The 40,788-nt window shown below is 50.9% G+C and carries 24 protein-coding genes (1 of these 24 running past the window's edge); 6 read left to right on the top strand and 18 right to left on the bottom strand.

Annotation, left to right across the window (positions count from 1 at the left end):
- Positions 1-564, top strand: the 3' portion of a protein-coding gene (locus ACO0LG_RS22030; RefSeq protein ID WP_423029701.1) for a YjgN family protein. It extends 519 nt beyond the left edge of the window; the window shows 564 of its 1,083 coding nt (coding positions 520-1,083); its start codon lies off the left edge, out of view; it ends in the stop codon at positions 562-564.
- Positions 561-1,568, top strand: coding sequence for a M48 family metallopeptidase (locus tag ACO0LG_RS22035; RefSeq protein WP_423029702.1), 1,008 nt, complete (start codon positions 561-563; stop codon positions 1,566-1,568). Before ACO0LG_RS22030 ends, ACO0LG_RS22035 begins: the two co-directional genes overlap by 4 nt.
- A gap of 154 nt (positions 1,569-1,722) precedes the next feature.
- Here ACO0LG_RS22035 and ACO0LG_RS22040 read toward each other — a convergent pair whose 3' ends face one another.
- Both ACO0LG_RS22040 and murB read right to left on the bottom strand, forming a co-directional pair.
- Complete coding sequence (locus ACO0LG_RS22040) at positions 1,723-3,252, bottom strand: C13 family peptidase (RefSeq protein WP_423029703.1); 1,530 nt, start codon at positions 3,250-3,252, stop codon at positions 1,723-1,725.
- 76 nt (positions 3,253-3,328) lie between these two features.
- Complete coding sequence (gene murB / locus ACO0LG_RS22045) at positions 3,329-4,357, bottom strand: UDP-N-acetylmuramate dehydrogenase (RefSeq protein ID WP_423029704.1); 1,029 nt, start codon at positions 4,355-4,357, stop codon at positions 3,329-3,331.
- An 88-nt stretch (positions 4,358-4,445) separates the two neighbouring features.
- On the opposite strand from murB, the gene ACO0LG_RS22050 reads away from it, so the two are divergent.
- Positions 4,446-4,931 carry a YajQ family cyclic di-GMP-binding protein gene (locus ACO0LG_RS22050; protein ID WP_186957195.1) on the top strand — a complete coding sequence of 162 codons (486 nt, stop codon included), beginning with the start codon at positions 4,446-4,448 and terminating at the stop codon, positions 4,929-4,931.
- Between the two features lie 18 nt (positions 4,932-4,949).
- Positions 4,950-5,588 (top strand): retropepsin-like aspartic protease family protein, encoded by a 639-nt coding sequence (locus ACO0LG_RS22055; protein ID WP_423029705.1) that lies wholly within the window; start codon positions 4,950-4,952, stop codon positions 5,586-5,588.
- Between the two features lie 36 nt (positions 5,589-5,624).
- On the opposite strand, the gene ACO0LG_RS22060 is transcribed toward ACO0LG_RS22055, so the two are convergent.
- The 14 genes from ACO0LG_RS22060 to ACO0LG_RS22125 all read right to left on the bottom strand — a co-directional run bounded on the left by ACO0LG_RS22060 (position 5,625) and on the right by ACO0LG_RS22125 (position 32,989).
- Complete coding sequence (locus tag ACO0LG_RS22060) at positions 5,625-6,014, bottom strand: hypothetical protein (RefSeq protein ID WP_423029706.1); 390 nt, start codon at positions 6,012-6,014, stop codon at positions 5,625-5,627.
- 59 nt (positions 6,015-6,073) lie between these two features.
- Positions 6,074-6,520: a hypothetical protein gene (locus ACO0LG_RS22065; RefSeq protein ID WP_423029707.1), complete on the bottom strand. Its 447-nt coding sequence runs from the start codon at positions 6,518-6,520 to the stop codon at positions 6,074-6,076.
- Between the two features lie 247 nt (positions 6,521-6,767).
- Positions 6,768-7,829: a 3-deoxy-7-phosphoheptulonate synthase AroG gene (gene aroG / locus ACO0LG_RS22070; RefSeq protein ID WP_423029708.1), complete on the bottom strand. Its 1,062-nt coding sequence runs from the start codon at positions 7,827-7,829 to the stop codon at positions 6,768-6,770.
- Between the two features lie 400 nt (positions 7,830-8,229).
- Positions 8,230-8,661 (bottom strand): tetratricopeptide repeat protein, encoded by a 432-nt coding sequence (locus ACO0LG_RS22075; RefSeq protein ID WP_423029709.1) that lies wholly within the window; start codon positions 8,659-8,661, stop codon positions 8,230-8,232.
- 23 nt (positions 8,662-8,684) lie between these two features.
- Positions 8,685-13,451, bottom strand: a complete 4,767-nt coding sequence (locus ACO0LG_RS22080; protein ID WP_423029710.1) for a cellulose synthase subunit BcsC-related outer membrane protein — start codon at positions 13,449-13,451, stop codon at positions 8,685-8,687.
- Between the two features lie 243 nt (positions 13,452-13,694).
- Positions 13,695-18,335, bottom strand: a complete 4,641-nt coding sequence (locus ACO0LG_RS22085) for a cellulose synthase subunit BcsC-related outer membrane protein (RefSeq protein ID WP_423029711.1) — start codon at positions 18,333-18,335, stop codon at positions 13,695-13,697.
- A 157-nt stretch (positions 18,336-18,492) separates the two neighbouring features.
- The gene (gene bcsA, locus ACO0LG_RS22090; RefSeq protein WP_423029712.1) at positions 18,493-23,049 is read right to left on the bottom strand and encodes a UDP-forming cellulose synthase catalytic subunit; all 4,557 of its coding nucleotides are present in this window, start codon (positions 23,047-23,049) and stop codon (positions 18,493-18,495) included.
- On the bottom strand, positions 23,050-23,817 hold the full coding sequence (gene bcsQ / locus ACO0LG_RS22095; RefSeq protein ID WP_423029713.1) for a cellulose biosynthesis protein BcsQ: 768 nt from the start codon (positions 23,815-23,817) through the stop codon (positions 23,050-23,052).
- On the bottom strand, positions 23,814-24,626 hold the full coding sequence (gene bcsP, locus ACO0LG_RS22100; RefSeq protein WP_423029714.1) for a cellulose biosynthesis protein BcsP: 813 nt from the start codon (positions 24,624-24,626) through the stop codon (positions 23,814-23,816). The genes bcsQ (ACO0LG_RS22095) and bcsP overlap by 4 nt, the downstream gene beginning before the upstream one ends.
- Before the next feature lie 41 nt (positions 24,627-24,667).
- On the bottom strand, positions 24,668-25,159 hold the full coding sequence (bcsD, locus tag ACO0LG_RS22105) for a cellulose biosynthesis protein BcsD (RefSeq protein ID WP_423029715.1): 492 nt from the start codon (positions 25,157-25,159) through the stop codon (positions 24,668-24,670).
- 364 nt (positions 25,160-25,523) lie between these two features.
- Positions 25,524-26,291 carry a cellulose biosynthesis protein BcsQ gene (bcsQ, locus tag ACO0LG_RS22110; protein WP_423029716.1) on the bottom strand — a complete coding sequence of 256 codons (768 nt, stop codon included), beginning with the start codon at positions 26,289-26,291 and terminating at the stop codon, positions 25,524-25,526.
- Positions 26,292-26,334: 43 nt separating this feature from the next.
- Positions 26,335-27,795: a metalloprotease TldD gene (gene tldD, locus ACO0LG_RS22115; protein ID WP_423029717.1), complete on the bottom strand. Its 1,461-nt coding sequence runs from the start codon at positions 27,793-27,795 to the stop codon at positions 26,335-26,337.
- Positions 27,796-27,955: 160 nt separating this feature from the next.
- Positions 27,956-28,750: a carbon-nitrogen hydrolase family protein gene (locus ACO0LG_RS22120; RefSeq protein WP_423029718.1), complete on the bottom strand. Its 795-nt coding sequence runs from the start codon at positions 28,748-28,750 to the stop codon at positions 27,956-27,958.
- Positions 28,751-28,810: 60 nt separating this feature from the next.
- Positions 28,811-32,989, bottom strand: coding sequence for a YhdP family protein (locus tag ACO0LG_RS22125; protein WP_423029719.1), 4,179 nt, complete (start codon positions 32,987-32,989; stop codon positions 28,811-28,813).
- Between the two features lie 31 nt (positions 32,990-33,020).
- On the opposite strand from ACO0LG_RS22125, the gene ACO0LG_RS22130 reads away from it, so the two are divergent.
- Both ACO0LG_RS22130 and glnE read left to right on the top strand, forming a co-directional pair.
- A complete protein-coding gene (locus ACO0LG_RS22130) occupies positions 33,021-33,161 on the top strand; it encodes a hypothetical protein (RefSeq protein WP_423029720.1) in 141 nt (46 codons plus the stop codon).
- A 188-nt stretch (positions 33,162-33,349) separates the two neighbouring features.
- A complete protein-coding gene (glnE, locus tag ACO0LG_RS22135) occupies positions 33,350-36,079 on the top strand; it encodes a bifunctional [glutamate--ammonia ligase]-adenylyl-L-tyrosine phosphorylase/[glutamate--ammonia-ligase] adenylyltransferase (protein ID WP_423029721.1) in 2,730 nt (909 codons plus the stop codon).
- Positions 36,080-36,175: 96 nt separating this feature from the next.
- Here glnE and ACO0LG_RS22140 read toward each other — a convergent pair whose 3' ends face one another.
- Together ACO0LG_RS22140 and ACO0LG_RS22145 are read right to left on the bottom strand one after the other, a co-directional pair.
- Positions 36,176-37,318, bottom strand: a complete 1,143-nt coding sequence (locus ACO0LG_RS22140) for an OmpA family protein (RefSeq protein ID WP_423029722.1) — start codon at positions 37,316-37,318, stop codon at positions 36,176-36,178.
- A gap of 97 nt (positions 37,319-37,415) precedes the next feature.
- Positions 37,416-40,235, bottom strand: coding sequence for a beta strand repeat-containing protein (locus tag ACO0LG_RS22145; RefSeq protein ID WP_423029723.1), 2,820 nt, complete (start codon positions 40,233-40,235; stop codon positions 37,416-37,418).
- Between the last annotated feature and the right edge of the window lie 553 nt (positions 40,236-40,788).

Below are 40,788 nucleotides of genomic sequence, written 5' to 3' on the forward strand. Positions count from 1 at the left end.
CTGAAAAGATTCCAGCACAACGAAAGTCGTTTCGGCAGCACACATTTTTCTTTCAATGCAGGCGTTGGCCAGTTTTACTGGGCTTACCTGGTCGGCATAGGCATCATGCTGGCTGGCATGATTGTTATTGGCGTAGGCTTTGGCAGCACAGTGCTGGCCCTGTTTGCTGGTGGCCACGGTGAAAAATTAAATATCGCGGCGATCACCTCATTTGGCCTGTTTATCTTCGTCCTGTATATGTGGATGTTTGCAATCTACCCTATCTTCCTGACCTTGCTGCAAAACCTGATCTGGAACCATACCAAGCTGGGTGATCATCAGTTCAAGAACAATTTGCAATGGGGTCGCATGACTTTTATTGCCATCACCAATATACTTGGTATTGTTTGCACTCTGGGTCTGTTTATCCCGTTTGCACAAATTCGTTCCCTGCGCTATCGCGTTGAAAGCCTGCAACTGGAAGTCACTGGCAGCCTGGATGACTTCATCGCAGAAACACAAGAACAAGTCAATGCAACAGGCGAAGGCATGGCTGATCTACTGGATTTTGATTTATCTCTATGAACAAAGTTGCCGCCATCTATTTTGATGGCAAAACCTCGCGCCTGCACCATGTTGAGTTTTCGGTGCAGGGCGATATCGCCCAGATATGCGAAGTCAGTAATACATTGCATGCAGGGGTCATACGCAGTTGCCCGCTGTCAGAATTGCGGGTATCTGAGCGTACCCGGCATGCCCCGCGCAAGGTCACCTTCAGCGATGGGGCCTATCTGGAAATCACGGATCATGCCCGCTTCAATGCCATACTTGACAGTACCGGCTACCAGGATTCTGCGGTAGTTCAATTGCAGCAGAGCTGGACAGGCACTCTGGCAGCGCTGGCAGCTGTCATCATCACACTGACCCTGGGTTATATCTATGGTTTGCCAGCAGCAGCCAAGGTGGCCGCGTTTTCCACGCCGGTATCTGTTGAGCGCAAACTGGGTGACGGGGTGCTGGAATTTTTGGACAAGCATATATTTCAGCCTTCAAAATTGCCTGCAGCCAGACAGACAGAATTGCGTGAACGCTTCCAGCGCTTACGCCCACCGCGTGAAGGCAGCCCTAAATATCAACTGGTATTTCGTAAAAGTGCCATAGGCCCGAATGCCTTTGCCCTGCCATCTGGCGACATCATCATCACCGATGAAATCATTACCTTGATGAAGGACGATGATGCAGTCATGGGTGTGCTTGCCCATGAGCTTGGTCATTTGCACGAGCGACACATGACACGCCGCATCATACAAAGTTCTGCAGTGGGTGCCGTCACTACCTTGCTGTTTGGCGATGTGTCAGCAGTGATTGCCAATATACCGACACTGATGCTGGATATGAAATATTCGCGGGACGCCGAAACTGAAGCGGATGACTACGCCATGCAAATGATGGATGCCAATGGCATTGCCCGCGAACACCTGGCAGCCGCCTTTGAAAAGCTTGAGGCCCTGGCTCCTGGTGTATCACCTTACATCTCCAGCCACCCATCCGGCAGCGAACGCGTCATGCGCATACGCGGCAATAATTGAGGCAAGATCAAAGACCGCGACTGATTGCGGTCTTGATCTGGTTTCCTCCATTAGCGCAAACTCAAACTGAGCATCAAGCGGGGTAGAAATCAGCCCCATTTGACCTGATGCTGATCACGTCAACTGCATCTGCCTGATATCAAATTCACTTCCGCTATTTTCGCGCCTGCAAACGCTGCTCCAGTAACTTCAGACGCCCGCGTATTTCTTCACCAACTGCAATTTGCGGATTGGAATAACCGTCACTCTTGCCAGCCTCTTCTTCACGCTGCTTGATGATGGGTCTTGCTGCTGCATGTGCGGCTTCAAAAGACAGTGTATTGTTACGCAACTGCTCGTCATACATGGCTCGGCCAAAGAAGGTCAGGTCGGATTTGCTGCCGCAACCGTAAGAAGTATGATCAGCATCTGAAGCCGTCATGACCAGGGATTTCGCATCCGACAAAGGTGCTACCCAGTTACCGGCAAAGCAGGCCGAAATCGAAATAACACGGTATTTGATACCTGCCTCATCCAGCCATTTTTTCAAGTCTTCTGGCGTAACCGACTTCACGCTGAGCGGCCACATCCCGGCGGATAACTCGCCATCATTAGCACCATGTGAAGACATGTGCAGGAACAGGATGTCTTCATTGACATCCATGCGTTTTGCCATCTGCTGTATGGCTCTCTGCAAATTCAGGGGTGTAGCCCAGGGCAGACTATTCATGGTTCCCGGATTATTGACCAGTTGCAGGCTGCGCCCTTCTGCATCAAAGCGTTTGGCCATCACTTGGGTGACCATGCTGGTTTCATTCAAAAAGACATTCTCTTCACCATAAGGTGCAAAACTGAGGCTGTACAAGTCGATGATGCCTGGTCTGTGTGGTTGCAGTGCCTCGAGTTTTTGGTTCAGCAAAAGCGCTTGCTCCTCGAATATTTCCTGGGTAATTTCGGGCGACTTGCTCTCAGTATCTTCCTCATTTTTTTCTGCCTTTTCCCGAACTGGAAACCAGAATTGTGTTGCATTTGTGCTGATACTCAAGCCATCAGCCACTGCCATGGCGATGATGACAGACAATATGGCAAGTACGCGCCTGTCGCTGGCGCGCCAGAAGAACAAGCACTGAATAAACAAAACTACGGCAGGTGGTGCAAGATAGACCAGCCATTGCATGCGCATGGATAATTTTGGCAGATCATACCAACCTACATGTATGAGTAAAGCGCCGGTAGCGCAGATGGCCACATTCAATACCAGCATTTGAGCAAGTGCCAGCACAAAAAGATGCGCCGCGTCCGGTGCTCTGCTGTCAAAAGTTGCATGGTTTCCTGGCGTTAGGATACTCACTGGCCGCAAGCAGTAACATCCCCAGGCAAGAGCAGCGAATTCCAACCAGCCTGAAGCCAGAACTTGCCAATAAAACCGGGCCGCGCCAACGAACATGAGGCGCTGCAGACCTATATGGCTGCCCAGGTATAACGACATCAATAGCGCAATCAGCCACGGTGACGCTGGCAGCCCCTGCCACCTCGGTTTTAAGCAAATACTGACGCGCAGGGCCTCTACCAGCAAACGGCGCAGGGCCGCAGCATGATTGTCGCCTGAGTCCTGCGTGGATGTTGTGGCTGGTACCAGGGGCAGCACTTCCACCTTTGTTTCAGAGCTGTGTGCCGCACTATTTGCTGTTAAAAATTCCGTCATTCAATGACCTGTTAAAAAATACTCGAAGATGATATTCACAGCCTTGCAATAAAACTTGTAGCGACGAATAAATGCGTCAGAAAAACACCGGTTCAACTTCCAACAGCAAGCCAAACTTGCTCATCACATCTGCCTGCACTGCCTGTGCCAGTGCCCTTACCTCTGCCCCGCTGGCACCGCCATGATTGACCAGTACCAGTGCCTGTTTTTCATAGACGCCAGCCTTGCCCAACTGCCTGCCCTTCCAGCCACACTGATCAATCAGCCAGCCAGCAGCCAGCTTGTAGTCACCACTATCTTGCTGGTAGCTGACCAGTCCAGGGTAAGCAGCCAGCAATCTGTCGCGCAAACTCGCGGGGACAATCGGGTTTTTGAAAAAACTGCCTGCATTACCTATCTGGGCTGGATCGGGCAATTTTGCCTGGCGTATGGCGATGACAGCCTCACTGATATCCTTGGCGCTGGGCTCGGCAATCTGGTGCTGGCTTAAATATTGCGCGACATCGGCATAGCCAAGCTTTGCTTGCCAGCGCTTGGGCAAGGCAAAGCGCACACTGAGTATGACCATGCGGTCTTTATATTCCTGTTTGAAAATACTATCGCGATAGGCCAAACGGCATGCAGCCTTGTCGATTTCCACCAACTGGCCTGTGACAAAATCGAAGGCACTCAGGCTGGTAAAAACTTCCTGGATTTCGATTCCATACGCACCTATATTCTGTATGGGTGCCGCACCTACCGTGCCTGGTATCAGAGACAGGTTTTCCAACCCACCCAAGCCTTGTTCCAGTGTCCAGAGCACAAATTCGTGCCAGTTCTCGCCTGCGGCGGCCTGCACATAGACGTAGCTGTCGTCTTCAGACAGAATCTCCCTGCCCTTCATGCACATCTGCAAGACCAGCGCATTGACGTAATCAGACAACACGAGGTTGCTGCCGCCCCCCAGTATCAGGCGCGGTAAGGTTCTTAGCTGGCCATCAGCAAAGATGGCTTGCAATTGCGCCAGTTGCTCTATACGTAAAAACTTGTTGGCGCGGGCGGCGATACCAAAGGTATTGAGGTTTTGCAGAGAATAATCTGCTGAAAATGTGAGTAAATTCGTCATATGACCCAAATTATAGCCTTTGCTCTCTCATGCCTGCCTGCATTTGCTAAAATGACGTTTAATTCATTATTTTAAGCAAGGAAGCAAGATGCCCTCTTTCGATACAGTCTCTGAAGCCAATATGGTTGATGTCAAGAATGCCATAGACCAGACCAATAAGGTAGTCACCAATCGCTTCGACCTCAAAGGCAGCAGCGCCAAAGTGGAACAAAAAGACCGTGAACTGACTATTTATGGCGATTCAGAATTCCATCTCGACCAGGTTCGCCTGGAATTGACGATGACCCTGGCCAAGCGCAATGTGGATGTGCGCTTTCTCGACATGGGCAAGATAGAAAAAATCGGTGGTGACAAAGTCAAGCAAGGCATCAAGGTTAAAAACGGCATAGAAACCGAAGATGCCAAGAAAATTGTCAAAGCGATCAAAGACAGCAAACTGAAAGTACAGGGCAGCATACAGGGCGACGCCGTGCGCGTGACGGGTACCAAGCGTGATGACCTGCAAGCTGCCATGGCAATGCTGCGCAAGGAAATCAAAGACCTGCCTCTGGAATTCAACAACTTCCGCGACTGAACCAGCATGCGCCTGCCTGTGAAAAAACTGAAACTTTTAAGTACCGTGTGCCTGCTAGGCTGTGTTGCTGTGGCGCATGCCACTGACATTGGCGTGGTCGGTTTATTTCCGGGCAAAGCGATATTGGTAGTAGATGGTGCGCCACCAAAAACTTACAACGTCGGTAGCAATATTGCCAGCGACGCCAAGCTCATTGACGCCGACCGTGAGTCAGCCACTGTCATGATCAATGGCAAGCGCAAGTTACTGACCATGGGGCAAACTGTGCATCGTTCTGCACCAAGCAGTGGTAGCAGCGTTGTATTGAAGGCAGGTGATCGCGGCCATTTCATGGCACCAGCAATGATCAATGGTGTCAGCATCACTATGCTGGTGGACACAGGTGCCAGCCTGATCGCCTTGCCAGCAACAGATGCAGTCAGGCTAGGCATTAATTACAGGCAAGGCAGGCCAGGTAGTGCAAGTACTGCAGGCGGCGTAGTGCCCACTTATCTGGTCAAACTGGATACAGTCAAAATTGGTGATGTGGAATTGTACCAAGTCGAAGCGTCCATCATAGAACAAGGCCTGTCCACACCCTTGCTGGGTATGTCTTTCCTGAACCGCATGGAAATGCGACGTGAAGGCGATCAGATGACGTTGACTAAACGGTATTGAGCTTGACCTTATTTCAGTGTTTGAAATTGATTAAACTCATTGCGCCTTAGGAATAAGGAGTGCACGCGCCCAGATATGTATATGGCGCATTTCAGCAGCGGACGACTCGATCAAATCATCGACGACAACTGCATTTCCACCAAGTGCGCACACTTTTGTGCGCAACTCTTTATAGCCTTCATCATTTGTGCGTACTACGCCACCAAAGAAGATATTGCCTTTGATGTGTGTCTCAAGTTTGCCGATGGTTATGGCACTTGGTGGTAATGCTGATTTTTCCAGGATTTCTACTTTGCAGGTATTCTCGAGCGCAAGCCTTTGGGCACCGACAGTTTCAACTTTCGTTGTGGTTGCACACCCAGTAAAAGCTAGCATCGAAAAAACAATAACTACGGTACGTAACTGTGACGAAGAAAAGTAAATCATAAATTTCCCAGGATACCCATCATGACGATCAAGTCACGATGGGGAAGTTTTAACGGCAATTAGTTTGCCATTTTCACCAATTCAGTCGCGATCTGGCAAGACCAGGCTTTTTGACCTGCACCACCGACAAAACCTGTTTTTGTCGTGATCGTAATAAAGGTATTTTCGGCAGAAACGTTCTTCAAATTCAGAAACAATTCTTCGCCGCCGCCACCAACAACCAGACCGATACTACGGTTTCTCTGCGCCTTGATCGTATTGTTGGCATCAGATTCAACTGTTGCATTCACGCCAGTCAATACTTTCTTGGCGATTGCTTTTGACGTGCTCAAATCTTTGCCAAGCAAAACTGAAGCATCGTAGCAATCACTACTCTTCGAAATTTGATTTACTTGCAGTCCAGGAGTGTACGCGTACTTACTTGTCTCAACACCTGCACAACCAACCAGACTAACGGCCAATGCCAACATAGAAGACGCCAGGGCGATTTTTTTTACTTGCAACATTTGATAATCCTATTTAAATACAACTTGATGAAATTGAAAGGTATAAAACGGGCGTCATTGTGCAGCATATCCGTAAAGGACACAACGATGACAAGAGAAAGAAACCAGGTTCCTTGCGCAAAATCACGTCAATAAGCGACTGGCAAAAAAATATTTTTAATTATTCATCCGACTCTTGGTATCTATTTTATCCGCCAAGAATGACAGCGTAATAACATGCTTCCATTTCGCAATGAATTTAATCCTGTCAATAAGCCTGCTTCAAGCGCCTTTGTTTAACAGACTCTCCCAAACCTTCCAGCACCTTGATGCTTGACTCCCAATCGATGCAGCCATCTGTTACTGACTGACCATAGACCAGTTCTTTGCCTGGCACCAGGTCCTGACGACCTGCAACCAGATGAGATTCGATCATGACGCCGACAATGCGGGTGTCACCGTCTGCAATTTGTTTACCTATGTCAGCACAAACCGGGATTTGATTGGCGGGGTTTTTTGAGCTGTTAGCGTGCGATGCATCTATCATCAGGCGTGAAGCAAGGCCGCTGCTGGCGATGTCCTTGCAGGCGGCATCAACACTGGCGGCATCATAGTTAGGGGTTTTGCCGCCACGCAAAATGATGTGGCAATCTTCATTACCATTGGTCGATACGATGGCAGAATGGCCGCCCTTGGTGACAGATAAAAAATGATGCGGCTGGGAAGAAGCCTTGATCGCATCAACGGCGATTTTGACATTACCGTCTGTACCATTCTTGAAACCTACCGGGCAAGACAGGCCAGATGCCAGTTCCCTGTGGACTTGCGATTCTGTCGTGCGGGCACCAATCGCGCCCCAACTAATCAGATCAGCGATGTATTGCGGGCTGATCACGTCCAGGTATTCAGTACCGGCAGGCAGGCCAAGTTCGTTGATATTCAGCAGCAGTTCACGGGCAATGCGCAAACCATCATTGATGCGGAAGCTGTTATCGAGGTAAGGATCATTGATGAGACCTTTCCACCCTACCGTGGTGCGCGGCTTTTCAAAATAGACGCGCATGATGATTTCCAGTTCGCCGGCAAAGCGCGGGCGTTCTTCTGCCAGGCGCTGTGCATATTCCATTGCGGCTTTGGTGTCGTGGATGGAGCACGGGCCGATCACGACCATCAATCTGTCATCCTGTCCATGCAGGATGCGATGCAGCGCGGTGCGGGCATTGGCTGCGGTTTCCGACGCTTTTTCGGAACAGGCAAACTCACGTATCAGATGTGAGGGTGGAACCAGTTCCTTCATTTCGCGTATGCGTAAATCATCGGTGCGTTGCATGTTTTCTCCTGAGAATTCTTAAAAAATAATAGGTATAAATGTAGTCAAATTCTGATTGGTAAAGATAATTACGGATAAATATGGTTCAATTTTTTCCTGGCCTGTATGCAATTTACTGGTAATAAGTGCAAGGGCAAAAAAAAACCGCCTGATCGGGCGGTTTTTTAGAATTTTGGTTTGGCTCTTTTTCTTCGAGTGCTTACCGTCTTTCCACCGCCCTTGGCTTGGAATAGCTAAAATAAAAGAAGAAAAAGAAAGCAATGTGTTTCATATCAATATTTGCGTAGGTATTCAGCTCAATTATTGTTTTTACATGATTTTACCCGCCTGGACGGGTGATTTAAAATCATAGTGCCTCAGAATTCAGCAATTTGCAAGAATGTTCAGGAAATAAGCTTATTCATTTTTTCCACAAAGGTGGGGGCTCCGGTGGAATATCCCCCTGATTGGGATAAGCACCAGGCACCGGCCCCTTTCTCTGTACGGCGGCCACTTGTGGCGTATTGCGGTTCATCCAGTTACGCAATTCATTGAGGTTGGCGGTGATATCGGCACGGTTGGGAGCCAGGCGGTTTGCCCGCTCCAGCAGGTTGAGCGCTTTTTCATTATCGCCTTGCGCGGCCAGGGCAACTGCCTGATTATTAAGAGCCGAAGCATCAAACGGATTGATCTTGGCAGCTTCTGCAAATTTTTTACTGGCAGCGCTATTATTTCCTTCTGCGAGGAAATTGCGGCCCTCTGCGTTTGGGTCTTGTGCATATACGTTTGCAACAAAGCTCAAGGCCAACAAGCCTGTAAAGAGTGATTGAATATGGTGTGCCACGACTTTCATGATCTCTTGCTTTCAAAAAATACTTAATTACCCTGGTAATACGCCTTTGGAGCGACAGGCGGGAATGTCACCGGTGCCTTGCGCGGCTCAAAGCTGTAGCGCAGGTATAAGGCTGCCGAGGTGTCATTGAAATCTCCTGAGTTGTCTGCACTGATCTTGCCACCAAGGAATAAATGGGGCGTCAGCTGGTATTCTGCTGCTCCTCCCACTTTGAACGCAAACGCTGTTCTGGTCTGGCCAGGGTAGCTGGTCTGGATGTTGATCGTCGGGTTGGCCGCAGCAAATTGTTCGAGCTCGGCCTGGTCTGCTGCTGAGTTTGGATAATACAAAGCCGGCAGTTCTCGGAAGTGCTGGACACCGAGTGAAGTGGCGAGCTGGTAGGAGAACTTGCCTTTGCGTCCTGCTATCTCCAGCGGAATACCGAGCGCGACATAGGATTTGGGGCTGAAGTAGCCGCCATGCCCGTAAGTGAAGTAGCGCAGGTTTTTCTGGTAGAAGAAGGAGGTGAGGCCTAGCCCGGTGGTGAAGCTGAAGTCGTTGGTTTTGTAGGCGCGCCAGTAGGTGCCGACACCAACTTCTGCTTCGGTATTCCTGGCGACGTTTTTACCTGTGAGGCCGTAGTAGCCAAGGCTGGCATAGACACCGCCATCTTCGCCATCATAGGAGGTGTCGATCTTGACGCCGGTGCGGGTGATGCCACCCCAGGTGAGTCCGTAGAGGCTGTCTTTGGCACCTGCATAGGAGAGGTAGCTGTCTGTCACGGAGCGTCTGGCAATTTCTATGCCGAGGCTGGCGCCATCATCACTGCCACTCCAGCGCAGGCCACCGACTACATTTTGTACGGGGAAGCCTATGGGGCTGGAGCCTATGTCTGCTCTGACACCGGCTATTTCGTAGCTGAGGTTGAGGGCGACACCTTTGGCTTCTTCATCGAGTGTGGCTACATTCGATAAGCCTTGCTGGCGGGCGATGGTGGTGAACGGGACTTTGGCGTATCTGGCGCGTTCTACTACGATGGCATTGCGGCCAAACTGCCCTGAAACAGCGGGGTCGTTCAGATACAGCGTGCCAGCATCGGCAACCACTGGGATGATCTTGAGACCGAACTGACCCAGGCCTAGGGTGTTGATACGGGCTTCTATCGGGATTTCTACATCTGTCAACGCGGACAGGCCTTTCTCTCCACTGCGCGCTCTGGTCGCGACTTCGACCGATACTTCTGTGCGCTTGAGTTCGTTGATCGACTCTATTTCTTTTAATAACGCCGCTTCTTCTGCGCTTACGTTCGCGCCCTTGACTGGCTTCGCTTTGCTGGTCTGGGCCAGGTTAGCTGGAGCAGCAGCGTAGGCGTCGTTGCCAGCCGCTGCATATTGCTGCGGCACAGGCACGGGCGCGGCGGAATAACTGGCTTTGGGTGGCACATAAGGTGTCACCAGTGCAGGTACATTAGCAGCACTACCGTTTACATCATTATTTTTGAGTGCTGCCTGATTTTGCAGTGGATTAGTTTGTACTGGCGCAGCTTGTGTCGATTGTGTCAATGGGCTGCGTGTCAGAGTAGCTGGTGGAATCTGATATACCGTTGCTGCACCTGTCGCCGTGCTGACATTACCGCTGGAGCCACCCTGCACTACCGCTGGAATAACATTGCCAGCATAAGCCTGCTGCGGTGCAGGTACCGATACTGGTGCCGGTACCCTGTTATTCAAGGCAGTAGCGGGCAATTGCGGGATACCGGGCATGGGTGCTGGAGCAGTCACAGCCATTACCGGATTGGCTGCACGATTTTGTGCCGCCGCCATGGTAGAAGCTGGCAATTGTGGTATCACATACTGCGGCGCTGCTTGCACAGGCTGAGGTGCCTGTGCATATTGAGGCTGCGCATATTGAGGCTGCGCATATTGGGGTTGAGCATACTGTGGCTGCGCAGTTTGCAAAGGCACACCTACTGGAGCAAAAATCGCGCTCCTGGAATTAGGTGCAACTAGCTGCTGTGCAGGAACGGAGACTGGTGCAGGCGCTGCATAGGATGCTGCGACCATCTGGGTTCTGCCGCTGCGGTCAGCAAAAGGATTGACACTGAATTCGCTGACATTCGCTGGCTGCGCCTGTGCGACCAGGCGTATGCCATTTGCCCCCATATCAGTGCCTGGTCTTTGTGACTGTTCCAATGCCAGGGCCTGCCTGAAATACTCCAGAGCCTTACCAGTATTACCGCGTGCACGCGCGAGGTTACCGGCCAGGGAAATAAAGCGCGGATTGGATGGCTGCTGTTGCATCAGCGTTGCCAGGTGTTGTGCAGCCACATCAAAATCCTTGACCTGTATCGCGGCATACACCAACCCTTGCAAGACTTCAGGATTATCTGGTTCCGACTGCAAAACGCGTTGATATAAATCCTTGGCAGAATCAGTATCACCTGCTGAAGAATAAATGCGTGCCAAAGCCAGCAACAGCAAATTGTCTTCAGGGTCAGCCACCAACATCGGCTGGATAAAATTAAAGGCGCTGGCATAATCACCCGCTTCACGCGCGCGCTCGGAATAACGCATCGAAACTATGCGTTGCAAGTCTTTGTAATCGGTGACTTCTTCCGCAGTCAACGTGGGCATGTCAGCGACACGGCGCATGATGGCCAGCACTTCTGCCTCCTGATTTGCGCGCAGTAAAGCCATGCCATATTGCAGCAACAACCCTGCCTGGGGATTGGGTGTACCTTCTACTGCACGTTTAACCAGGGCCAGGCCATGCGCAGGGTCGCCCACTTTCATGTGAAAAGCGGCGATGATGCCAACAAATTCTGCATCATTGCCGGTGGTATTTTCTATAATACCCAGCAGTTCGCGCGCTCTTGCGGTATCACCTCGATTGACAAAGACATTGAGGCGATCAACCTGCACTCTAGTCCAGAGACGCTTTTGCAGCTCGAACATTTCAGGTTTTCTGGCGGCGGCGGGCAGGCGCTCCAGCGTGATTAAACCTTCCCACCATAATTGCTGCATGGCGCTTAATAAGGCGCTAGCATACAGCGCTTCAGCCTGGGGATTTTCTACATTGGCAATCGCATCCATCAGGGCGCGTGCTGCACCCGGTGCATTCTGCCCCAGGTAGATTTTTGCCAGGGCCATACGCAACCAGGGATTGTCCGGCGTGATCAGCACCGCATCTTCGAGGTTGGCTTGCGCGACGGCGATATTACCCGCTGCTTCAGCCGCCTTGGCTTTGTCCCATAGCTGTGCTGCCTTCAATTCAGACAACACCGTCATCTGCCGCGGCGACATGTAGGCGCTGAGCTCTTCCAGATCCTTGATGCGCTTTTGCAGTGCCAGCAAACCTATGAGGCTATCAAGTGCACCCTGGTTCTTTTTATCGTCACGCAAGACCAGACGGAAATTTGCCTCGGCACCGACTACATCATTTTCTGCCAGCAAGGCATCACCAAGCTGCAATATGCCGACTGCTTCCTTGGGGTCCATCTCCACAGCCTTGCGCAATAAAGCGATACCCTTGCTGCTATTGCTGTCTTCAAATGCGCTACGCGCATCTGCGATCATGCTCCAGTAATTGGCGCGGTCATAAGCTGGCTTCCATTGATCCTTGCGATTCGATGGCGACAATTCCACCGCTTTTTGCAAGAGCGTGCGCGACTCGATAAATTCGTCCTGGCGCATTTTTACCAGGCCCATGCCACCATACCCGGCTGAATCTTTGGGATGCGATTTGATCAGCGCTTGGAAAGCTGCTTCCGCTGTTTTGAGATCATTGTCATCCAGTGCCTTGAAAGCCGCAGTACGTGCTTTTTCTGGCGCGTCACCGTTTGATTTTGACTGGGCTTCTGGCTTATTGCTGTTTTTTGGCTCTGCCCTGGCGACCACTTCAGGTTTTGGTGCCGTTTCTATTTTTTGCTTGCTTTCAGCCGCGGCCTGCACTGCCGTACTTTGCTTGGCAGCCGCCATGACTTTGGCAGGGTTGGATTTTTCTTCTGGCACTGCTGGCGCTGCCGGATGACTCAGACTGGCAAGTCGCTCGCTGATGACTTGGTCATTCGGGAACTTATCAAGATAGCGGCGGAAGTGTTTGGCATTGTCATTCTTGACACCCATCCAGCTCAAAGCCTGACGCCAGGAATCCCCGGCCTGCTTGCCAACATCAGCCTTGACAGTCAATTGCTCCAGCGCTGCCATACCTTCAAGGCGCGTAGGTTCACGGTAAGTCAGGACCTGGGCATAGGCCAGTGCATAGCGGGTATTGCCAGGATTTTCTTTTTGCAGTTTTTCCAGGCCACGCTTGGCATCAGGATAGCCTGCCTTGGTACCAGCCAATACCTGGAAATATTCGAAAGCAGCATCGCCCTTGAGCTTGGAAGGGTCGCCCATTTGCTTGTAAGCTTCGACCGCGCTGTCAGCGTCGCCCTGTTTGGCGAGCTTGCGTGCTTCTTCGAGTTGGCCACCACTGCCGCTACCGCCTTGCAGAACGGCATTTTCAGCCGTGCGCAATTGCGTGATCGTGGCTTGCGAACCCCGCAGTTTGGAATAATAGGATTTTGCCTGTGCAGTATTGCCTGCCTTGGCTTCAAATAAGACCAGCGCCAGCAAGGCATCGGCATTGGACGGTTCCAGTTTCAAGACCTTGCGCCAGGCATCGGCAGCGTTTTCATCCTTGCCACGCTGTGCCCAGAATTGCGCCTGCTCTTTCAATTGTTGCGTCAAAGGGGTATTCGCGAGAGCTGTCCCGCTTTCCAGATATGCCGTCAAAAGCGCCAGTACCAGCGCTTTCTTCTTAAATGTCATTCATGTCCCCTTTAACTTCTTCGCTAGTGAGGGCATCGTCTGCCAATACTTATAGATAAACACTTTACAAACATTCTACAAACACTCACTTCACCTGCATTTTGAAGTAAGCCAGCATAAATAGGAAGTCCATGTGTGGCAGGAATTGTAAATCTATTGTAAATCCAATAAAAAAAACCGCTCAAACCAGAAAGATTTGAGCGGTTTCCTTGCATTGCGCAATTTAAGTCTGATTAGCCTGACTCAATTACCCTGGTAATACGCCTTTGGAGCGACAGGCGGGAACGTCACCGGTGCCTTGCGCGGCTCAAAGCTGTAGCGCAGGTATAAGGCTGCCGAGGTGTCATTGAAATCTCCTGAGTTGTCTGCACTGATCTTGCCACCAAGGAATAAATGGGGCGTCAGCTGGTATTCTGCTGCTCCTCCCACTTTGAACGCAAACGCTGTTCTGGTCTGGCCAGGGTAGCTGGTCTGGATGTTGATCGTCGGGTTGGCCGCAGCAAATTGTTCGAGCTCGGCCTGGTCTGCTGCTGAGTTTGGATAATACAAAGCCGGCAGTTCTCGGAAGTGCTGGACACCGAGTGAAGTGGCGAGCTGGTAGGAGAACTTGCCTTTGCGTCCTGCTATCTCCAGCGGAATACCGAGCGCGACATAGGATTTGGGGCTGAAGTAGCCGCCATGCCCGTAAGTGAAGTAGCGCAGGTTTTTCTGGTAGAAGAAGGAGGTGAGGCCTAGCCCGGTGGTGAAGCTGAAGTCGTTGGTTTTGTAGGCGCGCCAGTAGGTGCCGACACCAACTTCTGCTTCGGTATTCCTGGCGACGTTTTTACCTGTGAGGCCGTAGTAGCCAAGGCTGGCATAGACACCGCCATCTTCGCCATCATAGGAGGTGTCGATCTTGACGCCGGTGCGGGTGATGCCACCCCAGGTGAGTCCGTAGAGGCTGTCTTTGGCACCTGCATAGGAGAGGTAGCTGTCTGTCACGGAGCGTCTGGCAATTTCTATGCCGAGGCTGGCGCCATCATCACTGCCACTCCAGCGCAGGCCACCGACTACATTTTGTACGGGGAAGCCTATGGGGCTGGAGCCTATGTCTGCTCTGACACCGGCTATTTCGTAGCTGAGGTTGAGGGCGACACCTTTGGCTTCTTCATCGAGTGTGGCTACATTCGATAAGCCTTGCTGGCGGGCGATGGTGGTGAACGGGACTTTGGCGTATCTGGCGCGTTCTACTACGATGGCATTGCGGCCAAACTGCCCTGAAACAGCGGGGTCGTTCAGATACAGCGTGCCAGCATCGGCAACCACTGGGATGATCTTGAGACCGAACTGACCCAGGCCTAGGGTGTTGATACGGGCTTCTATCGGGATTTCTACATCTGTCAACGCGGACAGGCCTTTCTCTCCACTGCGCGCTCTGGTCGCGACTTCGACCGATACTTCTGTGCGCTTGAGTTCGTTGATCGACTCTATTTCTTTTAATAACGCCGCTTCTTCTGCGCTTACGTTCGCTGCCTTTGCTGGCCTAACCTTGCTGCTGTTGCTATTAGCAACGACATATTGCTGCGGCACTGGCACTGCTGCCGTGTAGCTGGTTTTCGGTGGCACATAGGGTGTAGCTGGCGTGTATTGCGCCAGCATGGTTTGCCCTTCAGGATAAGGGCTTTGCATGGTCGCGCCATTGCTATAAGTATCTGGCCTGCCACGGTTCGGCTCTGGTGGCGCACCGACTGCCGTTGGCATCTTGGGTTGTAAGGTATTGGCAGGTGGGGGTGCAGATCCCGCAGGGGTACTGGCTGGAGCAGGCTGAGCTTTTGGAGCTGGAGGCAAGCTCGGCAAACTTGGGATAGTTTTGGGTAGTGTGCTGCCAGGCGCTACATTATTCAATGGGACACCGCCAGGTGCCGCTGGTGTGGTCAATGGCTTGCCGACTGGCGCAAATATACCGCCGGTAAAGTTACTGGATGGGGCTTCTTTCAGGAGTGGCCCTGGTGCTGGTGCAGGTGCTGCCCCTGATACTGGTGCCGATGTCGGCGCTACTGTTCTTAGCTGTGGTTGTTGAGCGTTAGCGGGCGCACCAGATTTGCGGTCAGCAAAAGGGTTGACCTTGAAATCATTGACCGTGCTGGCTGGTGCTGTATCCACCAGACGCAGACCATTCGGGCCTGAGCCGACCACGGTTTTTTGTGCCTGTTCGAGTGCCAGCGCTTTTTTGAAATAACTGAGGGCGCGGCTATTATTTCCTTGCGCCCTGGCGACATTGCCTGCCAGTGCCAGGTAACGCGGATTATCAGGTTCCTGGCGCAGCAATACACTGAGGTATTTTTCTGCACTGTCGAGATCGCGTGCTTCCATTGCGGCATAAACCAGGCCCTGCAAGACTTCAGGGTTTTGTGGATCACTTTGCAATACCTTGACATACAATTCCCGTGCCGATACGCTATCGCCTGATGCCGTATAAATACGGGCCAGCGTCAGCAGCAGCATCTCGTCATCAGGTGTGGTAATCAACATGGGCTGTATGTAGGCATAGGCCGTTGCATAATCGCCCGCCTCACGCGCACGCTCGGCATAACGCATGGCCAATACTCTTTGCAATTGCGTGAAAGCAGTAATCTCTGCCTCTTGCAGATTGGGCATGGCAGCTACCCGGCGCATGACAGCTTCGAGCTCACCTTCCTGGTTTGCCTGCATCAGCGTGCCAGCATATTGCAACAGTAAACCTGCTGCCGGTTTAGGGGTATTTTGCACGGCATCGCGCAACATGGCGTAACCACGTTCCTTGTTTCCCAGCTGTATATACAGATTCGCCATGGTGCCGGTGAATTCCATATCGTTGCCGGCAACCTGCTCTACCTGTGTCAATATCTCACTCGCAAGGCCTGTATTGCCGCGTTTGGCCAGCAAAGTGATGCGGTCTATTTGCACTCTGATCCACAGGCGTTTTTGCAGATCTACCATTTCTTTCTTGCGTGAAGCTGTGGGTACTCTTTCCAGCGTATTCAGGGCTTCCCACCAGAGTTGCTGCATTTCGCTGAGCAAGGCGCTGACATACAGCGCTTCAGGGTCTGGCGCTTCGATATTGGTCATTGCCTCGATCAGGGCGCGAGCTTGTCCTGGCATCTCGCGCTTCAAGTAAATCCTGGCGAGTGCCATGCGCAGCCAGGCATTGTCTGGCTTGATCATGATGGCATCTTCCAGCATTTTTTGTGCTGTGTTGATGTCACCCGCTGCTTCAGCCGCCTTGGCCTTGCTCGACAAATCTTCTGACTTCAGGTTGGCGATGATGGCCAGGTGGCGTGGCAACATGATGCTGCTCAAGGCTTCCAGATCAGCAATACGTTTTTGCAAAACCAGTACACCAATCACACCATCAAGTGCGCGGATATTGGTTTTGTCTGCATCCAGGACGCGGCGGTAATTTTCTTCGGCGCCCTTTAAATCATTTTCTGCCTGCAAGGCATCAGCGAGCTGCAAGATACCGGCAGGTTCCTTGCCATTATGGGCGATGGCCTTGCGCAGGAAATCGATACCTTTGGTGCTGTCACCATCTTCAAAAGCATTCCTGGCCTCGGCTACAGTCGCCCAGTAACTTGCATCATCAGAAGCTTGCTTCCATTGATCCTTGGATTGCGCTGGAGAATAATCGACTGCCTTGTGCAAGAAGCTGCGGGCCTCGATGAATTCTTCCTGGCGCATTTTGACCAGGCCCATGCCGCCATAGCCTATGGGATTTTTGGGATAGTTTTTGATCAACCCCTGGAACTCTGCCTCAGCAGCTTCGATTTGATTGTCTTCAAGCGCCTTGAAACCAGCGATACGGCTTTTCTCTATGGGATTTTCTGCGACCGGTTTGGGTTTTGGTGCAGCTTTTTCAGCTTTCTCTATTTTCTCTGCTTTCTCTATTTTCTCTGCTTTCTCTATTTTCTCTATTTTCTCTATTTTCTCTATTTTCTCTATTTTCTCTATTTTCTCTATTTTCTCTATTTTCTCTACAGTCTTGCTTTCGCTCGGTTTGACTACATGAGCAAGCGGAGCAGCTATAGCTGCCGCAGAAGCAACAGTAGGCACGGTAGGAGGTACCGCAGGTGCCACGACAGATTTGGACAAACCCGCCATCCTGTCCCTGATGAGTTGGTCGTCTGGATGCTTCTCAAGATAGTGGTTGAAGTATTTGGCATTTTCAGGTTTCATGCCCATCCAGCTCAATGCTTGACGCCAGGATTCTGTCGCTTGTTTGCCGACATCGGGTCTGCTGCCCAGACCTTCGAGCAACGCCATACCCTCTACCCTGCTGGGCTCGCGGTAAGTCAGTACCTGGGCATAGGCGAGCGCGTATTTGCTGTTGCCTGGATTTTCCTTGCTCAGTTTTTCCAATCCCTTGCGGGCTTCGGCATGACCATTCTTGGTGCCGCCGAGAACCTGGAAGTATTCGAAAGCTGCATCGCCTTTGAGCCTGGAAGGATCACCTATCTGCTTGTAGGCATCAACTGCGGCTTCAGTATCGCCCTGCTTGGCAAGCATGCGGGCGTTTTCCAGCTGGCCCACGCCACCATTGCTACCCTGGCGCAAAGCCTGTTCAACATTGCGTATCTGCGCAGAACTCGCTTGCGTCCCACGCAAGCGCGAAAAATAGGTTTTGGCCTGCTCGGGATTGCCCGCTTTGGCTTCGAGTATGGACAAGGCCATCAGCGCGTCGATATTATTGGCATCGACCTTCAACAGCTTGCGCCAGATATCTGCCGCATTGTCGTCACGGCCACGTTGTTGCCAGAACTGCGCCTGCTCTTTCAATTGCTGTGTCAAAGCTGATTGCGCGAACGCAGTTTCGCTCTCAAAAAAAACTGTCAAAAGCGCAAATACTATCGCTTTCTTCTTGAAGACCATTTACTTCCCCTAATGATCGCTTTTTTCTGTGAGTCAGCTTGTTTATCGTCACCTCAGAGAATCAGCACTGTGTCAGGTTTTAAATCAAGGAAATGGGCAGCGCTATCCAGTTATTTTACGCTTCAGGTAGCACGCTGCCCAACTTAATCCAATTCAATTATTTCTTTTTATCTTCCAGCGCCAGACGGGATGCTGCTTTCTTGCGCAAGAAGCGGAACAACATGGTTGCAGCAATCAGCGAAGCCAGCATCAGGAAAATAATCATGATGAAAGGCTGGGTAGATAAATGCCATTTGAGCCAGGTCCACCATGGCAAACTGCCTGAGTAATAGGTTTCACCTATTTGTGCATTGGCGATACGGTCGCCCTTGATGAGCACCAGATCACCCTGGAATTTGCTACGCAGATCAGCCTTGTTCAAACCCGCGGTCAGGTCAGCCAGGCTGGCCGAGTCACCAGAGGTCATGACAATCACGCTATGGCCGCTGGACAATGGTGATTCAAACTGCATCATGGCACCAAAAGCATTGCCAGTCTTGGCCAGCATTTCACCGGCATGGCGTTCCATGGTATCGAGATCGCGGCCAGCCCAGCGTGTCACGAGACGCAGGAAACCTGTAGGCAATTGCAGACGGTTGCCGTTTTCATCCATGCTCATGGGCATGTATTTTGACCATTGCTTGAGCAAAGGCAAATTACCGCTTGCACCTAACAGCAGGAAGTCTTTATCACTATGTTTTTCAACGTCAGCGCTACGGATCAGGGTACTGTTCAGTACCGGATAACCTGTAGACTCACCCATGCGGCCCATGACATTGAGGAACAATTCCATCTCTTGTGCATTTGGGCGGTCTGGCATGACGATGGCTGTTTGCGCCAAGTCTGCCATGCGTGTGAACGGGAAGCCAGCATTTGCCATATATGCCAGGTTAGGCATGGCAGCATAGTGTGGCATGTTCGAGAAATCGATCGTCGAATCTGGATCTATGGCAGAGCGCACATTGTCCAGATACACATCTTTACATGCCCCTTGTTTTGGGTAATCGTAAAAGAAATGGAATTGCAACTGGTTCTCTGCGCCGATGCGGAAAGTCGGCACCTGGATTTCATCCTGAGCATAACGCTGGCCATCCTTGAAGAACAGCATGACCGATTCCTTGATCTTGCCTTTATCTACCTGACCACCAGACAAAGGCAAAGAACGCACAAACTCATCATTGATGCCTATGTTCAGAGTTGATTTATCAACGGTAGGACGCGGCGTGAAACGGTAACGCAAATCGATAGGCACGCCTTCTTTTTGCCATGTGAACAAGTCAGGTGCAACGCGTAGATTCACACGTATCAGGTCTGGTGTCAGGCCATTGACTTTCAGTGCTGGTGGCGCAGCCAGCTCACCAAACTTGACTGGTCTGTCAGTAGGCAGCCATTTTGGCGCATCGTAGGCTTTGCGTGGATCGATTTCTTTGAGGTTCTTGATCACGGCAGATTCGCCAGACATGGCCATCTGCCCCATGGTCAAGGCTTGTACGGCAATCTTGAGTTCATTGACATCGCGTCCCAACACCAGCAACAACTTGGCTTTGGGATTTGAAGGATTAGCCATGATGGCCAAAGTCGGACCTGAAATTGCAGGTAAAGTAATGCCTGCCGGTGCTTCATTGGCGGTGGCGAACAACACGGCATTACCGCGTGGCAGGGTATTGGCTTCGATAGGGAAGCGCGCACCACGATAAGAGGACAGATGACCAAACCATGAAGCAACTACACCCGCATTACGCAAGACCTCCAGTGAGGGAGTTGCAGGCAGGATGAAAGGCAGTTCCAGCAATTTGTTATCACGCCTGTCAAAGAAAGGCGCTGGCAACATACCCAGGTCATTTGCCAGGGTGAGCGGGGAAACCGTGAGTTCCAGATTGGTGGTGTGGCTGAGCTTGGCCCACAGGCTGGAGTGATAAGGGTCTTCACAATCCCTGGTGTAATGGCCGATGAGTTTAAAACTGAGTTGATTGAAGTCAGCAAAAAAACGTGGATCTATCACATCTTCACGTACGATGCCTTTGGAGGTCTCTCTCGGCAAAGGAACTACGCTGACCAGTTCGTTGTTAACCAACACCTGTATATGCGACAGGTCAGGCAATAAAGCAGGTGAATAGGCAATGCCATATTTGACCTTGGCAGCTGTAATCACTTCGTCGCTGCGTACGGTGAAAGGGAAGGAACGCTCGCCCTCGGTGCCACGCAATTCAACACTGGAGCTGACGCCTATCATGTCCTTGAGGCTGATGTTATAGGTTTTTTGTCCACCGATCACTGAGGTTGGCTGCAAGTCTTCCAGCGCAATTTTTTCAGCGACGGCAGGCTGGGCAGTAGCTGCCGCACTTGCGCTTGCGCTGGCATGTTTGGACTTGGCCAACACATCTTCATGGTGTGCTACCGCTGTTACGCCACAAAGTATGGCCAGAGCCGTGCTACTGCCTTTGCGCGATAATTTAGCCCGAACACTAGTCACGATGTTTTTCACGATGGACGCCTCATTTATTTTATTCATATGCCCTGTTCTTTCCACTACATATTGCTTCATGCTGCTACCAAACCTGCTGAATCCGCGCATGCTGTGGTATGCGATTTCTTTCAAACCATTCAACGGATGGTCGATGTCCCTGTCATTTGACCAGCTGAGCCAGACGTCGGCGCGGCCTATGGTGCAATTAATCAAATCCATTTCCTGCTGCAAATCGAGCGGCGCGAATTGCACACTGAGCAGATTGTCCTTGAAGAACACTGTCTTGGCAGGGAATACGGACTCCCCGTTAGTACCATACAGGGAAATCATCAAATCTTCATCCTTGTGCATCTGAAAACCTTCAGGAACACGGAAAGACATACCACCCATGGAAAAATCTTCAGTACGGCAAACTATAGAGTGGCCATTGCTCAAACGCAGGGTGGCATTCAATACTGCCCTGACCCTGTGAGTACGTCTTACTTGCTTAGACTCTGTAGCGACAGCCAGTGTTGCGCCCAAGATGACCAGGTTATAGATTGTCCACAACATATTCAGAATAACGGTATCCATCTCGTAGGTATTCCACCACAATGCACGGCCAATACCGACAAAAAATCCCAGCACATTCATGCCCAGCATAATCAGGTAAGGCTTGGAAATCGACCAGTCAAAATGCTCCTGCTCGACCAGACCACCTTTGGCAGTCACGTTGAACTTACCGAGTTTTGGATTGATCAGCGCCACCAGTGTCGGGCGGAAGATATACCAGGCCAGTGTCGCTTCATATACCTCTGCCCAGAAGGAATGCCGGTGCGCGCCCTGTATACGGGAGTTGGTCAGGTTGGCATGCAAGAGATGGGGCAAAGAATACGCCGCAATCGACAAGGCCGAGGCCTTGATGATATGCACTTCAAAAAACAGGTAAGACAACGGTGCCAGCAAAAACACCATGCGCGGTAAACCATAAAAGAAATGGAGCATGGCATTGCTATAACAAAGCCGCTGACCAAAACTCAGCCCCTTACCGAGCAAAGGATTATCAGTCCGGAAAATCTGTGCCATGCCACGCGCCCAGCGTATACGCTGACCAACGTGAGCGGACAGACTCTCGGTCGCCAATCCTGCGGCCTGCGGCAAGGCCAGATAGGCAGTGTTGTAACCAAGGCGTTGCATTTTCAATGCGGTATGTGCATCTTCTGTCACGGTCTCAACCGCAATGCCGCCGACTTCTTCGAGGTAGGTGCGGCGCAGGATGGCGCAAGAACCGCAAAAGAAAGTCGCATTCCACAGATCATTACCGTCCTGTATCAGGCCATAAAACAATTCGCCTTCATTTGGCACATTGCGGAAAGTTTGCAAATTACGCTCAAACGGATCTGGCGATAGAAAATGATGGGGTGTCTGTACCATGGCCAGCTTGGGATCAACCAGGAACCAGCCCATCGTATATTGCAAAAACGAACGCGTCGGCATGTGATCGCAATCGAAGATCGCGACGAAATCGCCGGTCGTGCGTTTCAGGGCAGCATTGATATTGCCGGCTTTCGCATGATTATTATCCGCACGGGTAAAACATTGCACGCCGACTGAGGCGGCGAATTCGGCAAAGGCAGGACGACGGCCATCGTCGAGGATAATGATATTGAGTTTATCCTTGGGCCAGTCTATGCCCATAGCCGCCAGCACGGTAGGCTTAACCACAGCCAGGTCTTCGTTATAGCTGGGGATGAACAGATCAATGGTGGGCCAGGTCGAGGTATCTGGCGGCATCATGACAGGCTTGCGTTTCAAGGGCCAGGCAGTTTGCAAGTACCCGAGCAACAGCACCAGCCAGGCATACACCTCAGCCATGATCAGCACGAGTGCAAAAAACAGGTCGATCAGATTGTCTGTGCCTATGGTGTAAGTGATACGCCAATAGATATAGCGGCTAGTGGCACTGATGGAGAACATCACCATCACCAGAGAAATCAGCGTACCGGTATACCGGCGCAGATACAGCGCAGTACTAAAAATGATAATTGAAAACAGTGTTTGCAGCGGCAAGTCCAGCGGGATGCTGATACTGGTCCAGTACAAAAACACCGCTATCATCAAGGCCAGAAAACGCGGCGTCTTGCGCTCCCAACCTGGCCAGTTGACCATGGCACGCCCCAGGTCGTTGAGGCGACCGTAGAGATATCGGGAGTTAAGTATCGAGCGCATTTAATCAACCAATCTGAAATTCGTTTGCAGCCAGGCCGTCAGCTCTTGCATGTCATGAGTAGCAGAACAATGCTGGGAGTAATACGATACCGGCGTCTGGCAAGCCAGCGCTTCGCTGACCGCCTCATCCTTATGGATGGTCACTGGAATGAAGCGTTTACCCAGACTGCTGCGCAACATGCCGAACACATCACGGCTCAGTTGCTTGGACGCATCCATCTGATTTAGCAAATAACAGTAACCGAGAAATCCCTTGCGGTCGGCACAGTAATAGTCAATCAAGGATTCTATGGATGGAATCGTTGAATAGGAAGCTGCATCCGGTTTCAACACTACCAATGCGTAATTTGCAGCGTGTAGCACCTGCTGCAAATAAATGCTGGGACCAGGCGGCGTATCAATCAGAACCAGGCTGTTCTCAGCCAGATTCAGAGAAGCAAGCCTTTGTATCAACCATTTAGGATTGGCCTTGATCTCTTGTTCAAAAACCGCACGCTGATTTTCATCGACACTGCCATACGGCAGGAAATCAACACCATAGGCGCTTTCAAACAGGACATCGGTCCAGCCATTGTCCATCGTATCTTGCTGTGCAATGCCGCTGGCGTCGTCATGTGCCATGCCAAAATGCAATCTGAGTGCGTTTTGCGGATCTAGGTCCAGTATGGTGATGCGGGAACCAAGACGAGCCAGGGATGTCGCCAGGTTGGCAGTGACGGTAGTCTTACCTACCCCACCCTTGGGAGAAATGACGGCAACTACCCTCATGGTTTAAATATTTTTTTAAAGAATGAATTGCTACCTGCATCGGCTGGCCTGGCTTCTTCCTGCTTGCCAGCCAGCCGACCGAAGACTGCACTAACGGGATGGTCCTTGGTGGCAGGTTTGGTCTTCACGCTTTGATTGCATAGTGCTTCAGCTTGCGTCTGCGTTTGTGTCTGCGCTGTAGGCATGGCATGCGCTGCAGGTATATTATGGATAAACGTTGCAGAAGGGGCCACAGAAGAGGCGCTTAATGACTTGCGCACACTTGTCACGGATGCGACGCCGGGTACATGGGCTGGCGTCTCGGCTTCTCGCGCTGGGTTAGCTTGCGCCCTGCTGGAAAACAAACCACTGCCCGCAGATTCTTTTTGATTCGCTACGCTTGGCTTTGGTGATGCTGGCAATATGCGGGATAAAAATGGGGGGGCTGTTTCTGCCTCAGATTCTTGCTCTGCAACTTCAGCTTTTTGCATCAGCATTTGCTTTAAGGGCAATTGCGAGTTGTGCTTGACACTCACATGAACCTCAGATGCAGCTTGTAAAGGACTGGTTTTGACAGCAGCTGACTTGGTCATCGTTGCTTTGACTGCAGAACTACGGAATGAACTATCATTCATCTGAACTGGTGCTGCCAATTCTTCTTCACGATGCTGAGCCACACGCACCGGTGCAGGCCCAGAGTGCAAATGCACGTCGCGCAATAAAGGCCAGCGCTTTTTCGCTTGCTCACTATCAGCGTCGCGATTGATTTCGCGATAAGCATCTGTTGTCTGCCCAAATTTCTGAAAAAGATTTTTTACGTCATCGTCCATAATGTCCACCAGTTCCGGTTACTTGCAGCGTCACGATCAAATTAACGACGTGTAAAATAAGACGGTTCTTCTGACTGCTTCTTCAAATCAAATACAAATAATTGTCCATCTTCAAAAACGCCAGCACGCTGGGTCAGGCGCAAAGACTTATCCATGCCAAGGCCATCAAACCATTGGGCATAAACGCCTTCAAGCAAAGCGGGGGTCCAGTCGAGTGCATGTTCGCCAAACGCTACTTTAAGCGGTGAAGCATGATGAGCGACTACCAGGGCATCCGCTTCTTCTACCAACTCTACCCAGCCCCAATTCATTTCTGACCACACCTTGTTCATGCATGCTTCCAAGGCTTGCAGACTACTGCCATCATTGACATGAAACTCTGCTGCCATGTTGCGGCCCAACTGGTGCATGAATGCGCGCAAATCGCCAGGTTCACCTTTGGAGGCGAATTCAGCAGCAAATGCTCCCAGGAAAGATCTCCACTGGATTGAACACTGCTGTTCTTCGTAATAACGAATAGTATTTGTCGACATGCTAATTACACCTTTGCGTTAACTTTTTCTCTATGGCTACTATCGTGACACGCAAATCATAGAGAGTGTTGATTCGTTGCGACTTTACCACTCGTCTTTATCGCTAGTCCAGCCTATATGAATGGTGAATTGTCAACAATTAATAATAAGACCAAGCATTTATAAAAATTTAATTAATTTGCAAACCATTTTCACAATTGCAGGGTAAAAACCGCTTTTTATTATTTTTTGCGTCAGTAGTGCTGCAAAATAAGGCGTCAGGCAATTACTGCACAAGAACCACTTCTTGAAAACTGCGGACTGTGATTAGTTGTGATCCGCCGACATTCTCTTTGATATGCGGCCTGATCAAGAAATGGGACTCTCAGCGCTCGCTCTTTAATCCGGCCAGCAACCAGTCTATGATTTTTTGTATGCTTAATGACGCAGGATTATCGGGCTTGTATTCGAGTACTGGACGCTCGAAGGCGAGCGCTTCCTCGACTTGTGGACTTTCCTGAACGATGAAGGGAACCATACGCTCGCCCAGCCTGTCGGCAATCAGGGCAACGACGTCCTGCGCCAGTTGCCGGTTTGAACCCTGGTTAACGATATAAGCTGACCCAACGTCAGCCTGGCTTCTATGACCATAGGTGGAAATCAATTCTTCCATCTCTGGCAAAGTGGAATAGGAAGCGGCATCCGCCAGCACTACTACCAGTAAAAAATCCGCGGCGTGGATGGCCTGCTTCAGGTAAACAGAGGGTCCAGGCGGTGTATCCAGTAAAACAATGGCATTAGCTGGCAATTTCGCCGCCTGCAGTTTTTTGCGCAGCCAGGGCTCTTGTTGCTCGAGCATGTCTTCAAAGCGCATGCGCTGTTTTTCGCCGCCATTACCAAAAGGGACAAAGTTCAAGCCAAACTGGCTTGTATAACATGCATCCATCAGTTTGGCGCGCGCTGCCGTCATGAGGCTGATACCATTTGTCTCACCTTGCTCCAATCCACCAAGATGCCACTGCATGGCGTTTTGCGGATCAAGATCAACAACAGTGACAGGAAACCCGCGCTGCGCAAAACCGACACCCAGATTGGCAGTGATCGTGGTCTTGCCGACCCCTCCTTTTGCAGAGACGATGGCAATCACTATCATGTGGGCAACCCCGGCGTGTCAATACATGGATAGCCACAGCCCATCAGGCAGTGCCCCCAACTGTCAGGCCTTCTATGCGCAGGCTGGGCTGACCAACGCCTACCGGCAAACTCTGCCCTTCCTTGCCACAGACACCGATGCCTGAGTCAAGGCGCAGGTCATTGCCTATCATGCTGACATGATTCAATACTTCAGGGCCATTGCCTATCAGGGTTGCACCCTTGACTGGATAGGTGACTTTGCCGTTTTCTATCATATAGGCCTCACTGGCTGAAAAAACGAACTTACCGTTCGTTATATCGACCTGACCACCGCCAAAGTTGACAGCGTAGAGACCATTTTTAACAGATGCGAGAATTTCTTCAGGATCCTTGTCACCGGCCAGCATATAAGTGTTGGTCATGCGCGGCATGGGCAAATGGGCAAAGGATTCGCGACGGGCATTACCAGTCACCGGCATTTTCATGAGGCGCGCATTCATGGTGTCTTGGATATAGCCTTTGAGGATGCCGTCTTCTATCAGTGTCGTGCACTGGGTAGGATTGCCCTCATCATCCATATTCAAGGAGCCACGGCGGTTCAGCATGGTGCCATCATCAACCACAGTCACGCCTTTGGCTGCAACACGCTCACCTATGCGGCCAGAGAAAGTGCTTGAACCCTTGCGGTTAAAGTCACCCTCCAGACCATGGCCTATCGCTTCATGCAACAGTACACCTGGCCATCCAGGGCCGAGTACCACGGTCATGGGGCCTGCCGGAGCTGGGCGTGCATCAAGATTTACCAGTGCTGATTTCACAGCTTCATCTGCATATTGCTCCAGCAAAGCATCGGTAAAATAGGAATAATCATAACGGCCGCCACCACCGCTGGAGCCCATTTCACGACGACCGTTTTGTTCCGCAATGACAGTCAGCGACACCCGTACCAAAGGACGGATGTCGCCAGCGATCACACCGTCACTGCGTGCCACCAACACCACATCATATTCACCGGCCATGCTGGCCATGACTTGTACTATGCGCGGGTCCTTGGCTCTGGCGATTTTCTCTATTTTCTCCAGCAACTGGACTTTTTGATTGGCATCCATCGAATGCAAGGGATCGTCACGCAAATACAGTGAGCGGTTATCCAGACCTTTTAGACTGGATGCTACCTGGATTTTGCCTGTGCCTTGACGGGCAATCGTACGGGTTGCCTTGGCGGCATCGGACAAGGCTTGCTCAGATATTTCATCAGAGTAAGAAAATGCGGTTTTATCGCCAGAGACGGCACGTACCCCCACACCCTGGTCGATAGAAAAACTGCCCGTCTTGACAATACCCTCTTCCAGACTCCAGCCTTCATTGCGGGTGAACTGGAAATACAGATCAGCATAATCGACTTTATGAGTGAACATGCTGCCCAGCACCTTGCTGAGTTTGGCTTCATCAAGTCCAAATGGGGTCAGCAAAATATCGCGTGCGATAGCGAGGTGGCTCATGGCGGGATCAAATGGGGTCATAGAATAAATTATTTACACTGCAATTAAATTAGCGCACATTATTTGCAAGATTCTTGCAAAACACAGGCGCACACACTGACATTGTAGAGCATCTGCGGGATTCTCTGGTCTGCTCACTACGCTGATTGTCAGCTTACTCCAGTCCAGGCATCCACAGACTTCATAACTTGCGATGGCGCAATGCTGGCAAACTTTCGCGTATGCTGGCAATCAGGCTTTCATCAATCTCACCACTGACGATGCCCTCCCCCTCTTCCAGTACGGTCAAGACCTTGCCCCAAGGGTCAATCAGCATGCTATGTCCCCAGGTACGGCGGCCATTCACATGCTTGCCGCCCTGACCACAAGCCAGCACATAACACTGGTTTTCTATGGCGCGCGCACGTAAAAGTATTTCCCAGTGCGCCTGGCCTGTCGTATAGGTAAATGCAGCAGGCACAACGATCAGGGAGCAAGTTCCCAGCGCGCGGAATAATTCGGGGAAACGCAAGTCATAACAGATAGACAGCGCCACTTTGCCAAAACCTGCATCAAAGCTACTGACCTGATTACCGGCGACGATAGTGCGCGCCTCTTCATACGACTCCTCACCTTTGCTGAATCCAAACAAATGAATTTTGTCGTAGCGTGCGATCTGCTTGCCTTGAGGATCATAGACCAGGGTCGTATTCAAGACCTTGCCAGGTTCAGTTGCCTGCAGAGGGATAGTGCCACCGATGAGCCAGACACCCAGAGTACCTGCCATTCCGGCCATCATGGCCTGCATGGGCCCCTGCCCTACTGGCTCGGCAATATCTACCTTATCGGTTTCCTGCAAGCCCATCAGGGGCCAGTATTCAGGCAGTAATAATAATTTTGCGCCTGAGGCTGCCGCTTCCTGCAACAGGCGTCTGGCAGTTGCCATGTTCTCTGCCAGCACGGGCGTGGATATCATTTGTATTGCTGCTATCTTCATATCACCCTCTTTTATCAGTATGTTACCGTCACAGAGCACATGGCTCCATTCCCGCCATACTCAAGGCTTGCTTGCCGCCTTGATCGCCGACGGATTGTCACGGCTTTCAACTTTAGTCACTGTTGGTTCTTTCCATGAACCACTGACTTTGTACTCAAACGTAAATGCCCTGCTCAAAGGTTCTTTCAAAAATAATTGAGCAAGAAAGGTGCCAAGGCCGATGACCGGATTCACCGCAAGACCATAAACAACTGACGCCGTACCCACATTCACCACAGGAATGACGGTCACATGCAGGTCCTGAGCTTCTCTGACCAGATCAGCATTCCCTTCCAGCAACACAGTCGCATTGACGCCCAGCATCTTCAGGTTATCGGTTTTTGCCACACCTTGCTGTATATGGGCAATACCTGCGATGGAATCAAAGGCAAAACCATCAGAAAACACATCACGGAAATCCAGTGTCAGGCGGCGCGGCAAGGATTGCAGGCTCAACACGCCCAGCAGTTTCGCGGCCCCTGGATCTACCTTTAAGAATTGCCCACTGGCAAGTACCATCTTGACCTGTCCACTCATGCTAGGTATGTCCATCGCAAAAGGCAGGCCATTCCATTGCACATCGCCTTCAAGTTTACCTTTACCACCACGCAAGACATCGGCAAAACCCAGACGTTCCAATAGCTTGCCTGAATTTGCGATATCCAGCACATAATTGAGTTGGGTACGTCCATCGCCACCCTGACTGGCCCATTTACCAGTGGCATAAAAGTCTGCATCAGGATTTCTCAACAGCAGCCTATTGATCTGCCACTCACGCCCATTGCCCTGGCTGACGAGTTGATTAACTGCCTGCAGTTCCAGACGCCCAAGCTTTTTATTGAACAACTCAAAGTTTTCAGCAACGATGTCCAGTCCAGGAATTTGCGTCGTCGTATTTTTCCCTTCCAGCAACTCACTGACATCCGCAGCTGCCGACTGAGGAATGATGAGATTACTCAGGCGTGCTGTGACACTGCTCAAGGCTTGCCCACCTGCTCCTTCATTCCAGGTCAGGTAACCGGCTACCTGATTGGATTGAATATTGGCTTGCCAGGTTTTATTTTGACGGGAAACGCCAACAATGACATTTTCCAGCTGCTTGCCCATGATATTCAATTGCGGCGTCCTGACAGCGACCGTGCTCGGTTCCAGGTAAGGCGACAAATCAACTTCGGCACTATCCCTTTCTGCACCGGCGGCATTGGCCTGCTGGCTCGCAGACGCTGGCGCCATCAGGCGTCGCCACTCGTCTATGTTCAGGGACTTGAATTCTATATTGGCATTCAAACCGCTATCCGGCTCTGGTGCGGGCGCATTGACGCCTATGCCACCACGTACTACTTGCCATGGACCACTGCCCTGTTTTTGCCGCGCATATCTGGTATTGATGGAGTTGCCAAGACTGACGCGAATTTCATCACGCAAGGTTTGCGCATCCATGCCTGCCTGTGGTAACAGCTCAAAGTGCAAAGGCATGAGTTCTGCGCTGGTCTTTTTCAAAGGCGCAGGAAAATTCAGGGACATGCCCGCCATCGTTGAATCGACGATGATTTCTGGCTGCCGTTTTTTGACATGGATGCTGGCCGTATAACGACTGGCACCACTGACACGGTCAGCCATTTTATCGACCATACTGACGGGGATGATCTTGCGTATGCCATCAGCAGTGACGGTACCATCGAGCCTGACTTTAACGCTGTTATCTTTTTGCGAGCCGCCAGTAATCTGTACCGGGCCACCAAGCGCCATGCCTCTCAATGTCCCGAGGTTGACTCCTGTTTCATTGAACTCCAGTTTGCCATTCAAGCCCGTTACCTGGGGAATACCAGGTTGTAATACCACGTCATTATTAGAAAACTGCAAAATACCGAGGACTTTTGACTCTATCAAATGCTGTAAGGGCAATTGCAATTTGAGCTGCAAGGCAGCAGGTGCCGAGGTTTTGGCTTCCTTGAGAAAATGCCCCAGCCAGCCACTGACCGGGCTCGCCCCCACATACGCCAGCATATTTTGCAGACTACCACTGACTGCACCATCAATACTCAGGATGGCACCATGCTGCGACAAGTCAGGAATAATCGCCTTGACCTTTTTCAGATCGACACCCAGGGTCTTGGCTGTGTCGCCAGTAATCTCCATCCTGGCTTTATCAAAAACAAAGCCCCCCTTGATGTCTTCAATGACTGGCCACAAGGGTTTGCCCTCTTCATTCTGGGCACCAGCAGAAAAATCGAGTTTGGCACCAGCCAGGCTACCCTTGATCAGGAATTCACCCTTGTGGTTTTTCTTGCCGTCCGTAGTATGGAATGGAAAATGTGCGAGATCACCCCGTATGCGCACGCTGACATCATTAGCCTTGCCTTCAAGTATGGAGTTCAGCAGCCAGTGCCGTAAATGCTCTTCTGCAGCAGCAGGAATGTAACGGTCAAGCTGCTTCAAATCGAAGCCCGTAATACTGCCGGTCAAATCCACCTCACCCGGGTGGGCATCGGCACCATGACGCATGGACATGATGTGTTTGCCGGACAAGACGGCGTGCATGCCTTCTTGTTGTGCTTCCATTTTATGAATCTGGAAAACCAGCTTGTCCTGCTCGACAAACTGCCACTGCGCATGCATATTCAGGCTTGAAAACGGCATGAGAGGATCAACAAAATAACTAGACAAGCGCAAGGACAGGTTTTTGGAATCCAGCACGAAACTACCACCCTTGTCATTGGCCTCCAGGCTGCCCGACAGGTTTTCAAATCCAGGTATCGCAGGCACAGCCGCTTTTGCCGGGGACGTGGCGGTCCTGACTCTAGCCAGTTGTGCTGGCTGCGCCGTCATCGACAAGTTGATGAACTGCCCTTTCACACTGTAAGACGACACATCAGGATAGGTACCCTGCCATTTGGCAGTGAAGTCCTGGAGTTGCCCTTTGGGCGCAAAATCCAGCATCATCTGCCTTTGGTCGGCTGGCAAAGGCAGGTGCTCAGCAAAATTAGCCAAGGTCTGTAAATCCAGCGTACTGGCGTATAACTCGACCTTTTCGGGCTGGCCTTTATCACCGGGGGTAAATGTTTCCTTGATGGTGGTCACTGGTAATTGCTGGCCCTCGCGGGTGCGCATGGAAAAATTGACGAGTGAGACACTATGACCAGCCTTGCCCATCAGGGCCGCCAGGAACTTGTGAGTAGAAGTCTGGGTTTCGCTGGCGACGAGGCGCCCACTGACCAGGGCCATGTCCAGCTCAGGCAGGTCAGCGCGGAACTTGCCTAGCACATCCGCCAGGCTCAAGTCTGCCGTCAGATCTGCCAGCCTGCCCTTGTCCAGGCGTAGCCAGGCACGCACCGAGCCGGAGGCCTTCTTGACATCGGCCGGGTAGTCTATGTAGGCTTTTAATGCAGCCAGATCAGTACGGCGCAGGTCGGCATACAGATCGCCGGTCCATAAAGAAAAGTCTGAAATCTTTTTGGCAAAAACCGGGTGCTGGAAATCGCCCCTTATGTCCAAAGGCGCAGACAGGCTGGCATCAGGCGTTGCCTTGAGGGCAAACCTGTGATTGCGCCACTGGTTTTGCAAGAGAAAATTCACATCCGGCAATTTCAGCTCTGCCGCATTGCGCATTTTATCTGTCCAGCGTACGGAGCCCTTGCGTATCAAGACTTCATGCTGGGCCAGCACCCAATCCAGACCCTGCCCCTTGCTTTCAGCAGCAGGGTCAATATGAAAACCACCTACATAGATTTTGCCATCCGCATCCCTCTGTATATCAAGGGAAGGCTGATTGATGACGATACGTTCAAACCGCAAATCTGCAACTGCCAGGGTCCACCAGGACATAGTTGCTGAAACCTCTGGCAAAACCAGTGCAGCACCACCCTGCTTGTCACGCAACACGACATTTTCCAGCATCAATTGCGGATTGAGGCCCTGCCAGGAGGCGCGCAAACTGGAAATCTGTAATTGCCGCCCCAGAGAGTTTGAAATAGCCTGTTCGATATCAGGCTTGTACCTATCTACATTGGGTAATATGACATACCGCAATACCAGCACCAGTATGCAAAACAGGAAATACAATGCCAATATCAACCTGAGCGTGAAACGCAGGCTTTTATCGCAAGTCCGCCAGGTAAAGCGACAGAACCGCCAAAAATGACCAGGCTCGTCGTCCTTGACTGCGGTGTTAGCAATGTTCTCTTGATCTACTTGTGTCATTGCTAATGTTTAATTTATTTGTAAGTAAGACTTGCGCAAAAACCATGCGCTTGCAAATGAGCAAGCTTCATTCTTCTTGCGCAAATCCTCACATGCCGAAAAATATCAGCAAAACAAGCCCGGAATTATTAACATGCTGGTTGCTCAACAGATCACCATCATTGCTATTTAAATAACTCCCACCGCAATCCAGCTTAACTCACTCATTCACTTCATTTTTATACTCCCAAGGAGTATAAATTTATTTGCTGCTGCTTGCATAGTCCTGGCAGCCAATACCACCTTGCCTGGCTCTTATCGCTTAAAATCAATCACAGCACTGACCATATCTGTCCATTTCAGCTTTATTACAACCCCATTATGACCGCAAGCACCAGCATGAACGCCGAAATTCTCCAGGCCTCCCGCTTTTTTATTCATTGCATGGAAGCAGATACCAGCCGAAATGCTCAGTTACAGCAAGTTTCTGAATTATCCTTGAGCCCGGCCCATTTTGCGCAGTTTTTACAAAAAGAAATATACGCAGGTGCCACTATTAACAAAGCCATGCGCCGCTTGCGCAAATTGGTGGTTTGCACCGTGATCAAACGTGACTTGTGTGGCCAGGCCGATCTCAATGAAGTTATTACGACGATCAGTCTGTTTGCTGATTTTGTCGTGCAACAGCATTTGCAAGCCATAAACGCCGAAATGCAAGCCATGCATGGTATTCCCATCGGGGAAGAAAGTGGCACGCAACAAGCGATGATCGTACTTGGCATGGGCAAACTGGGTGGCTATGAACTCAACGTCTCTTCTGATATAGATTTGATTTTTTGCTACGCCGAAGACGGCGAAACTCAAACCACAGACTCCAGCCAGCGCAGCCTGTCCAACCATGAGTATTTCAGCCGCCTGGGTAAAAAACTCATCGCTGCCATATCTGAAGTGACAGAAGATGGTTATAGCTTCCGTGTCGATATGGCCCTGCGCCCAAATGGCGCATCTGGCCCGCTGGTCGCCAGCTTCAATATGATAGAAGAGTATTTCCTGATACAGGGTCGAGAATGGGAGCGTTATGCCTGGGTCAAGGCTAGAGCGATGACAGGTAATGCCGACGATATCGCCGCGCTGGAAAAAATCATCCGTCCTTTCGTCTATCGTCGTTATCTTGATTATGGTGCGATTGATTCCTTACGCTCCATGCATGCGCAGATTCGCGCTGAAGTCGTGCGCCAGGAAACCAAACATCCAGAGCGCAGCAATAACGTCAAGCTTGGACGTGGTGGCATACGTGAGGTGGAATTTCTGGCACAGGTTTTCCAACTGATACGCGGTGGCCGTGATGCCAGCTTGCGTGAACGCTCCACCCGCCTGACTTTGCAGACCCTGGCGGAAAAAGGCATCATGGATGCCCCTATCGTAGACAAACTGCTGGACTCCTACACCTTTTTGCGCAATCTCGAACATAGACTGCAATATCTGGATGATGCACAGACCCATACCTTCCCGGCCAGGGATGAGGACCAGTTGAGGATAGCGCAGATGATGGGCTGCGCCAGCGTCGCAGAACTACTGGACCAGTTGCGTCCTCACCGTGAATTCATCGCCGATCAGTTTGATGCCATCTTCCGCGACAAGGCCGAAAATAATAGTGAGAATGAACAGGGCATGCTGGCAGTCAGCCTGTCCAGCCCCGACAGCGAAGAATTGATCGCCGCGCATCTGACTGGTCTGGAGTTTTCATCGCAAGATGCCGCAGCATTCAGCCAGCGCTTGCAGGCCACCTGGCAATCGCCCAAGGTGCAATCCCTGTCTGAAGCCAGCCGCATGAAACTGGTGGCACTGGTCAACAATGCTCTGAACATTATCGCCAGACAAAGCAGCAATCAATTACAAGCCTGGAACCGCCTGCTCGACTTCATGGAAGCCATTGCCCGCCGCGCAGCTTACCTCGCGCTATTGACTGAATACCCGCATGCTTTGGCAAGAGTGATACGCATGATGGCGGCATCTGACTGGGCGGCCAAATTTCTTACCCGCCACCCCTTGTTGCTTGATGAATTACTGGATGAGTCGTCACTCCATCAACGCCCGGACTGGCCAGCATTTCGCCGGGATTTGCAACAGCATCTGGCGCAACACGCAGGCGACACCGAAAGACAGATGGAAACCCTGCGTGAAATGCACCATGCCATGCAATTTCGCTTATTGGCGCAAGACTTGGAAGGCCAACTCAGCGTAGAACATCTGGCCGATGAACTCTCGCAACTGGCTGACATCATCGTCGATGCTGTCTTGCAATCTGCCTGGCAAACTATCGCTACCAGACACAAAGTGGAACCCAGCTTTGCGGTAATCGCTTATGGCAAGCAAGGTGGCAAGGAACTGGGCTATGCCTCCGACCTTGACGTGATCTTCCTGTATGAAGATGAAGACCAGGACGCACCTGCCAATTATGCCAAACTGGCGCAGCGCTTCATTACCTGGATGACTTGCCACACGCCAGCAGGTATTTTGTTCGATATTGATATTGCCTTGCGTCCTGACGGTGCCAGTGGCTTGCTGGTGTCCTCAGTTTCTTCCTTTGCCCGTTACCAGGAAAAATCTGCCTGGCTATGGGAGCATCAGGCACTGACACGCGCCCGCTTTTGCGCAGGCGATGTCAGCATAGGTGCGCAGTTTGAACAGATACGCGAACAAGTCCTGCGCCAGCAAAGAGATATAGAGAAATTGCGTACTGAAGTCATCGGCATGCGCAAAAAAATGCATGACGCGAATATCAATCGCAGCGACCTGTTTGATCTCAAACAGGATGTGGGTGGCATGATAGATATAGAATTCATCGTGCAATTTCTGGTATTGAAATATGCAAACCAGTATCCTGAATTAACCGCCAATAAAGGCAATATCGCCTTATTAAAACGTTGTGGTGAGCTGGGCCTGATTGATTTGCAACTGGCTAATCAGGTATCAGATGCTTATCGCTTATTCCGTAAATTGCAGCATGGCATACGGCTGCAAGGTGAAGACCGCGCCAGGGTGGAAGGTGAAAGAGTCAGCAAAGAAGCAGATGCGACCAAAGCTTTATGGGATAGCCTGTTCTCTTAATCCAGCAGAACAAAAAAATGCCGCTCAGTTTATATTCTGAGCGACATTTTTTAAGCAATTTTTATAAGGCGGATAAAGATATCCTCTTATTTTCTGCTAGCGACGTGAACCAACAACTTCCACAGTCACACGACGGTTTTTGGAACGACCTTCACTCGTCTTGTTATCTGCAATCGGCTGGGTTTCGCCCTTGCCTTCGGTATACACGCGGGTAGTGTCAATACCTTTGATCACCAGATAAGCTTTTACTGCTTCGGCACGGCGTATAGATAATTTCTGATTATATTGATCGCTACCTACCGAATCAGTGTGACCAACGGTAATCATCACTTCGGTATTCATGCCTTGCAGCTTATTCAATAACTCATCCAGCGCCTGTTTGCCTTGTGGTTTGACCACGGATTTATCAAAGTCAAACAAGGCTTCTGCATTGAAAGTGATTTTTTCAGACACCGGTTGTGGTCTCGGTGGCGCAGGTGGACTCTGCGCAACAGTAACGGGTATGGGATCTTGCTGCATCACAGGTACTGGCGGCGCTGTATAGGCTACCGGCCTTGCATAAGCTGGCTTGCCAAACTTATAGACGAGGCTGACAGAATAAAAATCCACGTCGCCACGATTATGTACCGCATCGTTGACACGGTATCTTTCTGCTTCACCGCGCATCGCCAAGGCTTGCGTAAATTTATATTCCAGGCCAACACCTACTTTGGGATTCAATTTTTTCTCAGTCGGATTGGGATCAGTGATCGCAAATAGGCGATTACCGCTGAAATGCGCATCAGCCCTGGCGTAATTCGCACCTACGCGTCCCAGCAATGAAAAATGCTCGGACAATGGCAACTGTCCTACCAGATCCAGATTAAAACCGCGAAAGCCCACTTCACCGTTGATAGCTCCTGGCGGTGTGGTAATTGCATTGAATCCAAACTTGCCAAGATCAAAGTAGCCTGCTTCGATGGCAAAATACCGATTCATTTGCTTGCCCATAAAAAGCTTGAAAGCGGTATCACGCTCGTTTGATCCGAATGTCACAGAACTAGCACCATTGTCCATCAGGCTACGTACTATTCTGTCTTTGTCAATGCTGGTGTTTGCACGTCCAGCACCCACACCCAGATACCACGCATTATCTGCCCAATCCTGGTTGGTCCATGGTTCATCAGCTTGCGCCAGTTGACTGGCAAGAAGTGCACAAGCGAACAAGTTAAGTGTGACTATTTTTTTTGGCAGTGCCATATTTTTCTCCTGATGAGTTTGCCGAATTTATTGAATCATTTATTGAATCATTTATTGAAAGAGTTCATTGGGAACTCTTTCAGCTATTTATGTGTGTTTAACGTGCAATCACATTATTTCTAAGCGTCACAGAACTGCCCGACAAGACTCTTCCGTTTTGCAAGGTCGCAGTATCGCCCATCGTGATGGCGGCAGACTGCCCCATGATAGTTCCCTTGAACACGCTGTTTGCACCGAGGGTTGTTGCTGATACAGGTACCCAGAACACGCTGTTTGCTACCGCGCCCCCGCTTAAAGCAACGATGGAATTCGCAGTCGTATTTAAAGTAGAACTACTGCGGAACAGATATAGACCAGGACCATTCATCGTGAAAGTACCGGTGATGGTAATCGCGCCTGCATAGCAATACACACCAGGCGTAAAGGTTTGCCCACCCAGATCAATACCGCTGGCCGAATTGACAGTGCAGGTGCGGCTATTCGCATCAGCAATGGCGACTTGCAAGTCGGCCAATGCAGTGTTCAATATTGCGCCGGATTTGTAGTTACTAAAACCTGCAGCCTGCACCGGATCAACCGTTTGCGATGGTGAACCTACGTCACCACTTACCAAGGTAATGCCACCAGAGTTATTGGTAATCGATGCCCCTGCTAATACGCCGAAACTGGCTGCACTACCAAGATTGATACTTGCCACTGGTGCAGCTGTCACGGTAAAACTGGTACTTGCTGTCTGAACACCTTGCGTCGCCGTGATATTTGTCACACCTGCTGCAAGTGCCGAAGCTTGTCCAGTGGATGAGATACTGGCGACACTACTTACACTTGAATTCCAGCTTACTGTGCTACTGATGTTATTGCTTGTGCCGTTTGAGTAAGTGCCGGTCGCCGTAAATTGCTGCAATGATCCAACAGGTACTGAGCCATTGACTGGCGCAAGCGTAATGCCGGTCAGAGTAACAGCCGACGTGACTGTTACGCTGGCACTACCCAGCTTGCCCGCAAAACTGGCGGTAATAGCCGCCGTACCACCAGACAAGCCATTGGCAACTCCCGTTGCTGATACCGAGGCAACTGCCGTATTGGCGGAAGCCCAGGTGACAGAATTGCTGATGTTAAGGCTGCTGCCATCTGCAAAGCTACCCGTAGCGACCAGACTCTGTGCGCCATTGACAGCGATGCTTGGCGAGGCTGGGGTCACGGTGATGGAATTCAACGTTGCGACGGGCAACACATTAATCGTTACTGAAGTAGATTTAGTGCCAGATATCGCTACAACAGGTGTAGTACCAGGAGAGACTGCAGTCACCAGCCCACTTGCATTTACCGTTGCAATCGTACTTGCACCAGAACTCCAAGTGATGCTGTTAGTAATATTGGCGGTACTGCCATCTGAGTAATTACCTGTTGCGACCAGATTCTGTGTTGCGCCAACAAGCAAACTCGCTGGCGGTGCGGCAATGGAAATCGAAGTCAGGGCCGGGCTGGATACGACGGTAAGTGTGGCTGTCGCAGACTTCGCATTCAAACTCGCTGTGATGACTGATGTACCTGTCGCCACACCTGTAGCTACGCCGGTCGACAATATGCTTGCAACTGAGCTGCTGCCAGAACTCCAGGTAACCAAATTCGTGATATTGACATTGCTACTATCAGAGTAGGTACCAATCGCTACGAATGCCTGGGTAGAACCTACCGTCAGATTTGCCGTTAAGGGTGTAATCGCAATAGAGTTCAAAGTAACAGCAGGTACGACAGTCAATGAGGCAGAGCCTGTTTTACCACCCAGCGTTGCTGTGATCAATGCAGGGCCGGTAGCCACAGCAGTAGCCAGACCATTTGGCAAGACAGTTGCAACTAAAGGTGAGCTGGTCGCCCAGGTCACGCCATTGCTGATGTTTGCTGTAGTTCCGTCAGAATAACCGCCACTGGCGACAAATTGCTGGGTACTACCAACGGCAACATTCGCATTAGGTGGTACCACGGTAATAGTAAGCAACACAGCAGAGCTGACATTGATGGTCGTTGTTGTACTCATGCCATTGAACGTTGCTGTAATAACAGAGGAACCCGTAGCGATTGCAGTCACCAGACCATTACTGGCTGCAATAGTGGAGACCGTTGCATTGGCAGGTGTGGCAGAACTGAAACTGGTTGTTGCGGTCACATTCACACTGCTACCATCTGAATATTTGGCAGTAGAAGTCAGTTGTTGCGTCGTGCCTATTTGCATGGCCGGATTAGCTGGCGTCAATGCGATAGAGAGCAAACTTGCCGGCGTCACGGTCAGCAAGGTCGTTGCCGTCCGTGCGCCTGAGACTACCGTAATGACAGATGAACCGACTGCGACACCTGTCGCCAATCCTGTGCTGCTGATCGTGGCCGATGCAGGCGTTGCCGATGTAAAGCTGGAGATTGCTGTAATGTCACTGGTGGTGCCATCAGAGTAAGTCCCCATCGCCGAGAATTGCTGCTTGCCACCAACCGCTAAAGAAGGATTTGTCGGAAGCAGGCTGATCGACTGCAGGGACGCTGGCGAGACTGCCAAGCTAGCAGAAGCAAGTTTGCCACCGAAGCTGGCAGTAATAATTGCCGATCCACTCACCAGACCTTTGGCAACACCAGTATCAACGACGACACTAGCCACCGCAGGGCTGCCAGAACTCCACACAGAAGTCGTCGTGACATCACGGGAAACACCGTCTGCAAATGTCGCCGTAGCCACAAATTGTTGCATACCTCCAATTGCTACGGTGGCAGTGGCGGGACTAACAGTGAGAGTCGAAAGAGTGGTCGATGGCAATCCCAAAATTGGATCACGGCCTTGGTCACCACCGCCGCAACCTGCAACGAATGATGTGATGAGCATGGCGGAGACGCACGCAAGCGGCCTCAGGTAACGCTGTAGGATGTTCATTTTTGCCTTTTTTTATCAGGTGAAACCGGTGCCGAGTAATTTCGGTGTGGCCGCAATACGGTGCTTCTTTCATATTTCAGAAAGCGACCTTGAGGTGAAATGAATAACCAGGATAGTATTCATTGGTTTCATTGATTTCACATGAGGGAGGCAGTCTTTATCCGTCCAGCTTTGACAGATTGACCAGGCAATTTCTGCTTGAGTAAGGTATCAAGCATCTCTTATCTCTCTTTTCACGTACGCTATCTGTGCGATAGCGCACCAATAAGCTATTGAATTTTTAATTGCATTTTTAAACAACAGTGATGAGCATTTTCGATTTTGGAATAATGCTCTGATGATGATACTTTCTTACGTGCATCAAATAAAAAAGCCGCCGGGGAATTTTCCCAGGCGGCTTTGCATGTTGACGAGTGCAGCTCAGGCCATGAAGCGCGCCAGATACTCAGGCGAATTGATAAACTGCCCGATCAGCGTGACTACATCCGTGCCAGACTGTGCCAGCAATGCCTCAAAGGTCGCCTGATCAGGTGCATGACCCAGCAAGCCTATG

This window comes from Undibacterium sp. Ji42W (genome assembly GCF_049340405.1).
Lineage (GTDB): Bacteria > Pseudomonadota > Gammaproteobacteria > Burkholderiales > Burkholderiaceae_D > Undibacterium.

Bases quoted from the DNA above. Each gene is read 5' to 3' on its own strand.
- bcsD (WP_423029715.1), bottom strand. From the start codon at position 25,159: ATGTCGACAAATACTATTCGTTATTACGAAGAACAGCAGTGTTCAATC.
- aroG (WP_423029708.1), bottom strand. From the start codon at position 7,829: ATGCAACGCACCGATGATTTACGCATACGCGAAATGAAGGAACTGGTT.
- ACO0LG_RS22125 (WP_423029719.1), bottom strand. From the start codon at position 32,989: ATGACACAAGTAGATCAAGAGAACATTGCTAACACCGCAGTCAAGGAC.
- ACO0LG_RS22075 (WP_423029709.1), bottom strand. From the start codon at position 8,661: ATGAAAGTCGTGGCACACCATATTCAATCACTCTTTACAGGCTTGTTG.
- ACO0LG_RS22050 (WP_186957195.1), top strand. From the start codon at position 4,446: ATGCCCTCTTTCGATACAGTCTCTGAAGCCAATATGGTTGATGTCAAG.
- bcsP (WP_423029714.1), bottom strand. From the start codon at position 24,626: ATGGACGATGACGTAAAAAATCTTTTTCAGAAATTTGGGCAGACAACA.
- bcsQ (WP_423029713.1), bottom strand. From the start codon at position 23,817: ATGAGGGTAGTTGCCGTCATTTCTCCCAAGGGTGGGGTAGGTAAGACT.
- ACO0LG_RS22140 (WP_423029722.1), bottom strand. From the start codon at position 37,318: ATGGCACTGCCAAAAAAAATAGTCACACTTAACTTGTTCGCTTGTGCA.
- ACO0LG_RS22080 (WP_423029710.1), bottom strand. From the start codon at position 13,451: ATGACATTTAAGAAGAAAGCGCTGGTACTGGCGCTTTTGACGGCATAT.
- murB (WP_423029704.1), bottom strand. From the start codon at position 4,357: ATGACGAATTTACTCACATTTTCAGCAGATTATTCTCTGCAAAACCTC.
- ACO0LG_RS22120 (WP_423029718.1), bottom strand. From the start codon at position 28,750: ATGAAGATAGCAGCAATACAAATGATATCCACGCCCGTGCTGGCAGAG.
- ACO0LG_RS22060 (WP_423029706.1), bottom strand. From the start codon at position 6,014: ATGATTTACTTTTCTTCGTCACAGTTACGTACCGTAGTTATTGTTTTT.
- glnE (WP_423029721.1), top strand. From the start codon at position 33,350: ATGACCGCAAGCACCAGCATGAACGCCGAAATTCTCCAGGCCTCCCGC.
- ACO0LG_RS22040 (WP_423029703.1), bottom strand. From the start codon at position 3,252: ATGACGGAATTTTTAACAGCAAATAGTGCGGCACACAGCTCTGAAACA.
- ACO0LG_RS22085 (WP_423029711.1), bottom strand. From the start codon at position 18,335: ATGGTCTTCAAGAAGAAAGCGATAGTATTTGCGCTTTTGACAGTTTTT.
- bcsQ (WP_423029716.1), bottom strand. From the start codon at position 26,291: ATGATAGTGATTGCCATCGTCTCTGCAAAAGGAGGGGTCGGCAAGACC.
- ACO0LG_RS22145 (WP_423029723.1), bottom strand. From the start codon at position 40,235: ATGAACATCCTACAGCGTTACCTGAGGCCGCTTGCGTGCGTCTCCGCC.
- ACO0LG_RS22065 (WP_423029707.1), bottom strand. From the start codon at position 6,520: ATGTTGCAAGTAAAAAAAATCGCCCTGGCGTCTTCTATGTTGGCATTG.
- ACO0LG_RS22035 (WP_423029702.1), top strand. From the start codon at position 561: ATGAACAAAGTTGCCGCCATCTATTTTGATGGCAAAACCTCGCGCCTG.
- bcsA (WP_423029712.1), bottom strand. From the start codon at position 23,049: ATGCGCTCGATACTTAACTCCCGATATCTCTACGGTCGCCTCAACGAC.
- tldD (WP_423029717.1), bottom strand. From the start codon at position 27,795: ATGACCCCATTTGATCCCGCCATGAGCCACCTCGCTATCGCACGCGAT.